Raw genomic sequence first — 56,105 nt, 5'->3', positions numbered from 1 at the left:
CCAATCCACCGGCGAGGGCGGCGGCTCGCGCGGACGCGGCGTCCGTCGCGCCGCCGAGGAGGCGCGCCGGAGCCCCGACCGCGACCACCCGCCCGTCGACAGCCGCGGTCACCCCGACGCCGGGTGTGGAGTCGAAGTGCTCCGCCACCGCGAGAGCGAGTCCGCGCTCGCGTGCCGCGGCCACCACCGCCCGGGCCAGCGGGTGCTCACTCGGGTGCTCGGCCCCGGCCGCCAGCGCCAGCAGCTCCGCCTCGTCCAGACCGGATCCGGTCAGCGGCCGTACGTCGGTGAGGCGCGGCGTGCCCTCGGTCAGCGTCCCGGTCTTGTCGAGCGCCACCGCGTCGACCTCACCCAGCCGCTCCATCACCACCGCGGACTTGACCAGCACCCCGTGCCGGCCGGCGTTCGCGATCGCCGACAGCAGTGGCGGCATGGTCGCCAGGACGACCGCGCAGGGCGACGCCACGATCATGAAGGTCATCGCCCTCAGGAGGGAGCCGGTGAGGTCCGCGCCGAAGGCGAGCGGCAGCAGGAACACGGCGAGGGTCGCCGCCACCATGCCCAGCGAGTACCGCTGTTCGACCTTCTCGATGAACAGCTGGGTGGGCGCCTTGGTCTGCGATGCCTCCTCCACCATCCGCACGATCCGGGCGATCACCGTGTCGGAGGCCCCGCGCTCGACGCGGACGCGCAGGGCGCCGGCGCCGTTGAGGGTGCCCGCGAAGACCTCGTCGTCCTTCTCCTTGGCCACGGGCAGCGGTTCGCCGGTGATGGTCGCCTGGTCGACCTCGCTCGCCCCGTCGAGCACCCGCCCGTCGGCGCCGATGCGCTCGCCGGGCCGCACGAGGACGACATCGCCGACGGACAGCTCCTCCACGGTCACGACGGCTTCGTCGCCGTCCGCGTCGACGCGGGTGGCGGTGGCCGGCGCCAGGTCGAGCAGCCCCCGCACCGAGTCGGCCGTGCGCGCGGTGGCCAGCGCCTCCAGCGCCCCCGACGTGGCAAAGATGACGATCAGCAGCGCCCCGTCCATCACCTGCCCGATCGCCGCCGCCCCGAGCGCGGCGACGACCATCAGCAGGTCGACGTCGAGGGTCTTCTCCCGCAGCGCCCGCAGACCCGCCCAGCCCGGCTCCCAGCCGCCGGCCGCATAGGTGAGCGCGTACAGCGGCCCCCACGCCCACGCCGGTGCACCGGTCAGCTGCAACGGGAGCGCGAGCAGGAACAGGACCGTGGCCGCGGCCGCCCAGCGCGCCTCGGGAAGCGCGAAGACGCGGGTGCGCCGCCGGGGCGCGCCGTCACCCCGTGCGCCGGCGGTGCGGACGGGTGCCGGAACGAGCGTGGATGTCATCGGAGAGGCGGTCCTTCACAAAGGCACAAGCACAAAGGCACGAGGGAACAACGAGATCGCGGGCAGCCCGGGGCAGGCGCCGCTTCCCCCACCGTACAGGACTGCATGAAGACTGATTCATGCGTTCATGAATGGTTCTCCGTAGGATGAAGGCCATGGGCCACCGAGCTGACGCCGCCAAGACCAAAGCCACCGCGCGTGAGCGTCTGGAGACCGTGGGCGCCTCCGATGTGGCCGCCACCCTCCAGGCGCTGGCCACGCCCTCCCGGCTGCGGATCCTCGCCCGCCTCCAGGAGGGCCCGTGCGCGGCGACGGAACTCGCCGACGCCGTCGGCATGGAGCAGTCCGCCTGCTCCCACCAGCTCCGGCTGCTGCGCAACCTCGGCCTGGTCACCGGCGAGCGCCGGGGCCGCTCGGTCATCTACGCCCTCTACGACAACCACGTCGCCGAACTCCTGGAACAGGCCCTCTACCACGTCGAGCACCTGCGCCTCGGCCTGCGCGACACCCCCGCCGAGACCTCGGCCGACACCCCGGCCGCCGTGACGGCCGGGGCACGCTGAGCACCCCGAGCGGCAGCGGCATGCCCGCCGCCGCGGCGGGTACGACCCTCCCGTACAGGGGTGTCGCGGTAGCGGCCGAAGAGCGAGGGGTGTCGGAAGTGATTCGAAAGCTGCAGGCGGTCGCGCTGGACTGCGCCGATCCGGTACAGCTCGCGGAGTTCTACGCGGACCTGCTCGGCGGGCGGGTGGTCGCGGATCCGGAGGAACCCGACTGGGTCGAGGTGCACGGGTTCGAGGGGACGCCGCTGGCCTGCCAGCGGGTGGACGGCTACCAGGCGCCCGAATGGCCCGGCCAGGAGCGCCCGCAACAGCTCCACCTGGACTTCGACGTGGACGACCTCGACTGCGAGGAGAAGCGGGCACTCGCCCTCGGCGCGACCGTGCTGGAGCGGACGGACCAGCTCCGCCCGGAGGCCAACTGGCGGATCTACGCGGACCCGGCCGGCCATCCGTTCTGCCTCTGCCTCCACTGAGCCCGCCGGGCCGTCGCGGTGGAAGTCGCTTGGTCCCGGTGCGCGGTCTTTAATGGTTTGCCGCCGGTCGGCCCGGTCGGATAGGAAGCCCGCATGTTGAAGGGCAGCAAGGTCGCGCTCAGGGCCCGGCACGAGGACGACATCCCGATACTGCAGGCCGAGCTGCACGACGACGTGGTCAACTCCTCGCGGTCCCAAGGCCGGCCGTGGCGGCCGATCACGCCCGGCTCGAAGGACTCGCCCCTCGTGGTGGACGACAAGGATCAGCGGCACGTCCCGTTCTCCGTGGTGGAGTTGGACGGCGGCACGCTGGTCGGCACCGCGTCGCTGTGGAGCATCGACAACCACAACCGGTCCGCGCACATCGGGCTGGGGCTGTTGCCGTCCTGCCGCGGCAAGGGCTACGGCACCGACGTGGTCGCGGTGCTGTGCCACTACGGTTTCGTCGTGCGCGGCCTGCAGCGGCTGCAGATCGAGACGCTGTCGGACAACGCCGCGATGCTGCGCTCCGCCGAGCGCAACGGCTTCGTCCGCGAGGGCGTGCTGCGCTCCTCGGCCTGGGTGATGGGCGAGTTCCTGGACGAGGTGCTGCTCGGGCTGCTCGTCCGGGACTGGAAGCCGGGCTCGAAGGGCTGAGCTGTCCCACCGCTCGAAAACCGGTGGAGCGGCGCCGCTGTGCGCCATTACCGTGCTGCCGAACCAAGTCGTCTGGCCAAGGACGTGCCGTTGTACACCCTGTGAGACCCCCCGAGAGCTGATCGGTCGCGCGTCGCGCCTCGTGCGCCGCGCCGCTTTTTGCTGCGGACTTCTCACTGAAACCGGTGTACTTCTGTGCTCAACACCTGGGTGGTCGCGCCCACCTGCCTGCCGCTCGTCCTCCGCCGTTGCCGCGCGTGCGCGTCCGAGCGCTTCCGGGCGGACGGCAGATTTCGCGTCAACGCCAACCACAAGCTCCTCGACGCCTGGCTCCTCGTGCTCTGTACCGGCTGCGGGGAAACCGCGAAGCTGACGGTTCTGGAGCGGATGAACGTGCGCTCCGTACGACCTGAGCTGCTGGACCGGCTGCATGGCAACGACCCTGGGCTGGCAGCCGAGTTGCTCCAGGATCCGGTCGTGCGGCGCCGTAATCGCATCGCCCTCGACTGGGCGGGCACCTGGCGCCTGGACACCGGCGGATCGGATCACCTGGACCGCGAGGTGATCGACGTCTCGGTCCGCTTCGCGGCGCGGATTCCTGTCCGGCCGGTGCGACTGATCGCCGAGGGCTGCGGTCTTTCGCGGGCCGAGGCCGAGGGACTGATCGCGGAGGGGAAGCTCGTTTCGGCGGTCCGGCTGAGCGGCAGGCTCTCCGGCGACTTCACCTTCACGCTCAAGCGCTGAGCCCGCCTCGGGACCACGGGCCTGTCCGGCGGGACCCGCCGGACAGGACTCCGGATTCCGTAGGGTGCCCGCATGAGCGACGAAGGCCCGGCCTGTCCCGAGTGCAGCCTGCCCATGAGGTTCGGCGGCTTCGTCCTCGCCACGCGTGAGCACGAAGCCCGGCGGACCTGCCGGGTCCTGTGGAGGTGTACCGGTAGGCATGTCTGGTGGCGCTGGGCCGACCGGCCGGATGAGCCTCTGGGGATCTGCCCGGTGCCGGAGCTGTTCCACTGACATCCACCGCCGGCGCCGCCACAGGCTACGGCGCCCCCGCAGATCCGCGTTCGGCGTGCCCACACCTGCCGAAGACCACGCCGAGGGCGCCGGTCACCAGCGCGAGGCGCACCGATTCGCGGGCGCTCGCCCGAGGGGCCTTGGGCGAGTGCGGTACGGCTCCGTCGTCCGACGCGGTTCCCCGCCGGGGTCCGGCCATGGTGCTCCTCCTCCGTGCGGGCCGCTGAACTGCAGGCCAGGGCAGCGGGGCGGGCGACACCCACCCCATGGCGCAGCCTCCGGCAGGGGCGCCGTCTCGTCTCGAACGGCGCGCGGCGTCCGATGTGCGAGGTCCCTGTTGTTACGGAAGTATCGGTAGGGGCGCCACGCACCCGGCGTCGTACCGGAGCACTCTCATGACGAAGCGCAACACGGGCAGGTCCTCGACTCCCACGCGACCGGCGACCCGGCCGGCCCCGGACCGAGGAGGGTCCGCCGGCGACTGGGGACTTCTGCTGGTGCGGCTGGCCTTCGGACTGTTCATGGCCGGACACGGCTCTCAGAAGCTCTTCGGCCTGTTCGGGGGCCCGGGTCTGACGGCCACCGGCAAGGGGTTCGCCGGTCTGGGCTTCCGCCCGGGGAAGGTGTTCGCGGTGATCGGCGGTCTCTCCGAGTTCCTCGGCGGGCTCGGCCTGGCCGCGGGACTTCTCACACCCCTCGCGGCCGCCGCCCTGATCGGCACGATGATCAACGCCATGGCGACCGTCACGGGGGCCCACGGCCTGTGGGACGTGAACGGTGGCGTGGAGTACAACGTCTGCATCGCCGTCGTCGCCCTGGCCGTGGCGGCGATCGGGCCGGGCCGCCTGGCCCTCGACCGGTTCTTCCCCTGGGGCAGGGGCGGCTGGCTCGAAGCCGGCTTCGCGTTGGGGCTCGGAGGCGTCGCTGCCGCCATCACGCTGGGCCTGTGAGAATTGCGCGAACACCGGCGGCCGAGGTCTGTGCCGGCCCCGAATCACACTCCCGCATTCAGTCCGGAAAAGTGCCCTGGCGCATCAACATGTGGGCAAGTGCCTGTATAGACGGCCATATTCGGAGCATCGCGGACGGCGGTGTAACACCGTAGTGCGGGCGGAACGCAGAAGCAGGAAGAAGCCGGGAGCCGACCCGGCTGCATTTCGGCGCCCCGGCACGGGTGCGCCGATACTGCCACCGCGTCAGAACGTCAGATCGGATTCTTCCTGTGAACAACATCGGCCCGACTCCCGGATACCAGGCATACCACCAGCCCACGGGCCCGGACCGCCCTGTGCGCAGCCGGGACATCACACGGCGTACGGCCGTCGCCATCTGCACGATCGCCGACACCGCGGCGGGACTGCTGGGCCTGTGGGTCCTGTTGTTCCTGCTCGACGCGAACCGCGCGAATATCTTCGTCGAATTCGTGCGGGGCACGGCGGACTGGCTGTCCTGGTGGTCACAGGACATTTTCACGATGCACACAGAGGGTCTACGCGTTGCCCTCAATTGCGGTCTCCCGGCCGTCATGTATCTGCTGATCGGCCACGGGATCGCTGCCCGGCTCAACCGAGCCTGACAGTTGACCGACCGCTTTATCGATCACCATGAAACTGGGCCGACGATGACACACAGCTCACCCGGAAACGATCGCCTGCCGATCTATGAGTACCTGATACGCGAACGCGGTGACGTCGTCGCCGAGGCTCAACTCGCCGCGGAACACACGCACCACCAGGCAGCGGAATTGCTGACCGGACGGGATACGGGTCGACGGGCCCGCCGCCCGGACGACGCCGTCCCCGGAGCCGCTGCGGCCGGCCGGCCGGAGTGGCGCGGGTCGCCGCCGTAGCCGAACCAGGGAAAGCGGACCGACGGGACGAAGACCGCGCTTCCACCCGGCTGGGCTCACGCTGTCACACCCTGGACATATCCGGAATGCCAGTCATGAGAGCTCTCGGTACGTTCATCGAAGGTCGGTCGTCCGGGCCGACGTCCGTGAGACAGAGAGAAGTGACATGGCCCCGCGTACTTTTGCTGTGATCGGCGCCGGAGTAGGCGCGACCGTCCTTGCCGCCGCCGGCATCACCTTCGCCACGACCGCCGGATCCGCCCCGGCATCCCCGTCTGCCCACCGGGCGGCCCACCCGGCAGCCCATCCGGTGGCGCATCCGGCCCACCGGGCGGCCTCTCCTGCCCACCCGGCGGCCCAGCCCGTCCAACAGGCCGCTCCTGCCGCGGCTTCCTCGAACGACACGAAAGCAAGCGGAGAGATGAACGAAGGCCGCGGCGGGAACGAAGGCCGCGGTGGACGCGACAGCGGTGGGCGCGACGGCGGCGGACGTGGCCGCGGTCATTGGGACGGCGGGAGGATCTTCTTCAACGAACGTACCTACTCCGCCTCCGCCGAAGGATGCATCACCGCGGCCAGCGGACTGGGCGCCAGCAGCTTCAGCGTTTTCAACGACAGCCACAGGACCATCGAGGTCTTCCGGGGCTTTAACTGTGACAACGGGGCTCCGGTCGCCGTCGTGGGTCCCCACGGGGAGACCAGTGGCGTGGTGACGAGCACCTTCCACGAGGGCCTGTTCGATCGCGAGGGCCTGTTCAACTTCGGTGACGACAGCGCCGTGGGCAGCTTCCGGGTGGTCTGCGACGACGAGTGGTGACAGCGCCGCCCGCCGCCCTACGCACAGGACCGGGCCGCCGGCGGAACCTTGACGGATTCGTGACGCGGGTGACCGCATCCATCCGGCCACCGCCGGTGTCCTCCCCGGTGTCCGTACCGTTGTGAGGAATGGAGTGCCATGGAAGGCACCGTGGTGGCGGTCGTCGTGGTAGCGCTGTTGGCGCTGCTCGTGCTCAAGAGCGGTATGCGGGTGGTCAACCAGGTGGAGCGCGGGGTCGTGTTCCGGTGGGGCAAGGCCCTGCCGGGCTACCGGCAGCCGGGCATCACCTTCCTGATCCCCTTCGCCGACCGTATGCGCAAGGTCAACGTGCAGGTCGTGACCATGCCCGTGCCCACCCAGGAGGGCATCACCAAGGACAACGTGTCCGTGAAGGTCGACGCGGTCGTCTACTTCCGGGTCACCGACCCGGCGCGCGCGGCCATCGAGGTGCAGGACTACGTCTTCGCCGTCGGCCAGGTCGCCCAGTCCTCCCTGCGGTCCATCATCGGAAAGAGCGATCTGGACGACCTGTTGAGTGACCGGGAGCGGCTGCACGAAGGGCTCGCTCTGATGATCGACAGCCCGGCCGCCGGGTGGGGCATTCACATCGACCGCGTCGAGATCAAGGACGTACAGCTGCCCGAGTCACTGAAGCGGTCCATGTCCCGGCAGGCCGAGGCCGAGCGGGAGCGGCGGGCCCGGGTCATCACCGCCGACGGTGAGTTCCAGGCCGCACAGCAGCTCGCCAACGCCTCCAGGATCATGTCCGACAGCCCGGAGGCCATGCAGCTGCGGCTCCTCCAGACGGTCGTCGAGGTCGCCGCCGAGAAGAACTCGACCCTTGTGATGCCCTTCCCCGTCGAGCTGTTGCGCTACTTCGACCGGACCGTGCAGAAGATCGACGCCGACCTCAGCGTGCCTCGGCAGCAGCAGGCTCCCGCCCCGGCCGCGGAGAGCGCCGAGCAGCCGTAGCGAGCACCAGTGTCACAGCCACCGAGCCCGCCGCCATCACGGTCATCCCGGCGGCGGGCGAGGTGAGTTGGGCCACCGCGCCGGCCAGCGCGGCGCTCACGCCCTGCATGGTCAGCATGCCGGACGAGTGCAGCCCCAGGGCCTGCCCGGCGAGCTCCCCCGGGGTCAGCTCCATCAGCCGCTCCTGCTGCACCAGGCTCGCACCGAAGCCCACCGAGGCGACCGTCACGCACACCGCCGCCACCGGCAGCGGCGAGTGCGCGCAGAACGCCAGGTACGGCGTCGCCAGCAGAAGCAGCAGGGGCGTGGCCAGGCGGCGGCGTACCGCGGGCGGCAGCAGCCGGCCCACCGTCACATCTCCGGCGAACATGCCGAACGCCCCGCAGGCGAACAGGGTGCCCGCGGCGTGCGGCGCGTACGACACGTACAGGGACTCGCAGCCGACGACCAGGCCGTTGGGCAGCCACAGACCCAGATAGGTGAGGCGGCGCGGGCGGGACGACCACAGCAGGGCGTTGTCCTCCTGGAGTGGGTGTGGGAGGCGACGGTACGGCCGTCCTGGGAGCGGCGCCGGCGGGTGCTGGAGGCGGACGTGGTCGCGCGCACCGCGCGGGTGAGCCGGGGCGGCTGGGTGAGCGTGCTGGACGAGCTGCGGCCCGGACGCACCCGTTGGCTCGGCGAGAACCTGCTCCAGATCAGCCTGCACGAGTACCCGCCCCGCGAGATCTCCGGGGCCGAGCTGATCTTCGTACCGGTGACCGTGCAGCGGGCGGGCTGGGTCGCCTGGGACGACGGCGTGCGCTACGCGGCGGTCTACCCGTGCGCCGGCGCCCTGGCCGACGCGGGCATCAGGACCGTCCCGTCCGCGTTGGGCGCGCTTCTGGGTCCGGCCCGGGCCGAGGTCCTGGTCCTCCTCGCCGCCCCCATGAGCACCACCCAGCTCACGGCGGTGACCGGGCAGGGGCTGGGCTCGGTGGGGCGCCATCTGAAGGTGCTCAGGGATGCGGGGCTGGTGGAGCGGCGGAGGGCGGGGCGGTCGGTGTTGTACCGGCGCACAGATGCCGGGAACGTCCTGGTGGAAGCGGTAGGACAGCGCGCCCCAAAGGGGCGCGGGGAACTGCGCGAGCAACCACGACGGACCGGCAGCCAAAAGACGGCCCATGACGGCCCAATCCTCCGAGCGCCTAGCATCCAGTCATGACCAACGTGCTGAATGTCGAAATCGACGCCCTCACCGGCGGCCCCGCCAACCTCGCCCAGTACGCCGGCAAGGCGGTCCTCGTCGTCAACGTGGCCTCCAAGTGCGGCCTCACCCCCCAGTACACCGGCCTGGAGAAGCTCCAGGAGCGGTACGCCGACCGTGGCTTCACCGTGCTCGGCGTGCCCTGCAACCAGTTCCTCGGCCAGGAGCCCGGCACCGCCGAGGAGATCGCGGAGTTCTGCTCGGCGACGTACGGCGTGACCTTCCCGCTCACCGAGAAGGTCGAGGTGAACGGCGAGGGCCGGCACCCGCTGTACGAGCGCCTGGTGGACGTCGCCGACGCCGAGGGGCACACCGGCGACATCCGCTGGAACTTCGAGAAGTTCCTGATCGGCCGGGACGGCACGGTCGTCGCCCGGTTCTCGCCGCAGACCGAGCCCGAGTCCGACGCGATCGTGACCGCCATCGAGGCCCAGCTCGGCTGAGCGGCGCTTGACCTTGCCCCTGGGGCAGAGCCGAGTGTCCCTGTCACCGGGCGGCGGATCCGCCCGGTGACGGAGGATGGCACGGTGGACGACGACCAGCTCACCATCGGCGCGTTCGCCGCGCGGGCCCGGCTGTCGGCCAAGGCGCTGCGCCTGTACGACCGGCTCGGCCTGCTGCGGCCCGCGCACGTCGACGAGACGACCGGCTACCGCTACTACCGCGCCGACCAGTCCGAACGCGCCCGGCTTGTGGCTCTGTTGCGGCAGCTGGACATGCCGCTGGCCCGGATCGCCGAGGTGCTCGGCGCCGAGGGCCCCGAGGCCGCCGACCGGCTGGCCGCCTACTGGGCGGACGTGGAGAGCCGGGTGGCCGGGCAGCGGACACTTGCCGAGTACCTCCGTGGACGGCTGTCTGGGAGGAGCTCCGAGATGTACGAGAGGTTCGCGATCGAGACCGTGGACGTGCCGGCGCAGGTGGTGATCACCGAGTCGCGGCACACGCTGGCGGACGAGCTGCCGACGTGGATCGGGTCGTCGCTGGGCCGGCTGGAGGCGGCGGCGCGGGAGTGCGGGGGCATGACGGGCGCGCCGTTCGTGGTCTACCACTCCGAGGTGTCGATGGAGAGCGACGGCCCGGTCGAGTCCTGTGTGCCGGTGGCCGACGAGGCGGCGGCCCGGGCGTGGGCCGCCGGGCGGGGGAGGGCCTGGAAGACGGCGGTACGGGTGGAACCGGCGGCCCGGCTGGCCTACACCCGGATCACCAAGGCGCAGGTGGCGCATCCGCAGATCCTGGCCGCCTTCGAGGCGGTGGAGCAGTGGATGGCGGCCGAGGGGCTGGAGATGGCCGGTCCCTGCCGCGAGATCTACTGGGCGGACTGGGACGCGTCAGGCCCCGAGGACCCGGTGTGCGACGTGGCGTTCCCGGTGTCGCGAGTCACGAGGGCGGTGTGACGGTACCCCGGAACAGAAGGTGCCCTCTCGGCAAGGACGGCGACCGGTCGAGAGGGCTCTTCTGGTGTGTGAAGTTGTTTTCTTCGAGGGGTTCACTGACGAAGGTCAGGGAGGGCCCCCTAGGCCTTGACCGAGGTCACGAAGGCGTTCCACGCGTCGGCCGGGAAGGCCAGGATCGGGCCCGCGGGGACCTTGGAGTCACGGACGGCGAGTTCGGCGTCGATGGGCGACTTGACCTCGACGCAAGCGCCGTTGCCCGCGGAATAGGAGGACTTCATCCACGTCTCCGAAGCGCCCTGAATCAGTGCCATGTCCACTCCTGTTGCGAGTTGCGGTAGTGCGGTTCACGCCAACCTGGTCGTCTGATTGGCGTGATCGACGCTACCGGGCAACTGCCCTTGCCGGAGTAGTCGTTCACTCAACCGGATGGCATATTCCCGGGGAGCCTTCCATTGGAGTGGACCGGCGGTGTACTATCTGGCGCCCTCCGTGACAGGAGTTCACTCCGCGTACTGTTTGGCCACCTTCGCAATGAACTGCCGGGATTGCTCCACATTGAGGGACTGCGCCCGCAGATGTTCGTACATCACGGCGTACTTCTGCACGTCCTGGGCCTTCTCCAGATACAGGTCACTGGTGACACCCTCCAGGTAGACCACGCTGGAGTCGGCCGCGTCGGCGAACTCCAGGATCGCGTACTGGCCGTTGAGCCCCGGATGCGCGCCGACCTCGAACGGCAGCACCTGCACCGTGACGTGCGGCAGCTGGGACATCTCGATCAGATGGTCCAGCTGCTCCCGCATCACCAGCCTGCTGCCCACGACGCGCTTGAGCGCCGCCTCGTCGAGCACCACCCACAGCCGGAGCGGGTTGTTCTCGGCGGTGATACGTTCCTGTCGGCGCATGCGCACCTGCACACGCTTCTCGATCTCGGCGGTCGACGTCTCCGGCAGCGCGCCCTGCACCAGCGCCTCCGCGTAGGCGCGGGTCTGCAACAGACCGGTCACCAGCTGGGGTTCGTACACCCGCAGCGACTCGGCATCGGTCTCCAGCCCGATGTACACGCTGTACGGGATGTCCCCGAAGGTGTGCCACCACCCCTGCTGCCGGGAGTCCCGGGCCATCTCCATCAGCGAGTCGACGATCCGCTGGTCCTCGACCTCGTACACCCCGCACAGGTCACGCACATCGCGCTGGCTGATGCTTCTCCGGCCGTTCTCCAGCCGGCTGATCTTCGACTGCGACACGAGCAGACGCTCGGCCACTTCCTCGGCCGTCATACCTTTGAGCTCCCGGAGCCTGCGCAGCTCCTGGCCCAGCCGGCGCCGCCTGACGGTGGGATTGACATTGGACGCCACGGGACGTGCACCTCCGGCTGCCTGCCTGTTTGCCTAACACTTTCCGTATCTGCTGCTGAGCAGACTGCCACCAAGGTGCTTTCTACCGCTGGCAAATGGTGGATATGCGGCGCGTACGCGTCAGTTCGCCACGGCTCGCCACCCGATGGTGTGCCCGGACGCAGTCGAGCGGGACGGCGAGGTCCCGGGGAAGGACCTCACCGCCCCGCTCTGACCAGCGGCTCCCGAACGGGTCTGGGCGAACCGGGGTTACGGCCCGAACCGGGGGTACGGCTCGGAACCGCGGTTACGGCTCAGTGGGCCACGGCGCGTGCCATGGATCCGCGGTGCGGCTGCATCGGAACCCCGCGCGCGGGTTCCGCCGCGGACCTGGCGCCTGCCGCACCCTGCCGCCCGGTGGCGGCCGGGCCACGGCGCGGCTGTGCGGCAGCCCCGTTCTGCACGTCCATCACGGCGTGTGCGACAAGACCGCCCATGGGGTCGTGCCGGATCAGATCCCGCAGCCGGGACCGGGACGACCGTCCCTCGTTCCCCGGATACAGGTGCTTGCCGAGTCCGACGGCGTGCGCCAGGGCGGCGAGCGCCGCGGTCCGCGGGTCCGGCGGTACGCCGGTGCGGATCGCGGAATCCAGCCGGGCTCGGATCTCCCGGCTGATCTCGTTGTCCGTCGCCTGATAGCGAGTCGTCGGCAGCACCCCGCACATCTGACCGGCCACGGCATGCACCATGCCGCACCGCTCCAGGTGCGAGAGGTACGTCTGACGGAGCCCCAGCCGGGGTCCGCCGATCCAGTGGACGGCACGCACGGGAGCGCCACGCCTTCGCAGCAACTCCAACGCGCAGTCCAGAGTCGGATCTCCTGTCGGCCGTGGCACCACCACGGCGATACGATCCCCGTCTGGGGCTATCCGTCCGGCCAGCGCCAGCTCCACTAGCTGTGCTCCGGCCAGACCGAGGTCGAGCGACTGCGGCTGCGCAGTGGTACCCGTGGTCGGGTCCAATGCCAGCAACAGAAGCTCCTCCGGAAGTGTTCTGCGGCTCCTGCCCATCCATGCCTCCCCGCGTGGATGAATGACAGGGTGACCCCTCTCACATTGGTCTGTCGAGGGTGCGTGACCGGTTCGTGAGGGAACCGGTAGGTATGTCGTTCTCGTCTACCGCAGGGGCCAAGCCCCCACACAGGACACTGGTACATGGTTCGGACAGGGCGCGCGCGTGGGCGTGCGGCGCATGAGGAGGCATCGGTGGCGGGCGAGTCCCCCGACAGGTCCAAGCAGCGCGAGTCGTCGGCAGAACCGACGTCGGGGAGCGCGGGTCCGGTTCCCGAGGCACGCGATCCGCGCCTCGCCGTCTCCCGGGAAAAGGATTCCTCGCCCCGCGGCGTGGACACCGCGACGCAGATCCTGTCGGTCCGTGACCCGAAGCCCCGCCCCACGGAAGCCTCGCCCGAGGACACCGCCCTCCGCGAGGCGGTCTCAGCCTGGGTCCGCACCGCCGCGCCCACAACTCCCGGCCCGACGGCAACGGATGAGCCGAAGCCGGAGGAGGCTGCGCCCGAGCCCGAGGAGGCCGAGACGAAGGCGAAGGCCGCGGAGGCGGAGGCCGCGGACGCGGACGCGGAGACCGCGGACGCCGAGGCGGAGACCGCGGACGCCGAGGCGGAGACCGCGGACGCCGAGGCGGAGACCGCGGACGCCGAGGCGGAGGCCAACGCGGGCACGGAGACGGACGCTGACGCGGCCTCGGATGCGGACGCGGAGGGGGAGGCGCGCGCCGACACCGACGCCGACCAGAAGGCCGCCGAGGAAGCGAAGACCGAGGCGAGCCCGAAGGCCGAAGCGGAGGCGGACGCGGACCGCGACGCGCAGGCTGACGCTGACCGCGACGCGCAGGCGAAGGCTGACGCGGACGCCGACGCCGGCCGTGACGCCGACGCGGACCGAGACGCGGACGCCGACGCGGATCGAGACGCGGACGCCGACGCCGGCCGTGACGCCGACGCGAACGCTGACGCCGAGGCCGACGCGGACGGCGGCGCCGGGGCTGAGGGCAACGCGGAGGCTGAGGCTGACGTGCCCGGCGATGCGAAGGCAAAGGCCGAGGGCGCAGAGGCGGAGGCCAACGGGGGCACGGAGACGGACGCTGATGCGGCCTCGGATGCGGACGCGGCGGGGGAGGCGCACGCCGACGCCGACGCCGACCAGAAGGCCGCCGAGGAAGCGAAGACCGAGGCGAGCCCGAAGTCCGAAGCCGAGGCGGCGGAGGCCGAGGACGGGCCTGAGGACGCCGACGGTGGGGACGCCCCGCAGGGGTCACCCGCAGCCGACGACGAGACCCGCACGGGTGGTGCGGGCGGGAACGACACGGACGCCGAAGGCGAAGCCGAGGCGGACGACGAGCCGGCCCCCACGCCGGAGGCGGACGCCGTAGATCAGCCCACCACCGTCTTCAAGAAGCCGCCGGTCGATCAGCCGACGACCATGCTCAAGCTGGGCGGCAAGCCGAAGTCCCCCGAGTCCGACTCCGAGCGCACCAGCAAGTTCGTCGCGCTCAAGAACGACATGGCGCCGGCTGCCAAGCCGGACGTCACCACCCCCGTCCCCCACGTCGGCCCCGAGCGCACCACCCAGCAGCCCCTCCCCCCGAAGCCCCCGCTGGACCTCCTGGCGGAGCTGACGAACACGCCCCCGCCCCCGGAGACCGCGGTCCGCACGCTCGTGCGCCGGGTCAAGATCTGGACCCCCCTGGTCCTGCTCCTGGCGATCGTCTTCGCGGTCGTACAGACCCTTCGCCCGCTGCCCGACCCCACCCTCGACCTCACCGCGAAGGACACCTACACCTTCGACGGCGGCAAGGTCGGCATCCCGTGGCCGACCACCGGTCAGGCCGCGCTCGACGTCCAGGGCATCGGCACGTTCGGCTCCTCCGGCGCCCAGAAGCCCGTACCGATCGCGAGTGTCGCGAAGGTGATGACGGCGTACCTCATCCTGCGCGACCACCCGCTCAAGAGCGGCCAGGACGGGCCGAAGATCAAGATCGACAAGCCCGCCGAGCAGCAGTCGGACGCCGGCCAGGAGTCCACCGTCCGCGTCACCGCGGGTGATCGGATCTCCGAGCGCGAGGCCCTGGAGGCCATCCTCCTGCCCTCCGCCAACAACGTGGCCCGGCTGCTCGCCCGCTGGGACTCCGGTTCGGAGCAGGCGTTCACGGAGAAGATGAACGCCGCCGCCAAGAGCCTCGGCATGAGCAACACCAGGTACACCGACCCCTCGGGCCTGACCGCCTCCACGGTCAGCACGGCGGTGGACCAGGTGAAGCTGGCCCGCGCGGCGATGCAGCAGCCCGTCTTCCGCGAGGTCGCGGCGATGATGTCGTACGACGACTACAAGGGCGTCAACCACTCCAACTACAACCGACTGGTCGGCCACAACAACGTCGTCGGCATCAAGACCGGCACCTCGACCGCCGCGCTCGGCAACCTGGTCTTCGCGGCGAAGCAGCAGGTCGGCGGCGAGACGCGGACCGTCATCGGGGCCGTGCTGCGCCAGCCCGCCGGCGGTTTCGACAACACCATCATCAGCGGGGTCCTGGACGCGGGCGACAAGCTGATCCGGGCCGCGCAGGGCGCCCTGAAGTCCGTGACGATCCTGAAGAAGGGCGATGTGGTCGGGTACGTCGACGACGGTCTCGGCGGCCGTACCCCGGTCGTGGCGACGCAGGACGTCACGGCGGCCGGCTGGTCGGGGCTGAAGGTGAAGCTGTCCTTCACCTCCGGCAGGCTGCCGCACACCGCGAAGGCCGGCACCCAGGTCGGCTCGCTCACCGTGGGTGACGGTTCGGCCGGCGCCGTCAAGGTGCCGGTGGCCCTGCAGAAGGATCTGACGGAGCCCGGCTTCGGCGCCAAGCTGACCCGTCTGGGCTGAGTCCGCACCCCGGCCGTCACCAGCACGCACCCCGCCGACGGAGGCCCGCGGCGGCGCGAGTGAGCCGAAGGGGCGCGCCGGTGCCGGGAGTGTGACCGCGCGGAGGCCCGAAGGGGTGAGCACGGTCGCACTCCCGGCACCGGCTGAAGCGCCCCGGAGGCGAGCCGCGCCACAAAAGGCGCGCGTGCTAGCGTCACGAATCGGGGCAGGTCGCCGGTCACGGGGCATGGCCGCGAACTGGACGGGAAGCAGCCGGGAACACCGTGGAACACGGCCGAGAACAGAAGACGGGACACGGGGAGTGCCTTCAGGTGGCCACAGCCGAGCCGACACGCGCCGACGACGCCGATCCGGGGCCGGGATCCGGCCCGCGAATACGCCTGTCCGAGCCTGACCGGGACGGTCGCGGGGATCACACCGGCCACCCGGACGGCCGTACCGGCAGTGAGCACCTCGACGCGCCCGTCGGCAGACTCGCGCGCCTTCTCGCCGCCGCCGAACCCCTGCGGCAGCGGCTGCTGAGGCACCCCGTGCTGTCCGTGACGACCCTCGCGGGGGTCCTGCACATCGTCTGGTTCTTCACGTTCGCGAACAGTGGTGGCGATCTCGCGGCGCAGGACGCCTGGGCCGAGTTCGTCGGCCGGCACCCGGACTCGGCGTACAACCTGGCCTGGTACGGCGGCATGCACCCGGTGTCGTACAGCGTGGTGTCGCCGTATCTGATGGCGGTGCTCGGTGTCCGTACGACGATGATGATTGCCGGGACCGTGTCGGCGGGGCTGCTGACGCTGGTCCTGATCCGCAGCCGCGCGGTGAAGAACCCGCTGTGGGCCTCGCTCGCCGGGGTCTTCGCGTTGCTGTGCAACGCGATCTCCGGTCGGGTGACCTTCGGGCTCGGCACGATGTTCGCGCTCGGCGCCGTCGCGGCCGTCTTCTGCTGGCCGTACCGGTGGCGGCACAAACGCTGGGCGAAGGCGGCGGCGGCCGCCCCGCTGGCCGGGCTCTCCACCATGGCCTCGCCCGTCTCGGGCCTGTTCGTCGGGCTGGTCGCGGTCGCGCTGTTCCTGCAGAAGCGGCGGCCGGGCGCCTGGGCGCTGGGGCTCGCCCCGGCGGTGGTGGTCGCCGCCTCGTACTTCCTCTTCCCGTTCTCGGGCACCCAGCCGATGACGATCGGCTCGGTGATCCTGCCCCTGCTGTACGGCCTGCTGTGCCTGTTCCTCGCGCCCAGGCAGTGGGTGACGGTCCGGCTGACGGCGGCCGTCTACAGCGTCGGCGTGGTGCTGGTGTGGCTGATCAGCTCGCAGATCGGGTCGAACATCTCCCGGCTGCCGATGCTGTTCGCGGGTGCGGCGCTGGTGGCCGCGCTGCCGTTCACGGTGCCGAAGTCCCGCAAGTGGTACACGACCGTGCTGGCGCTCCTCGGCTTCGCCGGCTGGATCGGCTTCAAGTCGGTGGACGACATCATCCACACGACCCCGGCCGCGTCCTGGGCCCGTGAGCTCGCCCCGCTCGTGCACCAGCTGCAGAAGGCCGGCGCCGAGAAGGGCCGCGTCGAGGTGGTCCCGGCCCGCTCGCACCGGGAGGCCTCCGCGCTCGCGCCGTACGTCAACCTGGCGCGCGGCTGGAACCGGCAGGCCGACATGGAGCGCAACCCGCTCTTCTACGACGACACCCTCAACTCCGCGAACTACCACGAGTGGCTGCAGCGCTGGGCCGTCCACTTCGTCGTCCTGCCGAAGGACAACCCGGACGGCGACGGCGGCGAGCGGGAGCGGGAGCTGCTGCGGCGCGGGATGCCGTATCTGACGCAGCTGTGGGGCGACGCCAACTGGCAGCTGTTCCGGGTGACCGATCCGACGCCGCTCGCCGAGCCCGACGCGGTGGTGGACCGGGCCGAGCAGGGTGAGATGACGCTTCAGGTGCGCAAGGCCGGGCGGATCCTGATCAGGATCCCCTACTCGCCCTGGCTGAGCATCGTCGACGAGCACGGGAAGAGCCTGAAGCCGCCGCAGCCGGTCTCCTCCGGCCCGCCGAAGCGGTACCGGAACGTAAACGGGTGTCTGACGGAGACGTCTCAGGACGCGAACGGGGACAAGTGGACGATGCTGATCGCACCGCGGGCCGGCACGTACCGGCTGGCCGCGCCGTACCAGCTGCCGCGCGGCACCCCCTGCCCGGACGAACTCAAGTAGAGCCGCGCAGCTCGGCGACGTAGGCGTCCGTGCCGGGAATCGTCGGGATGAACGGCGCCACCAGCTCCACCCGCCCGAGCCCCGGGCCGGCGGCGACCTCCGTGTCCAGGCCGGTGAAGTGCTGCTCCCAGCACTCCCGTGGGTCGGCCTCCAGGAACCACAGCAGGGTCACCCGCGTGTCCACGCCCTCGACCTGCTTGACGTAGGTCATGCGGTCGCCCGGCAGGGGGGTGGGCCGGAAGACCGTGACCATGGCCGCCGGGGAGCCTGCGAGGCGGTGGGGCAGGTGCCGGGCGCGCAGCCACTCCACCAGTTCGGCCCGCTGCTGCGGCGACTCGGCGTCGATCACCTCCAGGACCAGCCCGGCGTACGGGTGGTCGAGGGCGTGGAAGTCGCGCGGGCCCGCCGCGCCGTCGCGGTAGACGGTCGTCTCGTGGTCCTGGAAAGCCGTGAAGACGTGGGTGCGGGCGTGGTGGACGCGGGCGTCGCGGTTGAGGCGCTTGTTGATGGCCACGGTCCACTTCATGTGGTCGTCGTAGCGGCCGTCGGTGATCCAGTAGGTGGAGAGGTAGCAGCCGGCCGTGACGGGCTGGGCGACGGCCGACTTCTCGGGGTACCGCAGGAGCTGCAGATCCCGGGTCGCGACCCAGCGGCGTCCCGCGTACATCCAGGGCATGGCCATCGCGCCGGCGTAGTAGTGGTCGTCCTCGTACCAGCGGTTGTAGGCGTACTCGTGGCCCGGGTGCGGCTCGACCATGGTGATCAGGGCGTGGCCGGGCCGGACGCCGTACGGTCCTGCGGCGGCCAGTTCGGCGTACGTCTCGCTGCGGGTGTCCTCGCCCATGCGGTTCCCCTTTCCTGCGCCGGCCCCTACTCTGACGCTCCGTCAGACAAAGCGCCATACCGCGGGAGGCACCGATGTCCCTGCTCGCAGGCAAGACAGTGGTCGTATCGGGAGTGGGCGCCGGGCTCGGTCACCAGGTCGCCGCGGCCGTCGTACGGGACGGCGGGAACGCGGTGCTCGGGGCGCGGACCGAGGCGAACCTCGCCAAGAGCGCGGCGGAGATCGATCCGGGTGGCGGGCGCACGGCGTACCGGGCGACCGACATCACCGACGAGGGGCAGTGCGCGGCGCTGGCGGCGCTGGCGCGGGAGCGGTTCGGCGGCATCGACGCGGTGGTCCATGTCGCGGCCTGGGACTCCCTTTTCGGCGGGCTGGAGGACGCGGACTTCGCGACCTGGCAGTCGGTCGTCGACGTGAACCTGCTGGGCACGCTCCGGATGACGCGGGCCTGTCTGCCGGCACTGAAGGGGGGCGGGGGCGGCTGCGTGGTCTTCATCGGGACGCAGTCGGCGGTCGCCGCTCCCTCGCAGGTGAAGCAGGCGGCCTACGCCGCGTCCAAGGGGGCGCTGACCAGTGCGATGTACTCCCTGGCGCGGGAGCTCGGGCCGTATCGGATCCGGGTCAACACCGTCCTGCCGGGCTGGATGTGGGGGCCGCCGGTGCAGGCCTACGTCCGGTTCACCGCACAGACGGAAGGGGTGCCGGAGGCGGAGGTGCTGGGGCGGCTGACGGAGCGGATGGCACTGCCGGAGCTCGCGACGGACGGGGACGTGGCGGATGCCGCCGTGTTCCTGTCCTCGGACCGGGCGCGGGCCATCACCGGGCAGTCGCTGCTGGTCAACGCCGGAGAGCTGATGCGTTGAGGGAACTCGCCCCGCAGGTGGATGCGTTCATGTAGATGAACCTGAATCATCAAGTCGAACATTTTTACGTTGACTTGACCTTACTCTTGCTTGTCGCGTTCATGTGACCGCACCCACGATCGAGCACATGAACAGTCTCGACTGGGCCGTACTCATCGGCTACTTCGGTGTGATGGTCGCGATCGGCGTCTGGTCGCACAAGCGCGTGGACAACGTTTCCGACTTCTTCACGGCCGGCGGCAAGATGCCCTGGTGGCTGTCCGGCATCTCGCACCACATGTCGGGCTACAGCGCGGTCATGTTCACCGGGTACGCCGGCATCGCCTACACCTACGGCGTCACCTCCTTCGTCACCTGGTCCTTCCCCATCGCGCTCGGCATCGCCATCGGGTCGAAGCTGTTCGCGCCCCGTATCAACCGACTGCGCTCCCGGCTCCATGTGGCCTCCCCGCTGGAGTACCTGAAGAACCGTTACAACCTGTCCACCCAGCAGGCGCTCGCCTGGTCCGGCATGCTGCTGAAGATCGTGGACGTGGGCGCCAAGTGGGCGGCGATCGCCACCCTGTTGTCGGTCTTCACCGGGGTCACCCTGAACCAGGGCATCCTCATCACCGGTGCGATCACGGCCGTGTACTGCACGATCGGCGGCCTTTGGGCGGACGCCCTGACCGAACTCGGCCAGTTCGTCATCCAGTTGCTCGCCGGCGTCTCGATGTTCATCGCCGTCGTACTGAAGCTGAACGACAAGCACATCGGCTTCCTCGACGCCTGGAACCAGCCCGCGCTGCACGGCCACGGCAAGCCCCTGGTCGGGCCGTACGGCACGGTGTTCCTCCTCGCCTTCCTGTTCATCAAGCTCTTCGAGTACAACGGCGGCATGCTCAACCAGGCGCAGCGGTACATGGCGACGGGCAGCGCCTACGCGGCCGAGCGGTCGGCCCGGCTGTCGTCCGCGCTGTGGCTGGTCTGGCCGGTGGTGCTGTTCTTCCCGATGTGGATGTCCCCGCTGCTGGTCCACGCGCAGAAGCCGGACGGCTCCGACTCCTACGGCCTGATGACCGAACAGCTGCTGCCGCACGGCCTGCTGGGCCTGGTCGTCGTCGGCTTCTTCTCCCACACGATGGCCATGTGCTCCTCCGACGCGAACGCGATCGCGGCGGTGTTCACCCGTGACGTGTCGCCGGTGCTGTCCGCTCGGGCGCGGGCGTGGGGACAGCGGTCGGGGCTGATCGCCGCCCGCGTCACGACGGTCGTCTTCCTGGCCCTGTCCATGGCGGTGGCGACGCAGGTCAACTCGCCCACGCTCAAGGACATCATCACGGTGGTCATCAAGTGGGTGGCCGGCCTGATGGGCCCCATCGCGATCCCGATGATGCTGGGCCTGCTCCGTCCGTTCCGCCGCTCCGGCCCGACGGCGGCGCTGACCAGCTGGGCGGCGGGTCTGCTGGCGTTCTGGCTGGTGAACTACCCCATCAACTGGAACGTCTCCGGCGGGTTGCCGCTCCAGTACCAGGTCTCGGTGCCGCTGGCGGTGTCCCTCGTCCTCTACATCGTCATCGGCTATGTGAAGCCGGAGGACACTCCCGAGCGCCTGGCGATCATCGAGAAGGTGAATTCGGACGGGGATGCAGTGGCGGCCGTGCCGGTCCCTGCGGGGGCGGGGGACGACGTGGTGGGAGCGCCGTAGGGGTTGCTGCCGGGATTCGGGTGCGGCTCCGTCGTGGTCACTCGCGCAGTTCCCCGCGCCCCTGGCGAGTTGCAGCGAACCTCGGCTTCGTGGCTCACGCCCGCGGATACCGGGCCAGCCACCCCGGCGACGAGCCGGCGGGCCCGTGCAGGGCCGGGCCCTGGGTCATCTCCATCGCGAAGTCGTCGGCGAGTTCCAGCACCGTCGGCCGGCCCTCCAGCTCCGCCACCCAGGCAGGGGGGAGGGCCGTTTCGCCGTGGAGGGCGCCGAGGAGGCCGCCGGTGAGGGCGCCGGCCGCCGCCGACGGGCCACTCTGGTTCACCGCCAGGCACAGCCCGTGCCGCATGTCCTCCCCCACCAGCGCGCAGTACACCGCCGCCGCCAGCAGCCCGTCCGCCGTACCGTCGCCCGCCAGTTCCTCCACCCGCGTCGGGCTCGGGATCCCCTGCCGTACCGCCCCGAGGGCGTGCTGCAGGGCGTCCGAGACGGGCTGGTGGCCGGGCCGGGCGGCGAGCAGGGCGAGGGTCCGCTGCACGGCACCGTCCAGGCTCTCGCCCCGGGCCAGCGCATGCACGATCACGGCGTACGCGCCCGCCGACAGGTAGGCGAGGGGGTGCCCGTGGCTCTGCGCGGCGCACTCCACCGCGAGCTGCGCGACGAGCTGCGGCTCCCAGCCGACCAGCAGTCCGAAGGGCGCGGACCGGGCCACCGCCTCCGGTCCCAGCTCGCCGGGGTTCTTCGGTGCCTCCAGCGTGCCCATGACCTCGTCGCCGAACCCGACGAGCAGCGCCCGGCTCGGATCCCGGCGGGCGTACAGCCACTCCTCACGGGCCAGCCAGCCGTCGTCCTTGCGGCGCTCGTCGGGCCCCCAGTCCCGCTGGGTGGCGGCCCAGCGCCGATACGCCCGGTGCAGATCGGTCGGCGGATGCCAGGCGCCGGTGTCCCGGCGGACCTGGGCCCTTATCAGCCCGTCCACGCTGAACAGGGTGAGCTGGGTGTGATGGGTGACCGTGCCGCGCCGCCCGTGTCCGAAGGCCAGGTCGAGCAGGCCCTCGGGGCCGTACGCGGCCCGGATCTCCTCCAGGGACAGCGGGTCGGCGGGCCCGCCGAGCGCGTCGCCCACGGCGACCCCGAGCAGGGTGCCGCGCACCCTGCTGCGGAAGTCCTGCTGCTCGGATCGGCCCCAGACGGCGCCGGATGTCGCACTCACTCAGACCTCCTCACGGCACCGTCCGCCCGTACGACGCTCAGCACTGTAATCGACGGAGAACGATCCGTTCACAGGGGCAAATCACCCCCCAGGGGTCATTCCCGCGTCATTCCCGCCCGGCCATGAGCGCTTCGACTCCGTCGAGGATCCGGTCGAGCCCGAAGTCGAGCGGGTCGGTGCCGGTCGGTTCGAAGGCGCCGTCGGCGATGGCCCGGGTGAGGGCCGGGAACCGGTCCGCGTGGCGTTCGAGCACCTGGCCGGTGAGGCGGTTCCATTCCCGGTCCCCGTCCGCGTCGAAGTCGGCCGTCTGCTGGGCGAGGCTGCGCACCAGACCGACGACCAGGACGAAGACCTGGTGCCGCTGGACCGCCGACAGGCCGGTCGGCTCCAGCACCGCGTGCGCCGCGTCCAGCCAGCCGAGCTGGTGCGGGCCCATGACCTGGCGGCGCATCGCGGTGGCGGCGAGCGCCCAGGGATGGGCCCGGTAGAGGTCCAGGCACCGGCGGGCCCACAGCCGTGTCCCGGCCCGCCAGTCGCCCTCGGCGGCGGAGAGGTCGGGGACCTCGGCGAGCATCGACTCGATCATCAGCTCGACCAGCTCCGCCTTGCCGGGCACATAGCGGTAGAGCGCCATCGCCGAGACGCCGAACTCGGCGGCGACCTTGCTCATCGAGACCGCGTCCAGCCCCTGGGCATCGGCCAGTTCGACGGCCGCCGCGGCGATGCGCTGCGGGGACAGCGTCGGCTTGGGGCCGCGCGTGGGCTGCCCCTGTTCTCCCCACAGCAGCGCGAGGACCGCCCGCGGATCGCGGTCCTGTTCCTGCCGGCTCTTCCGCCCGCCCATGGTGTTCCTCCCGATCGCCGCGCCGCGAAGCCCGTTGACTCCGCCAGACAACTGTATATATCGTAAACACATCGAACAGCTGATGGTATAAACAGTTTAGGGGAACACCATGCTGCTCACCTACCGGGCCCTCAAGCGCCGCGCCCTCGCCAGGAAGCTCACGATCACCACCCCGAACGGCATCGACGAGTCGTCGTACGTCCGCATCGGCGGCATCGACCAGTGGATCTCCGTCCGCGGCGAGGACCGGGCCAACCCCGTGATCCTGGAGATCCACGGCGGCCCCGGCGCCTCCAACCTGATCTTCACCCCGCGCACCCGCGCCTGGGAGCGGCACTTCACGATCGTCCGCTGGGACATGCGGGGCGCCGGCAAGACCTTCGCGGCGGGCGGCCCGGAAGGCCAGGGCGAGCTGACCCTCGACCGCCTCTACGAGGACGCCCTCGAGGTCACCGACCACATCCGCACCCGCCTGAACGTGGACAAGGTGATCCTCCTCGCCAACAGCTTCGGCACGGTCATCGGCCTGCGCCTGGCCCGTGACCACCCCGAGCGGTACTCGGCGTACGTCGGCACCGACCAGAACATCGTCGGCGGGGACCGGGACACCTCCGCCTACGAGGCGCTGCTGGCCCGCCTGGAGACGGCGGGCCGGAAGAAGCAACTGGCGAGGATGACCGCCATCGGCCCCGACCGGTCGGCCTGGTCGGCCCACGAATGGGCGGAGTACGCGAAGACGGTGGTGACGACCGACCCCCTCACCTACGACACCATGAAGACGGTCGTCATCCGCTCCCTCTGGTTCTCCCCCCTGCACACCCTCCGCGACCTGCGCACCTACCTGAAGGCCCAGACCTTCTCCGAAACGCTCGGCCCCCAGGCGATGACGATCGACGAGTACGCCGAGGGCACCGCCTTCCGCCTCCCCTTCTTCGTCTTCCAGGGCGAGAGCGACGTCCTCACCCCGCCCGAACCGGCCCGCCGCTTCCACGAGTCGGTCACGGCCCCGGTGAAGGACTTCGCCCTGATCGCCGAGGCAAGCCACTTCGCGTCCTTCCGCCACCCCGACCACTTCCTGGACCTGCTGCTGACCAAGGTGCGGCCGGTGGTGGCGGGGGACGCGGCGGTGTACTGAGGACGGGGCGTCGGGGCCGGGTCAGTTGACCGAGGACGGGTGGTGGCGCGGGGGTGGGGGCTCCGGCGCGGAGAGGCGGGCGGCGTGGGACTCGTCCGCCTCGGCCAGGGCCTCCGCGCCGAGTCGCCGGTGCACCTCCGCCCGGCGGTGCAGCGCCCAGACGTAGACCGGGTTGAGCGCCAGGGCGCGGTCGAGGTCGGCGAGGGCCTCCTGGAGGCGGCCGAGGTTGGCGTAAGAGGCACCCCGGCTCGCGTACGCCGAGGCGTAGTCGGGGTCCAGGGCGAGCGCGCGGTCGTAGTCGGCGAGCGCCTCCTCGTCCCGGCCGGCCACCCGGAGCGCGTCGCCGCGTTCGCAGCGGCCCCAGGCCCAGTCCGGCTGGAGGGCGAGGGCCCGGTCCAGGTCGGCGAGCTGCCGGGCGCGGTCCCGGCGGGCGCGCCAGAGACGGGCCCGGCGGGCGAGCGCCCACGCGTAGTCGGCGTTGAGATCGAGCGCCCGGTTCAGATCGGCGTGCGCCTCGTCCAGCTCGCCGAGGGCCAGGCGGGCGGCGCCCCGGGAGGCCCAGGCGAAGGCCTGGCCGGGGTCGAGCCGGATCCCCTGGTCGAGGTCGGCCACCGCCTCCTCGTACCGGCCCAGGATCCGCAGGTGCTCCCCGCGCAGGAACATGTTGTACGGGTTGTCCGGCTCCAGCTCCAGCACCCTGCGCAGGTCCTCCAGGGCCCCCCGGTAGTCGCCGAGCGAGCTGCGCGCCAGGACCTTGCCCCGCAGGGCCCGCACCAGCGAGGGGTCGACGGCGAGGGCCCGGTCGTACGCGTCCAGCGCGGCCTGCTGGTCGCCGCCGCGCGCCAGGGCGTCGCCCCGGACCGCGTACGCCGTCGCCCGCCAGGGCTCCTCGCCCCGCGCCCGGTCCAGCAGCACACCCGCCACCCCGGTCTCCGCGTCCGCCGCGAACGCCTCCGCCAGCGCGTCTCCCCAGCCCGCCAGGCTCCGCGCGCCCGTGGCACCCGTGTCCTCGCCCGCCTCGACGAGCAGCCGCACCCAGCGCCACAGGACGTCGTCCCCGTGGTCGCAGGCGGTGACGACGTCCGCCAGCACGGCGGGCAGTGCGGCGCGGGGATCCGCGCAGAGCGAGTGGTAGGACTCGGCCAGGCGCAGCTCCCGCCAGTCCTCCTCCCTCCAGAACTCCCCCGGTTCCAGGGCGGCTTCGGTCTCCGTGCGCCATCCCGCGAACGTCCGCGCGAGCCGCCGGTGCCGCTCGGCCCAGCTCCGCGGCGACTGCCGACGCTGCAGCCGCAGCATCGGCGCCCGCACGAGATCGTGGTACCGCATCCGGTCCCCGCGCCCGCTCACGAACGGCATGCTCTGCAGCCACGCGTACAGCCCGTCGAACTCCTCCTCCGGGCACTCGACCACGGCCCGGAACACATCCGCGTCCAGCGTCCGGGGCAGCGCGCAGGCCAGCGCGGTGGCCCGGTGCACGGGGTCCTGCTCCCACTTCAGGAACCGCTCCACGGCCGTTCCGCTGGGGTCGCCCACGTCCTGCGGGTCGGCGGGGCGGGTCTCGGCCAGGGTGGAGACGAGCACCGGCAGGCCCCCGGTCAGCCGCAGCACCTCGGCGACGACTGGTTCGTCCCGGACGCCCTTGTCCGCGAGGAGTCCGCGCGCCTCCGTCTCCGTGAACGGGCCGAGCGGCACGTCCGCCACGAAGTCCGCGAACCCGGCCCAGCGGGCGGGGGCGAGCGGGAGCTGGCCCGCGGTCACCAGGACGACATTGGCCGGCAGGGTGCCGTGCCGGTCCGTCGTCATGATCTCGTGCAGCCAGCCGTCCAGGAACGCGCCCGTGCGCTCGTAGGTGTCGAAGAGCAGGACGATCCACGGTGCGGCGGAGGCGGAGGCGGCCAGCTCGCCCAGCAGCGCCGGGGTCAGGACCCGCTCCGGAGACAGCACCAGGCGCACGTCCTCCTGGTTGCGCAGCCGAGCGCTGAGTCCGGCCCGCAACCGGTCGGCGCTCTGGGCGAGTTGGGCCGCGTCCAGCGCGCCGGCGAACGGTCCGACGCCCGGCACCATGCCGAGCCCGACGAGCCCGGCCCGCGCCACCGCCAGCGCACCCGCCGACGGGTGCGGCGCCGACTCCGGGTCGAGGGCGAGCGCGGCAGCCTCCGCCTCGTGCCGCCGTTCCCGGTAGGCGGCCAGCAGCCGCTCCAGCTCCTTGCACCGATGACCCTGCCGGCCGAGCTGGTCGCAGATCGCCGCCATCGCCTCCGGCACGCTCCCGACGCTCTCGTCCACGTATGCCGTCAGCGCCCCGCGCTCGCGCGCGATCTGCTCCAACTCCCGCACCAGGAAGGTCTTCCCGACGCCCGCGTTGCCATGGATGTGAAAGAGGAAGCGGTGGCGTTCGTCCTCGGGGGGTACGTCCAAGTTGGCGCGGAAAGCCGCCCGTTCATCGCTCCGTCCGACGAACCCCGCCCGTCTGCGCCGCCCGATCAGCTCCTGCATCGACGGCCGTGCCTGCGCCATCCGTCCGCCCCTCCCGCAGCCCGCACTCCCATTCTGGCGCAATGACCACGCGATAAGCGGGCGTTGGGCGGGGGAGAATCCAGCCATGACCACCAACCCCCCACGTCACACCGGCCTCGGCCTCGCCGCCGGCGTGCTCACCGGCATCCTCGCCCTCTACATAGCCCTGGTCGCCCTCGGGAACATCACCGACTTCGGGACGAACCAGCAGTTCGTCCGGCATGTGCTGGCGATGGACACGACCTTCCACGACAAGAACCTGATGTGGCGGGCGATCACCGGCACCGGCCTTCAGGACACCGCGTACGTCCTCATCATCGCGTGGGAGACGGTGGCGGCCCTGGTGCTGATCCGGGGCACGTACCTCTGGGCGCGACGCAAGGACGACGACCTCGCGCGGCGCTGGTCCACCTACGGGCTGCTGATGCTGCTGCTGCTCTTCGGCGCCGGGTTCATCGCGATCGGGGGTGAGTGGTTCTCGATGTGGCAGTCCAAGACCTGGAACGGGCTGGAGGCCGCTACCCGTGTCTTCCTGCTCGCCGGGGTCGCCCTGATCGTGAACCAGCTACCGGCCCGCCGGGTGGACGCTAGTTGACGACCGCCACCCTGGTGCCCTGATCGCCGAAGGACCACAGGGCGGCGCCGTCCTCCTTGTGCATCCGGATGCCGCCCAGCTTCTTGCCGTCCGCCGGGGGCGGCGAGGAGCCGTCCAGGGCGTTGGAGAAGGCTATGTTCACGCCCTGCACCTTGGTGAAGTACATGATGTGCTCGATCTGCACGCCGTCCGAGCCCCTGAGGGACTGGGTACGCAGGGTGATCGAGTAACGGCCGGGCTGCGGGCTCACCGTGCCCGGCCACACCGTGAACGTCCGGGACGCCTTGCCCGTCGCGTCGACCAGCCACACCCGCTTCTCGCCGAGCGAGTACACGATCCGGCGGCCCTCGCCCGACGCGTCCGGCAGCGCGGGCGGGGCCGTGGAGTGCGGCGCGGCGGAGCCGTGGGCGCTCGCCGTCGCCGACGGGCGCGGCCCGGCCACGGCGGCCGTGGGTCGCGGCCCGTGGTCCGCCTGTACGGCGAGGGCGACGACGGCCGCGGTCGCGCCTGCCGTCAGGCCGGTGACCCAGGCCCAGGAGGGCAGTCGGGCAGCCACGGGTACGCATCTCCTCCGCTACGGGGCCCCGCCTCAGGTCGGGGGTCGGATCATCGTACTCAGTCCAGGACCGGCAGCAGCTCGGGCAGGTGGCCGTCGGAGGCCTCCGCCGCCCGCTGCCGTTCCTCCGGCACCTCGCCGTAGAGCGTGGTGCGCGGCTTCGCCGGCCGGCCGGCCGCCTCGGCCACGGCGACCAGGTCGCGGACCGACTTGTACGAGCCGTACGACGAGCCCGCCATGCGGGAGATCGTCTCCTCCATGAGGGTGCCGCCCAGGTCGTTGGCTCCGGAGCGGAGCATCTCCGCCGCGCCCTCCGTGCCCAGTTTCACCCAGCTTGTCTGGATGTTCGGGATCCAGGGGTGGAGGAGGAGCCGGGCCATCGCCGTGACCGCGCGGTTGTCCCGCGTGGAAGGGCCGGGGCGCGCGATGCCCGCCAGGTACACCGGCGCGTTCGTGTGGATGAAGGGGAGGGTGACGAACTCCGTGAAACCGCCCGTCTCCCGCTGGACGGCGGCCAGCGTGCGCAGGTGGCCCAGCCAGTGGCGGGGCTGGTCGACATGGCCGTACATCATGGTCGAGGAGGAGCGGATGCCCAGCTCGTGGGCCGTCCTCACCACCTCGATCCAGGTGGCCGTCGGCAGCTTGCCCTTGGTCAGCACCCAGCGGACCTCGTCGTCCAGGATCTCGGCCGCTGTGCCGGGGATGGTGTCCAGCCCGGCCTCCTTGGCGGCGGACAGCCACTCCCGGATCGACATGCCCGTCCTGGTCGCGCCGTTCACCACCTCCATCGGGGAGAAGGCGTGGACGTGCATACCGGGGACGCGCTCCTTGACCGCCTTCGCGATGTCGAAGTACGCCGTCCCCGGCAGGTCGGGATGGATGCCGCCCTGCATGCACACCTCGACCGCGCCCACGTCCCAGGCCTGCTGGGCGCGGTCGGCGACCTGCTCCAGCGACAGGGTGTACGCGTCGGCGTCCGTGCGGCGCTGGGCGAAGGCGCAGAAGCGGCAGCCGGTGTAGCAGACGTTGGTGAAGTTGATGTTGCGGGTGACGATGTACGTCACGTCGTCCCCGACGGCCGACCTGCGCACGTCGTCGGCCACCTTGCACAGGGCGTCCAGCGCCGGGCCGTCCGCGTGCAGCAGGGCCAGGGCCTCGGCGTCGGTGAGCTTCGTCGGGTCGTCGGCCGCCGTCGCCAGCGCCTGGCGCACGTCGGTGTCGATGCGCTCCGGCGCCATGCCGGGGGCCGCCGCCTCGCGCAGCGCCTCCCAGTCGCCGTACACCTCGTCGAAGTCGTCGCGCCGGTCGGCCGTGCGGCCCGCGGTGTCGATCGTGCGGTGCAGGTCCGTACGGCCGGACGGTACGAAGGCCTCCTCCGGCTCCTGCCACGGGTGGCCCTCGACGGTCGCGTCCGGGAGGGCCAGGCCCGTCTCCGGGTCGGCCAGCGCGCTCACGTGCGGGCGCAGCCGCGGGTCCAGCCAGGGCTCGCCGCGGCGCACGAACTCGGGGTAGACGCAGAGGCGTTCGCGCAGCTCGAAGCCCGCGGCCCGGGAGCGTGCGGTGAGTTCCTCGATCTGCGGCCAGGGGCGTTCGGGGTTGACGTGGTCGATGGTCAGGGGCGACACCCCGCCCCAGTCGTCGATGCCGGCGCCGATCAGCCGCTCGTACTCGGAGTCGACGAGGTTCGGCGGGGCCTGGAGGCAGCCGGAGGGGCCCATGATGTGGCGGGCGACGGCCACCGTGGCGACCAGGTCGTCGAGTTCGGCGTCCGGCATGCCGCGCATCGCCGTGTCCGGCTTGGCGCGGAAGTTCTGGATGATCAGTTCCTGGATGCCGTGGTAGGCCCGGGAGACCTTGCGGAGGGCGAAGAGGGACTCGGCCCGCTCCTCGTACGTCTCCCCGATGCCGATCAGCAGGCCCGAGGTGAAGGGGACCGAGGAGCGCCCGGCGTCCTCCAACACCCGCAGCCGTACGGCCGGTTCCTTGTCCGGGGAGCCGTGGTGCGGGCCGCCGGGCTCGGACCACAGCCGGGTCGCGGTCGTCTCCAGCATCATGCCCATGGAGGGGGCGACCGGCTTGAGCCGCTGGAAGTCCGTCCAGCTCAGCACGCCCGGGTTGAGGTGGGGCAGCAGACCCGTCTCCTCCAGGATCCGGATGGAGATGGCGCGGACGTAGGCGATGGTGTCGTCGTAGCCGTGCGCGTCGAGCCACTCGCGCGCCTCGGGCCAGCGGTCCTCGGGCTTGTCGCCGAGGGTGATCAGGGCTTCCTTGCAGCCGAGGGCCGCGCCCTTGCGGGCGATGTCCAGCACCTCGTCCGGGGACATGAACATTCCGTGGCCGGACCGGCGCAGCTTGCCGGGGACGGTGACGAAGGTGCAGTAGTGGCACTTGTCCCGGCACAGCCGGGTGAGGGGGATGAAGACGCTCTTCGAGTACGTGATGACACCGGGACGGCCCGCCTGTTCGAGACCCGCGTCGCGCACCCGGGCGGCGGACGCGGCGAGGTCGGTCAGGGCCTCACCGCGGGCCTGGAGCAGCACCGCCGCCTCGGCGACGTCGAGGGCGACGCCGTCCCGGGCACGTTTGAGGGCGCGACGCATGGAGTTCTCGGTCGGTCCGGTTCCGGGGGTCGCGGAAGTCGTCATCCCTTGAGCATACGTTCGGGCTCCGCCGGTTCAGCGGGTTGGGCTTGGGGGGTACGGTGCGTTTGTCGGTGCGGGATCGTCGTGGTCACTCGCGCAGTTCCCCGCGCCCCTGAGTGGGCTACTGCCTCCCTGTCCTTACAGGTACTCGGCGTATTCGTCCAACACCCGAAGCACTTCGCCCTCCCCCGCCGGCGGCAACTGCAGTACGACCTCCTCGATGCCCAGGTCCGCGTAGTGGGCCAGCTTGCCGGAGGTGGGCTGGACCGCGTACGGGACGATCTGGAGGGCGGCCGGGTCGCGGCCCGCGTCGGCCCACAGCGTGCGCAGCACCGGCAGGGACTCGGTGAGGCCCCGGCCGCCGATCGGCAGCCAGCCGTCGGCGTACTCGGCGATGTGCGCGAACAGTTTCGGCCCGGCCGTGCCGCCGACGAGTGTGCGCGGGCCGGTGACCGGGCCGCGCGGCTTGCGCACCGGCTTGGGGTGGGCGTGGCTGGCCCGGACGCGGGCGAACTCGCCCTCGTAGGGCGTCGGTTCCTCGGTCCACAGCGCCTGCATCAGCCGCACCCGGTCGCGGACCAGTTCCCGGCGCGTGCGCCATTCGACCCCGTGGTCGGCGGCCTCCTCGACGTTCCAGCCGTAGCCGAGACCGAGGGTGAACCGGCCGCCGGACAGGTGGTCCAGGGTGGCGATCTGCTTGGCCAGCGCGATGGGGTCGTGCTGCGCGAGGAGGGTGATGCCGGTGCCGAGGCCGAGGCGCTCGGTGACGGCCGCGGCCTGGCCGAGGGCGACGAAGGGGTCGAGGGTGCGGCCGTATTCGCGCGGCAGGTCGCCGCCGGCCGGGTACGGAGTGGTCCGCTCGACCGGGATGTGGGTGTGTTCGGGGAGGTAGAGGCCGGCGTAACCGCGGTGTTCCAGTTCGCGGGCGAGCCGTACCGGCGCGATGGTCTCGTCGGTGAGGAAGATGGTGACGGCGATACGCATGGCCCATCTGTACCGGGCCGGGCCTCCACTGTCCATACCGACTGGTCGGCACTGTTCGCGCCGGCGGCCGTGAAGCAGCCCGCATGACACCCGACGGATGCCACTCGCCCTCCCGTCCACGGGCGTTAACGCGCGGACGGGAGAGTGGCCGCCATGGCTGAAGACACGCACGGTCAGGCTCATGGCATCGGCAGACGCGCGCTGTTCGTGACGGGCGCGGCCGCTGCCCTTACGTTGGGGAGCGTGAGCTTCGCAGCGGCGGACGGTCAGCAGCAGGAGACCCGGACGGTACACGGCACCCTGCCGCCCGGCTCCCCCGACTTCGTGTACGTACCGGTCGAAGTACCCGCCGGCGTACGGGAGATCAGGGTCTCCTACACCTACGACAGGCCCTCGGTCCCGGCCGGCACCCAGGGCAACGCCCTCGACATCGGCCTCTTCGACGAGCGCGGCACCGAGCTGGGCGGCCGGGGCTTCCGGGGCTGGTCGGGCGGCGCCCGCACGGAGTTCTTCGTCCGCGCCGACGACGCGACGCCGGGCTACATCCCCGGCCCGGTGCGGCAGGGCACCTGGTACGTGGCGCTGGGCCCCTACACGGTGGCGCCGCAGGGACTGTCGTACGAGCTGACGATCACGCTGACCTACGGCGAGCCGGGCGAGACCCCGCGGCCGGTGTACCCGCCCTCCCGGGCCAAGGGGCGGGGCCGGGCCTGGTACCGGGGCGACTGCCATCTGCACTCCTGGTACTCCGACGGCCGCCGCACCCCGGCCGAGATCGCGGCCCTCGCACGGGCGGCCGGCCTGGACTTCATCAACTCCTCGGACCACAACACCCACTCCGCGCACCCCCATTGGGCGGACCAGGCCGGCGACGACCTGCTGATCATGCTCGGCGAGGAGATCACCACCCGCAACGGCCATGTGGTGGCCCTCGGCGCCGAGCCCGGTACGTTCGTGGACTGGCGCTACCGGGCCCGGGACAACCGCTGGGCCCGCTTCGCGCGGGACATCCGCCGCGCCGGCGGCCTGGTCGTCCCCGCCCACCCGCACGCCACCTGCGTCGGCTGCGGCTGGAAGTTCGGCTTCGGCGAGGCGGACGCCGTGGAGGTGTGGAACGGCCCCTACACCCCGGACGACGAGGTGACGCTGGCCGAGTGGGACAACCTGCTGGTCGCCTCCGTGCGGCAGGGGCGGCCCTGGCTCCCGGCCATGGGCAACAGCGACGCCCACCGCGACCCGGACACGGTCGGCAGTCCCCAGACGGTCGTCCTCGCCGACGACCTGACCCGGGAGGCCGTCCAGGAAGGCATCCGCGCGGGACGCTCGTACGTGGCCGAGTCGAAGAACGTGACCCTCGCGTTCACGGTGGCGGGCGGGCGCGGAGAGCAGGCGGGCATCGGCGAGCGGCTGCCCGTGGCCGCCGACACCCCCGTGACCGTCCGGCTGGAGGTCTCCGGCGCCCCGCGCTGCTCGATCCGTTTCGTCACCGACCAGGGTGTGCTGTTCACCAGCGATCCGCTGCCGGTGTCCGGCTCGGGCACGGCCGAGTGGCGTACGACGCCCGCCTACGCCGCGTACGTGCGCGCCGAGCTGCGGCACGAGACGGCGGCGGGACCGGTGCCGGGCGCCCTGGCCGCCTTCACCAACCCGATCTTCCTCGGGGCGGTCGGCGGGGCGTGACCCGCGCGGCCGGTCAGCTCCGTGCGGCCCTCGTCAGCTGCCGCAGTTCGATGACCGTCGCGACGGCACGCAGCCAGCGGGCGGCCGTGTCATCGGCGGCGACACCGGCCGCCAGCTCGGTGCCGGCGGCCAGCCAGTCGCGGATGACAGCCGTCGCCTCCGGGCGCGGCAGCGGCTCGGCGAGGTCGGCGGCGTAGGCGAGGCCGCCGGCCCGGACGGTGTCGGCGAGGAAGGCCACCGAGCGCGGCTGGGTGCCGAGGCGGTCGAGCAGCACGGCCGCGCCCGCGACGCCGTCGCCGAACAGGGCGGTGCGCCGGGGGCCGGGCGGTGCTGTGAGGCCGTAGCGGAGCAGGAGGGCTATGTCGAGCCGGGCCAGCTCGTCGTCGGTGCGGTCCGGGGGCTGCGGGGCGGGGTTCGATACGGGGTTCATGTTCCGGTGTCAGTGGTGTCGGCCGGCTCAGCGGACGGTGACGGTGTAGGTGACGCGCTTCGGCGCGGACTGCCGGTACGGTGCGGTCGACGCCGGGGCCGGGTTGCCGCCGCCGTCCTCGTCGCAGGTGGTGGCGAACGTGCAGTGGGTCAGCACGATCCGGGTGCTGCCCTTGCCGGTGGCCTCGAAGGTGAAGGTGAGGCCGCTGCCGGCGCCGGCCAGGTGCTTGGAGTCCGGGGTGCTGTGCTGCCCGCGCTCGCGGACCACGTCGGCGTCGGGCCTGGGGTCGGACAGGTACCAGTGCTCGCGGGTGGAGGCGTTCTGATGGACGGTGAGCGTGAAGCGCTCCCCGACCTTCGCGGTGATGCGCGGTTCGTCGGTGGGGTGCGCGACGGGGGCGGGTTCGCGGGTGCCCGACCCGCAGCCCGCGACGAGCGTGAGCAGCGCGGCCGCCGCGAGGGCACCGCCCGCCGCCCTGCCCCGACGCCAAAGGCTCCGCCTACTTGGCTGTCGGGAGGTACACGCTGTACGCGTCGTTGAGTCCACTGTCCGCTGCCTTGCTCATGTGTCCGTTGATGAAGTCGTTCTCGCTGACCCAGGTCGTCGTGCCCCAGGGGTTGTAGATCTGCAGTCTGTCGCCGTCCTGGGCGATGATGGTCATCGCGTGGGCGCCGTCCTTGCCCTTGACGTCGACGGGGACCGGGCGGCCGTCCGCGACCGCCTTCTCCACATCGCTCAGCACCGCCTTGCGGTCGGCGGCACCGTCCAGGTCGTGGCGCTGGTAGTCGTCGCCGGTGGCGGCGCCGATGGTGGTGTCGGCGATGTGCTCCTGCCCATCGGGGCCCATGCCCTCCCAGTGGTCACCGCCGTGGCCCTCCGTGTGCAGCCGGTGCTGCTCGGCCACCAGGCGCCGCTCGAAGGCCCCTGGGTCGTCCTCCTGTCCGCTGGGCCCGCCGGTGAGGCCGAGGGCGTAGAGGGGGTCGACCATGGCGCGGGCGGTGACGGTGGACGAGGCCACGCAGGTGCCCTCCGAGCCGTCGCCGCCCTGGATCCACCGCTGCCCGTCGAAGGTGACGTAGTCCTTGTTGTTGTTGGAGCCGTCGGAGGCCAGGCCCTCGTCGTCCATGCTGTCCACCTCGGTGACGACCGGCGTGAGATGCCTGCGCAGCCACTCGGGGTCGTGGCCCTGGATCTGGCCCTGGAACCGCTCGATCTCCGCCACGCTGTGCCCGGCGGCCAGGGCCTTCATCAGATAGGCCCGCTCCTGCGGACTGCCCGACCCGGCCAGCATCCGGTCCATGGCGGCCCGGTCGGCGGCGCTCAGCTGGTCCATGCGCCGGCCGGCGCGCTCCAGGTCGTGCGCGGTGAGGATCTCGTTCAGCACAGGGTCGCCGTCGACGGCGCTGGTCTCGGCCAGCATCAGCTTGTCGACGGCGGTCAGGTCGCTCGTGCCCAGCTTGCCGAGGCGCGCCTCGGAGACCCACTTGTTCAGGTCCCTGGCGACGGCGTGGGCGGCGGCGTCGGCGGCGATCGCGGCCTTGTGCATGTCGTCGGCGCCCAGGGAGGCGAGGGAACGGGCGTTCAGCCGGACGGCCTTGTCGGCGTCGGACTCGAAGAGGTCGTCGAACCAGCCGTCCTTGCCGCCGAGCATCTGGAGTGCCTCGTGCAGCGTCTCCCGCCCGCCGCTGTCCTGGCTCTGGGCGTCCTTGAGGGCGTCGGCGAACGTGAGCAGCGCTTGTCCGCCGCCGTAGAGGGCCCGGCCCACCGTCCCGGCGGCCCGCCCGGCGGCGGCCACCGCGTCCGAGGCGAGGACACTCGTGTTCCCGGCCCAGACGTCCGGCAGGCCCTTCTTGGCCACCCTGTCGATGCGCTTGTGGAGGTCCCCGAGGTCCTGCTTCTGGTACAGCTTGCCCAGGAACTCCAGCGTCGCCGTGTCACCGACCGGGGCGGAGACGGCGAGCGCGTCGTTGATGGCGTCGATCAGGTCGTTCTTGCTGTCGGCGGAGGCAATCGTCTTGCACAGCTCGCCCAGCCGCTTGCTGCGGTCGCCCGTGGACTCCGTCATCGCCCGCCCTCTCAGTAGCCGGCCAGCGCCGACGGGCGGCCGGCGTGGGCGGGCATGGTGCTGGTGAGGTTGCTCTCGCCGACGGCCACGTTGTGGGCGTTCGTACCGACGAGGCTGTCGCTGCCGTGGTACGCCCCCTTCGACAGCCGTACCTTGTCGGCGAGTTCGTGCAGCGCCGATTCCAGGGCCTTGGCCTCCGCCTCCCAGGCGGCGGCGTACGCGTTGAACGCCGCGGCGGCGTCCGGGCCGCCGAGCACGTCGTCCACGTAGCACATTCCCGGCTGGATCGCCTCGCGGATCTTGCCCGCGTCGTCGCCCGCGGCGTCCAGTTCCTTCGCCTGTCCGGACATCCCGGACCTGACCGTGTAGCCGTCCGAAGACGCGCCCATCAGGCTCCCCCGTTGCAATGATCACGACCGCGGGGGAGGCTAACACGCGACAGTCGGCGGAAAGTCCGGGGGCCACACGCCCCGCACCAAGCCGACACACCATCCCCGCCGCGACGCCGTACCGTCAGACCAGGAGAGCGACCCGTATGTCAGCCCCCGCAGACCGCAAGCACCGCGTGGTGACCGCCTTCCAACGGCACATCGCCAACCCGCTCAACCGGCGGCTGCCGTTCCAGACCCTCCTGGAGACGACGGGCCGCAGCTCCGGACTGCCGCGGCAGACCCCGGTGGGCGGCCGCAAGGTCGGCGACTCCTTCTGGCTGGTCTCCGAGTTCGGCTACAAGTCCCAGTACGTCCGCAACATCCAGGCCGACCCGAGGGTCCGCGTCCGCCTCGCCGGCCGCTGGCACCACGGCACCGCCCACCTCCTCCCCGACGACGACCCGGTGGCCCGCCTGCGCGCCCTGCCCAGCTTCAACAGCGCGGCGGTAAGGGCGTTCGGCACGGACTTGCTGACGGTCCGGGTGGACCTGGAGGGGTGACGGCCCGGGGGGAGTCGGTGAGGGAACGGCGGATGTTGTGTCGCCGGATGGCCCCGCTCACCCCGGCCACACGATCGCCTGCACCTCGCTGTACGCGTGCAGCGCGTAGGAGCCGACGTCGCGGCCCACCCCGCTCTGCTTGAACCCCCCGAACGGCGCCTCCATGTTGCGGCCGACGGTGTTCACCCCCACGCCCCCGGCCCGCAGCCGCCGGGCCACCCGGAACGCCCTGGCCACGTCACCGGACCAGACGTAGTCGATGAGCCCGTACGCGGAGTCGTTGGCGAGGGCGGCCCCCTCCTCCTCGTCGTCGAAGGGGATGACCACGACGACCGGCCCGAAGATCTCCTCCCGGGCCACCCGCATGTCGTTGGCGCAGTCGGCGAGGAGGGTGGGCGAGACATAGAAACCCCGTTCCAGCGACGGCCGTTCGCCGCCCGCGACCACCGACGCGCCCTCCTTCCGCCCGAGTTCGACGTACGACTCGACCCGCGCCCGGTGCTCCGCCGAGATCACCGGCCCGACGACCGTGTCCGCCTCCCGCGGATCCCCGACCTTCAAGCTCCTCGCATAACCGGCGAGTTGCTCGACGAGACGGCCGTAGACCCCGCGCTGGGCCAGCACCCGGGTCGGTGCCGTGCAGATCTGTCCGCTGTAGAAGGAGAAGGTCGTACCGATGCCGGCGACGGCGGAGCCCACGTCCGCGTCGTCGAACACGACCGCCGCGCCCTTCCCGCCCAGCTCCATGAGCTGGCGTTTCATGCCCCGCCCGCACACCTCGGCGATCCGCCGGCCGACGGCCGTGGACCCGGTGAAGCTCACCATGTCGACGTCGGGGGACGCGACGGCGGCCTCGCCCACGTCGGTGGAACGCCCGGAGACGACGTTCACCACCCCCGGCGGCGCCCCGGCCGCCTCCAGTGCCTCGGCCATCCGGTACACGGACAGCGGATCCTGCGGGGCCGGCTTCACCACCACCGTGTTGCCCATGGCCAGCGCCGGCGCGACCTTGCCGGCCGGGTTGGCCCACGGGTTGTTGTAGGAGGTGATGCAGGTGACGACGCCGACGGGCTGCCGTACCGCCAGCGCGCCCAGCACGGCGGCCCGGCCCATCGGCCCGGCCTCGTTGATCTGCGGCGCGATCGCCCACTCGGCGGGCTCCACGCGCGCGTACCGGCGGAACCGGGCGGCGGCCACCCCGACCTGCATCGCCCGCGCGGTCCCCGTGGTCGCGCCGGTCTCCGCGCGGGCCAGCTCGGTGTACGGCCCCATCCGCTCGCGGATCAGCTCGGCCGCCCGGCCCAGCACCGCCGCCCGCTCCTCCGGCCGGGTCCGCGACCACGCCCCGAACGCCTCCCGGGCCGCCGCGCAGGCCGCCCGCACCTGCTCCGGCGAGGCCTCCGGCGCCCAGCCGACGGTCTCCTCGGTGGCCGGGTCGGTCACCGGGTAGTGCCCGCCGTCCGGCTCCACCCACTCCCCGCCGACGAACAGCCGCTCCCCCGTCACCTGGTGCTCACCGTCCGCGTGTCGGTGCCGGACCGCAGCACCTTCCCCGGTACGGCCCCGCTCACCACGTCGTCCCGGATCGCCTCGACCCCGTTGACCCACACGGCCCGCACCCCGATCGCCCTGGAGTCCAGCCGCGGACTGTCACCCGGCAGGTCGTGCACCAGCCGGGCCTGGCCGGCGTCGATGCGCTCCGGGTCGAACAGGACGAGGTCCGCATGCCAGCCCTCCCGCACCTGTCCCCGCTCCCGCAGCCCGAACAGCCGCGCCGGGTCGTCGGTCAGCATCTTCACGGCCTGCTCAAGTCCGACCAGCTTCCGGCCGCGCAGACAGTCCCCGAGGAACCGGGTGGTGTACGGCGCCCCGCACATCCGGTCCAGATGCGCGCCCGCGTCGGAGCCGCCGAGCAGCACGTCCTCGTGCTGCCAGGTCTCGGCGCGCAGCGCCCAGGAGGCCGGGTCGTTGTCGGTGGGCATCGGCCACAGCACCGTACGCAGCTCGTCGCCCGCGCAGATCTCCACCAGGCAGGCGAACGGGTCCTGCCCCCGCTCCTCCGCGATGTCCCCTACGACCCGGCCCGTGAGCCCCCGGTTGGCCTCGCTGTAGGTGTCCCCGATGACGTACCGGCCGAAGTTCGCCAGCCGCCGGAAGACGCCCGCCTCCTTCGACCGGGCCCGCCGCAGCATCTCCGCCCGGACGGCGGGGTCCCGGAGCCTGGCGATCCGCTCCGGCACGGGCAGCCCGAGGACCGGACCCCAGCCCGGGATGAGGTTGAGGGCGCAGAAGGTGCCGAGCGACATGTTCATCGGGGTGAGGATCGGCATGGTGAGCGCCACCACCCGGCCGCCCGCCTTCCGGGCCCGCTCGCTCGCGCTGAGCTGCCGCGGCACCCGCTCCGGTACGGCCGCGTCGACGGTGAGCACGTTCCAGTTGAGCGGCCGGCCGGCGACCGCGCTCATCTCCACCAGCAGATCGATCTCGTCGTCGCTGAACTGATCCAGACAGCCGGCGACGATCGCCTCGATCTGCGTCCCCTCGTGCTCGCCGACGGCCCTCGACAGCGCCAGCAGTTCCGCCGGTCGCGCATGCCGGGACGCGACGGGCTGCCCGTCCCCGTCCGAGTGCGTACCGGACTGCGTGGTGGACAGCCCCCAGGCACCCGCGTCCATGGCCTCGTGCAGCAGCCGCAGCATCGCGCCCAGTTGCTGCTCGCTCGGCTGCCCCCCGACGGCCTGCGGCCCCATGACGTACCGCCGCAGCGCACAGTGCCCGACCATGAATCCGGCGTTGACGGCGATCCGCCCGTCGAGCGCGTCCAGGTACTCCCCGAAGGAATGCCAGCTCCAGGGAGCCCCCTCCTCCAGCGCCACCAGGGACATCCCCTCCACCCTGGACATCATCCGGCGCGTGTAGTCGGCGTCCTCGGGACGAGCGGGGTTGAGGGGTGCGAGGGTGAAGCCGCAGTTCCCGGCGGCGACGGTCGTCACCCCGTGGTTGAGGGAGGGCGTGGCGTACGGGTCCCAGAACAGCTGGGCGTCGTAGTGGGTGTGGGGGTCGACGAAGCCGGGGGTGAGGACGAGGCCGGAGGCCTCCTCGGTGGTCCGGGCGTCCTCGGTGACGGTGCCGACGACGGCGATCCGGCCGTTGCGGATGCCGACGTCGGCGAGGTACGAGGGCGCACCCGTGCCATCCACGACGGTGGCGCCCTTGATGAGATGGTCCAGCATGTCCCCGAACCCCCTCAGACGGCCTGACGGAACCTGGACGTCCGGTGCACGGGATCCGTGTCGATCTTCGGGATCACGTGCTCCCCGATCAGCCGGATCGTCTGCAGCGTCTCCTCCTTCGGCACGCCCACCGGCAACCCGAAGCTCAGCTGGTCGGCGCCCGCCTGCTCCCACCGCTTGCACTGCCGCAGCACCTCGTCGGGGTCACCGCAGATCAGCAGCTCCTCCTCCACCAGCAGCTCCACGAACTCCGGCGTGTACTCGGGCAGCGTCTCCGGCCACACGGGGAAGCCCTCGGGGCGCGGGAAGGTGTCGTGGTACCGGAAGACGAGGGAGGGCAGATAGTGCAGCCCGCCGCGCACAGCGATGTCGATCGCCTCGGCATGCGTCGGCGCGCAGATCGCCGTGGTCGTGACCATCACGTTGTCGTTGACGAAGTCCCCCACCGGCTCCGCGTTCACGACCGCCGTCTTGTACTGCTCCAGCACCCACTCCATGTCGGAGACCTTCTGGATGCTGAACCCGAGCACGCCGAGCCCCTTCTTCGCGGCCATGGCGTACGACGGCGGGGAGCCGGCCGCGTACCACATCGCCGGGTGCGACTTCCCGTACGGCTTCGGCAGGACCTTGCGCGGCGGCAGCTGCCAGTGCTTGCCCTGGAAGCCGGCGTACTCGTCCTGGAGCCACATCTTCGGGAACTCGGCGATGGTCTCCTCCCAGATCTCCTTGGTGTAGTTCATGTCGGTCACACCCGGTATGAACCCGAGGATCTCGTGGCTGCCGGCCCCCCGTCCGCTGCCGAACTCGAAGCGTCCCTCGCTGAGGTGGTCCAGCATGGCCACCTTCTCGGCGACCTTCACCGGATGGTTGACCTGGGCGAGGGGATTGAAGATCCCCGACCCCAGATGGATCCGCTCCGTCGCGTGCGCCAGATACCCCAGGAACACGTCGTTGGCGGACAGGTGCGAGTACTCCTCCAGGAAATGGTGCTCGGAGGCCCAGGCGTACTTGAAGCCGGACTTGTCCGCCTGGATGACGTACTCGGTCTCCTCCATCAGCGCCTTGTGCTCGGCCAGCGGGTCGGTCTCGGCGCGCTTGCCCACGTATCCCTGTACAAAGAGCCCGAATTCCACGGCGGTTCACCGTCCTCAGTCTGTTCTGACGAACCGTCAGATCTCCTGTCGGCCGACTGTCGCACCGGCCGCCGCGACCGTCAATAGCTGACGGTTCGTCAGATCACACTGACCCCCGCCAGCCACCCGCCGTCGATCACGAACGGCTGCCCGGTGATGTACGACGAGTCCGCCGAGGTGAGGAACAGCGCCAGCCGCGCCACCTCCTCCGGCTGCCCGACCCGCCCGAGCGGCACGAGCTTGCGGTAGAGCTCGTCCAGGGCCCGGCTCATCTCCTCCGGGTCGGCGTCCGGGTCCAGGCGCGCCGGGTTGGACATCGGGGTGTCGATGGCGCCCGGACAGATCGCGTTGGCCCGGATGCCACGGCCCGCCAGCTCCAGCGCGGCCACCCGGGTCAGCCCCAGCACGGCGTGCTTGGTGGCGGCGTACGTCCCCACGGCCGCCATGCCGGTCAGGGCCGTGTAGGAGGCGGTGTTGACGATGGTCCCGCCGTCGGCCATCTCGGGCGCCACCGCCTTCATGCCCAGGAAGCAGCCGACCTGGTTGACCTGCACGACCTGCATGAACTCGTCAAGCGGGGTGTCCACGAGCGCGTTGAAGCGCAGGATCCCCGCGTTGTTCACCAGCCCGTCGATGTGCCCGTACGCCGCCTTGGTGGCCGCCACGGCCGCCCGCCAGCCCTCCTCGGTGCCGACGTCGAGATGGACGTACAGCGCGCCTATCTCCTTGGCCAGGGCCTCCCCCTGGTCGTCCAGCACATCGGCGACGACCACCCGCGCCCCCTCCGCCCGGAAGAGCCGTGCCTCCTGCTCGCCCTGTCCGCGTGCCGCCCCGGTGATGACGACGACCCGCCCGTCCAGCTTGCCCATGGACTCCTCCTCAGTTCAGCCGGGGTGCGACCTCCGCCCCGAACAGCTCGATCTGCTCGATGAGTTCGGCCCGGCTCCGGCTGCGGAACCGCACCTGGACCTGGTTCACGCCCATCGCCCGGTACGCCCGCAGCGACTCGGCGATCTCCTCCGGCGGCCCGGTGAGCGTCCGCCGTCCGACCTCCCAGCCGGCCCGTCCGACGTACAGCGGCTCGGCGATCGCGCCGACGGTGAACGGCCCCTCGATGCCGGCTTCGGCCCGCAGGCGCCCGAGCCTCGCGATCTGCGCGGGCAGCCGGTCCCGCGGATCCCCCTGCGGCAGCCAGCCGTCACCCTTGAGCGCGGCCCGGCGTACGGCGGCGGGCGAGGATCCGCCGACCCAGAGGGGGACGTGCGGCTGGGCCGGCCGGGGCCGCTGGCCGAGCCCGGCGAAGTCGTAGATCTTCCCGTGGTGCTCGGGGAACTCCTCCGGCCCCAGGGCGGCGCGCAGCGCGTCGATCGTCTCGTCCAGCACGGCCCCCCGCCGCTCGAAGTCGGCCCCGAGCGCCTCGAACTCCTCCCGGACGTGCCCGGCCCCGACCCCGAGGACCAGCCGGCCGCCGGAGAGGTGGTCGAGGGTGGCGTACTGCTTGGCGCTGAGGAGAGGGTGCCGTAGCGCCACGACCGCCACATGGCTGAGCAGGCGCACCCGCTCGGTCGCGGCGGCGAGATGGGCGAGGGTGGCGACCGGGTCGTACCAGACCGTGCCCATGGCGGGGGCGAGCCGGCGCGGCACGCCCACGTGATCACAGGCGGCGAGGTACTCGAACCCGGCCCGGTCCACGGCCCGCGCGACGGCCACCAGGTCCTGCGGCCCGGCCCCGGCCTCCCAGCCTTCCGCGAACAGGGTGCTCTGCGCCTGCACGGGCAGCTGGATGCCGTACGCCAGGGCGCTCACCGCCACAGCCCTTCGGGGGTGAGCCCCAGCAGCTCGATGGCGTTGCCGCGCACGATCCGCTCGACCACGTCCGCCGGCAGATGCCCCATCTGGGCCTCGCCGACCTCGCGGGACTTGGGCCAGGTGGAGTCGGAGTGCGGGTAGTCGGTCTCGTAGAGGACGTTGCCGACCCCGATGGCGTCCAGGTTCCTGAGCCCGAAGGCGTCGTCGAAGAAGCAGCCGTAGACGTGCTCGGAGAACAGCTCGGACGGCGGCCGGGTGACCTTGCCGGCGACCCCGCCCCACCCGCGGTTCTCCTCCCACACCACATCGGCGCGCTCAAGGATGTACGGAATCCATCCGATCTGCCCTTCCGCATACATGACCCTGAGGTTCGGGAACCGCTCGAACTTGCCGCTCATCAGCCAGTCCACCATCGAGAAGCAGCAGTTGGCGAAGGTGATGGTGGAGCCGACGGCGGGCGGGGCGTCGGCGGAGGTGGAGGGCATACGGCTGCTGGAGCCGATGTGCATGGCGACGACCGTGCCGGTCTCGTCGCAGGCGGCGAGGAAGGGGTCCCAGTCGTCGGTGTGCACGGAGGGCAGCCCGAGATGCGGGGGTATCTCGGAGAAGGCGACGGCCCGGACGCCGCGCGCGGCGTTGCGCCGCACTTCCGCCGCCGCCAGCTCGGCGTCCCACAGGGGTATGAGGGTGAGCGGTATCAGGCGCCCGTGCGCCTGAGCCCCGCACCACTCCTCCACCATCCAGTCGTTGTAGGCGCGCACGCACAGCAGGGCGAGTTCCTTGTCGGCGGCCTCGGTGAAGGTCTGCCCGCAGAAGCGGGGGAAGGTGGGGAAGCAGACGGCGGACTGCACATGGTTGACGTCCATGTCGGCGAGCCGGGCGGCCACGTCGTACGACCCGGGCCGCATCTGCTCGTACGTGATGACTTCGAGTTTGACCTCGTCCCTGCTGTACCCCACGGCGGTGTCGAGCCGGGTGAGGGGCCGCCGCAGATCCTCATAGACCCACCAGTCGCCGAGAGGCCCTTCGGTACTGCCGGGTTCGCCCATGACGGGCTTGAAACGCCCGCCCAGGAAGGTCATCTCCTTCAGCGGGGCGCGCACGATCCGGGGCCCGACGTCCCGGTATTTCCCCGGCAGCCGGTCCTGCCAGACGCGGGCGGGCTCGACGGTGTGGTCGTCGACGGAGATGATCAGCGGGAACTGTGTGGTCTCCATGGCCCTCACGGTAGCGCCGATCTGACGGTCCGTCAGCTATTGCGCTTCGGTCGGGCGCTTGCAAAGAGGGTGTGAGGGGTTTGTGTGCTGCGATGCGCCGCCCTGTGATCGGCGTCTCCCACGGCTGACGCAACCGCCCGGAACAAGGCAAACTGACGGGGTTGTTCGTGATGCCGAGGGGGACGAACGCATGGACGGTGGGCCGCGAGTGCCTGAGCAGCGGCGTCCCGGCTCCGTGACCGTCACGGAGCCGGAGGCGCTGCGGTTCGGCGTGCTCGGTCCGGTGCGGGCCTGGCGCGGTGCGGAGCAGATCGGCACGGGCTCGCCCCAGCAGCGCGCCCTGCTGGCCGCCCTGCTGCTGCGCGAGGGCCGTACGGCGACGGCGGCGGAACTGATCGACGCGCTGTGGGGCCCCGAGCCCCCGTCGCAAGCCCTGGCGGCGGTGCGTACGTACGCCTCCCGCCTGCGCAAGATCCTGCCGCCCGGGGTGCTGGTCAGCGAGTCCGGCGGTTACGCGGTGCGGGTGCCGGCCGAGGGAGCCCTGGATCTGACCGTGGCCCAGGACCTGGCGGCGGAGGCGGAGAAGTCACGGGCCGCCGGCGACCTGTGCCGCGCTCGCGAGCTGCTGAACCAGGCCCTCGGCATGTGGGACGGCGAGGTCCTGGCCGGCGTCCCCGGCCCGTACGCCGAGACCCAGCGGGTCCGCCTGGAGGAATGGCGCCTGGGTCTGGTGGAGTCCCGCCTGGACATGGACCTGGAGCAGGGCTGCCACGCGGAGGCGGTCTCGGAGCTGACGGCGCTGACGGCCGCGTATCCCCTGCGTGAGCGGTTGCGCGAACTCCTGATGCTGGCCCTGTACCGCAGCGGCCGCCAGGCGGAGGCCCTGGCGGTCTACGCCGACACCCGCCGCCTGCTCGCCGAGGAACTGGGCGTGGACCCGCGCCCCGGCCTGCGCGAGCTCCAGCAGCGCATCCTGCAGGCGGACCCGGCCCTGGCGGAACCGTCGTCCCCCGCGGCGGAGCCGTCCGTGGTGGCCGTCCGCCCGGCCCAACTCCCCGCCTCGGTTCCGGACTTCACGGGCCGCGCGTCCTTCGTGGCCGAGCTGAGCGAGGTGCTGTCCTCGGCGTCGGAGTCGGTGGACGCCGGGGGCCGGGTGATGGCGGTGTCGGCGCTGGCGGGCATCGGCGGCGTGGGCAAGACGACCCTGGCGGTGCACGTGGCCCACCGGGCCCGCGCGGCCTTCCCCGACGGCCAGCTCTATGTGGACCTCCAGGGCGCGGGCCCCCGCCCGGCGGAACCGGAGACGGTCCTGGGCTCCTTCCTGCGCGCCCTGGGCACGGCGGACTCGGCGATCCCGGACAGCCTGGAGGAGCGCTCGGCCCTGTACCGCTCGGTCCTGGACGGCCGCCGGGTGCTGGTCCTGCTGGACAACGCCAAGGACGCGGCCCAGGTACGCCCGCTCCTGCCGGGTACGGAGGGCTGCGCGGCCCTGGTGACATCGCGAGTGAGGATGGTCGACCTGGCCGGGGCCCACCTGGTGGACCTGGACGTGATGTCCCCGGACGAGGCGCTGGCCCTGTTCACGAAGATCGTGGGCGAGGAACGGGTGGCGGCCGAGCGGGAGGCCGCGCTGGACGTGGTGGCGGCGTGCGGCTTCCTGCCGCTGGCGATCAGGATCGCGGCGTCCCGGCTGGCGGCGCGCCGCACCTGGACGGTCTCGGTCCTGGCGGCGAAACTCGCGGACGAACGCCGCCGCCTGGACGAACTGCAGGCCGGGGACCTGGCGGTGAAGGCGACCTTCGAGCTGGGGTACGGCCAGCTGGAGCCTGCCCAGGCCCGGGCGTTTCGGCTGCTGGGCCTGGCGGACGGCCCGGACATCTCGCTGGCGGCCGCGGCCGCGGTCCTGGACCTCCCTCTGGAGGAGACCGAGGACCTTCTCGAATCCCTGGTGGACACATCGCTGCTGGAGTCGGCGGCGCCCGGTCGCTACCGCTTCCACGACCTGGTCCGCCTCTACGCGCGTGCGTGCGCGGAGCGGGACGAGCAGCCGCCCAGCGAGCGGGAGACTGCGATGTCGCGGTTGCTGGACTTCTATCTGGCCACGGCGGCCCAGGTCTATGCGATGGAACGGCCGGGGGACCGGCTGGTGGATCATCTGGAGAAGACCGGTGTCCCAGGACTGGTCTTCACCGATCGCCGCGCCGCCCAGGACTGGCTCTACTCCGAGGCCGTACCGATTCTGGCCTGCGTACGGCAGTCGTCGGGCGGCGCGACGCTGCGGCGCGCCGTCGACCTGCTGTGGGCGGCGGTCGACCTCGCGGAGTCAGGAGCGAACTTCAAGGAGTACGAGGCGGCCGGCGCAGCCCTGCGCAGCGCCTCCCACGCTGCATCCGACACACGGGCCGAAGGCCGGGCCATCCTGGTACTGGCCAACGCACGGCACTGGTCGGGGCAGTTCACCCAGGCGTATGAGGAGGCGCAACTGGCCCTTGCCCTGTCGGAGGCCGCCAACGACCCGCTGCCATGCTGCTGGGCCGCGAACATCCTCGGGATCTTCGCCTATTACCAGAGCCGTTACGCCGAGGGTGAGGCATACCTGGAGCGTGCCATCTCGGACTTCCGTGACTGCGGCGACCTTTCCGGCGCGGCAGCGGCACTGTGCAACCTCTCGCGCCTGCACCTGCAGACCGACCGGGCCGACAGCGCGGTGCATCTCGCACGGCAGGGCACAGAGACGTACGAGCAGCTCGGGCACTCGCTGAAGGCGGCCAACGGCCACTACGCCCTCGGGCTGGCCCTCGGTAAGAGCGGGCAACTGGCCGACGCCAGTGCCCATCTGGGCCAGGCCCTGACCGTCTTCCGGGCCAGCAGGCAGCGCCTGTGGGAAGGGATGACCCTCTTCCGGCTCGCCGAGGTGGACCTACTCGCCCAACGACCGGCCCAGGCCGCAGCCAACGCCGAGATGGCCCTGACCCCGCTCAAGGAGATCGGCGGCGAGTGGCGGCGCGGCAACGTGCTGACCGTACTCGGGAAGGCGCTGAACGGGATCGGGCACACGGGCCGGGCCCAGGTCTGCTGGCGCGAGGCCCTGGAGATCTACGAACGGCTGAACTCCCCGGAGGCGGCGGAGGTCCAAGCGCTTCTGGCACCAGCCGCCGCTGCCTGATCTGGGCGCTGTCGCGGCGTTCATCGATCGTTTATCGCCCCGCGGCAGTCTCATCGATACCGGGCCGTCGTGTCGGGGGGCAGACGGACCAGCCGGTGAGACCGCCGTACTCGCGATCTAGAGTGGGCGGCTCCAGCGGCCCATCCGGCCACACTCGGGGGAGTGTCCGGATGGGCCCGCCACAGCTGCAACGCAATCAAGGGGAGCACCCGATGAGCGACATCATCAAGGACGAGCCGGTCGTCACGCCGGACAACACGCACATCACCGACGCCAAGGCCGGCACCGACGTCAAGCCGCTCAACACCCACATCACCGACGCCGAGGCCGGCACCGACGTCAAGCCGCTCAACACCCACATCACCGACGCCGAGGCCGGCACCGACGTCAAGCCGCTCAACACCCACATCACGGACGCCGAGGCGGTGGCCGCCGACGGCACGGTGACTCCGGACAACACCCACATCACGTCCGAGCCCGCCTGATCCAAGACCGACGGGGGACCGGCCGCGACGGCGCCGAGGGGGAGCCGTCGCGGCCGACGTGTGTCCGGGGCAGACACCTTGACCCGCTGCCGCGAACCGTCGCTCACTCCGCCCCCGCCAGCTCGCACCACACCGTCTTGCCCTCCACCCCCTGCTCCACGCTCCAGCGCAGCGCCACCGCATCCAGCAGGGCGAGGCCGCGTCCCGCCTCGTCATCGGGCGCGCTGGGCAGGGACACGGGGAGAGCCTCCTTGGCCGAATCCGTGACCTCGACGCGGACCCGGTTGCCGTCCGTCCGGGCCACCCGCACACGGACCGCGCTGCCCTCCCCCACATGCCGGATCACGTTCGTGACGAGTTCGGTGACACAGAGTTGGACGTCGGCGCAAGGCACGTCCAGGTAGCGGCGGACGGTACGGCGGAGGCCCTGGAGCGCCTGCGGTACGGCGGGCAGCTCCACGTCCAGCGGCGGCCGGCTCGGTGCCGTACCGGTGTCCCGCAGCACCGCCACCAGCCTGCGCGCCGTGGCGGCGTTGCAGTTGCCGAGTGCGACCAGGCCGGCCGGGGGACGGTACGTGCCCGCGAAGCTCGGCAGGTCCACCCGGAGGGACGGCAGGGTGATGTCGTGGGCGGAGAGGGCGTCGCGCAGGTCGTCCACGCAGAGGGTGGTGTCGAAGACGGAGTCGGCGCGGTGGGTGGAGGGGGGATTCGAGGACGACACGGTTGCGTACGCCTTCCTGTGCTCTCTGTGACGAATCAGTCACACGGTGGCGCCAACGTCGGTAGCTTTTGAAGAGGTTTCGGCTACGCAGCGCAACTGGCAAACGGCGGTGATGAGTTGTGCCCCCACGCAAGGACCCCGACGCATCCGCGAACGTCCCCTCCTTCTACGGGGCCGAGTTGCGCTATCGACGGGAACTGGCGGGACTCACCCTGGAGCAGTTGGCCGAGGGGAGCTTTCGGGGCGTTCCCTTTCTCAGCCAGATCGAGCGCGGCGAACGGCGCATGCCGATGGATCTGGCCCGGCACGTCGACAGGGTGCTGAAGACGGACGGCTTTTTCGAGCGCCGTTGTGAAGACGCCCGCCGGGCACGGCAGTCGGGGCATGCGGAGTACTTCGCGGATGTGGCGGAGATGGAGCGCCATGCGGAGACGATCGAGGACTGGGCGCCGATGCTTGTGCCGGGGCTGCTGCAGACGCAGGCCTACGCAGAGGCCGTCGTACATACGTCGCTGCCCTGGCTGCCGCCCGAGACGGTCGACAAGCAGGTTCAGGCTCGGCTGAAGCGGGCGGAGATCTGGAAGCGCGAGGAGCGGCCGTCGTTCTGGGCTGTCCTGCATGAGTCCCTCATCCGCAAGCCGCTCCTGCCGTCGGGGGAGATGGCGGTGCAGCTGGAGCACATCGCTCATGTGATCCGCTTCACTCAGGGCGTTCTGCAGATCCTCCCGGAAACGGCGCACGCCCACCCGTTCATGATGGGCATGATGCGGGTCATGACCTTCCCGGACGCGCCACCGGTCGCCTACACCGAGGGCCTCCACAATGGCCAACTCATCGACTATCCGGCGCTCGTGAAGGACTACCGCAGGTCGTACGATCTGCTCAGGGCCGCGGCGCTACCGCCAGAGGCGTCCCTGGCCATGGTCGAACAAACGGCAGAGGACTTCCGAGATGGCAAGCACCGGGATTGACCTGAGCACCGCCGTGTGGCGCAAGAGCAGCTACAGCAATGGCAGTGGTGGCGAGTGCGTCGAAGTCTCCGACACCCGCCCCGGCGTGATCCCCGTCCGCGACTCGAAGAAGGCCCAGGACGGGCCCGTACTCCTCGTCCCGCCCCTCGCCTGGTCCGCCTTTCTCGACTCGCTGAAGGGCTGACCCCGCCCCGGTTATCCACAGACTGAGCGGCAAGTCGCGGATTCTGCGATCTTGCCGGGGTGGAGCGGACGGAGTTGAGGGCGCTGGCGAACCGGGGCGTCCTGCTCACCTCACGTGCCGTGGAGGCCGGCTGGCCCCGGCGCAGTCTCACGCGTGCGCTGCGGGCAGAGGGCTGGACCCGGCTGCGGCAGGGCGCCTGGGCCGAGCCAGGGCGGGACCCGGACCTCCTCACTCACCTCCGGGCCGTGCTGCTCCGCGAACCCCGGTTGATCGTGAGCCACGGTTCAGCGGCTGCCCTCTGGCGGGTCGAGATGCTCGGGGACGGCCACAGGAGGCCGCTGGAGTTCATCGACCCGCAGCTCACCGTCCGCGGTGTGAGCGAGGGCGTGCGCGTCCACCGGATGCCGCTCAGCACGAGGGACGTGGTGGAACGGCAGGGGTTACGGCTCACCAACCCCACCCGCACGCTCGCCGACCTGCTCAGGCGCGGCCCGAGGGACGAGGCGATCGTCGCCGTGGACTCGGCGCTGACGTACCGCAGAGTCGGGCGGGTCCGTCGCGCACCGCTCACGAAGCCGGACGAGATCGCCGCAGCACTTGAGACGACGCTGAAGGGGTCGGCCCGGGCCCGGAACTGGCTGCGTCTGACCGACCCGCTCGCCGGTTCCCCCGCCGAGACGGTTGCCCGACTGCGCATGTACGACGCCGACCTGCATCCTGAGAGCCAGGCCGAGCTACGCACCCCGGACGGCAGTCGCCGCGTCGTCGACTTCCTGTTCAGGGCGGCAGGGCTGGCGGTGGAGATCGAGGGATACGCCTACCACGGAACCCGTGACGCCCATCGAAGGGACGTTGCCCGCTTCAACCAGATCTTGAGGTGTCCGGAGATCCGCAGCCTCCTCCGCTTCAGCGCCGAGGACGTTTTCCACCGCCCTGAGTACATGGTCGAGGAGATCAGGGCCACCCTGGCTGCCCTGGCCGGCGTTTCCCAGTAACCGTGGGGCCGCCCGCTTCTTCGGCCAGTGTCGTGCTTCCGCGAGGTGAGTCAAGGGCGCTGCGTTCCGCTGCGCTCCACTCCGCGTCGGCTTCGCCGATGGCCCTCCGGGCCACCCTTGACACACCTCGCTCCAGCACGGGGAAGAAGCGAGCGAGCGGCCCGGAAAGACGGGCGACCTGGCGGGGTTTGCGCTGTGGGTCGGCTGCTTTCTGGGCCGGGGTTGACGGGCGCGCCCGCGCCTCGCCTGCACGCCGGGTGGGATCGGCGACTTGCGGTGAGTGGGTGGGGCGCGCCAGGGGGGGTGGGGGCCCGCCGGGTCGGGTTGGCGGCTTGCGGGAGAAGAGGGGCGGCGCGCCAGCCCGGTGGCGGCACGCCGGGTCGGGTTGGCGGCTTACGGGAGAAGAGGGGCGGCGCGCCAGCCCGGTGGCGGCCCGCCGGGTCGGGTTGGCGGCTAACAGCAAGTTGAGGGGATCGCAGCCCGCGAGGGTCGGCCCAGCGGCACGGGAACCGGGCATCTGAGGGCCCCGAAGGTGGGGACGGCGGGGAATGGCATCTTTGGGCACTGTCGTCCTCAGTGGACGGCGGGTCAGCTCCTCCAGGCGGGCTCACCGGCTGGCCCAAGTCTGCCGATTGCTCGGCTCCCCGTGGCCCCTGGGGCTGGTGTGGCATAAGGGGCGCCCCTGAGGCCGCCTGCCGCCCAAGTTGGCCTCCAGAGCGCCCAGTTGCCCCGCCTAGCGCCGACCTGCCGCCCGCACGCCGGACCGACCACCTCGCGCGCCGCCCACCCACAACCGAGAGGCGCCAACCCCGCCTGGCGCCCCGACCACCCCTCGCGCCCCCGACCACCCAGCGCGAGCCGCCAACCCCACCCGGCGTCCATGCGAGGCGCGACCGCGCCCCCTCCGCCAAGGCCGCGAACGCAGCCGACCCAAGGGCCCAACAAGGTTCAGCCGGCCACTCCCCCGGCCGCTCGCTCGCTTCTCCCCCGTGCTGGAGCGAGGTGGGTCAAGGGTGGCCCGGAGGGCCATCGCCGAAGGCGACGCGCAGCGCCCCTGACGCACCTCGCGGAAGCACGACACTGACCAAGAAGCGGGCGGCCCCACGGTCACTTCACGGCGCCGGAAGTGCAACTCACCCCCGCCCCCGCAAAATCCCCTTCACCACCTTCCCGCTCGCGTTCCGTGGGAGTTCCGGCACGAACTCGACCGCCCTCGGCACCTTGTAGTTGGCCATCTCGCGGCGGGACCACGCGATCAGGTCGTCCGAGGTCAGCGTCGAATCCGGCCTGCGCACCACGAACGCCTTGGCGACCTCGCCCAGCCGTGCGTCCGGTACGCCGATCACGGCCGCCTCGCGCACATCCGGGTGGAGGGCGAGCAACTGCTCTATCTCCGCCGGGTACGCGTTGAAGCCGCCCACGATGAACATGTCCTTGATGCGGTCCGTGATGCGCAGGTTGCCCGCCTCGTCCAGGACGCCCACGTCGCCTGTCCTCAGCCAGCCGTCGGGGGAGATGGCCTCGGCCGTCGCCGCCGGGTCGTCGTAGTAGCCGCGCATGACGTTGAAGCCGCGGACCAGGATCTCGCCCGCCTCGCCGGGCCGTACCGGCGTGCCCTTCGCGTCCACCAGCCGTATCCGCGTCCCCGGGATCGCCCGGCCGGAGGTCGACGCGATCACCGACGGCTCGTCGCCGCGCCGGCACATCGTGACGATGCCGCTCGCCTCCGAGAGTCCGTACGCCGTGAGGACCGTGTCCACGCCCAGTTCGGCGCGCAGGCGTTCCACCAGACGGAGTGGCACGACCGCCGCTCCCGTCACCACCAGACGCAGCGCCGAGAGGTCGTGGGCGTCCCTGGACGGGTGGTCCAGCAATGACTGCAGGAGGGTGGGCGGGCCGGGCAGCACCGAGATGCGCTCCGCCGCCATGTTCACCAATGCCGTCTCCACGCTGAACACCGGCTGCGGGATCATCGTCGCCCCGCGCATCAGGCAGGCGATCACCCCGGCCTTGTAGCCGAAGGTGTGGAAGAAGGGGTTGATGATCAAGTAGCGGTCGCCCGACCGCAGTCCTGCCAGGTCCGACCAGATCTCGTACGCCCGGAGGGTCTGGGTGTGCGTGATGACCGCGCCCTTGGGGCGGCCCGTCGTACCCGAGGTGTAGACGATGTCCGACGGCGCCGCACCCGCCAACTCGCCCAGCCGCAACCTGACTTCGGCCGAACCCACCCCCTCCCCTCCCGCCAGGAAGTCCTTCCACGTGCGGAAGTCCGGTGGCGCGTCCTCCGACAGGACCACCACCTCCTCCAGCTCCGGCAGGCCCGGTAGCGGGCCACGGCCGTGCGGCACCCCCTCCCCCGCCGCCCGCCGCAGGCTCGCCACGTACGACGCGCCCAGGAAGGTGCCCGTCACGAAGAGCAGCCGCGCTCCGCTGCGGCGCAGTACGTCCGCCGCCTCCGTTCCCTTGAAGCGGGTGTTGAGCGGGACGAGGACCGCGCCCGCCGTCACCGCGCCGAGGGCCGACACGATCCAGTCCAGGGAGTTGGGGGCCCAGACCGCGACCCGGTCGCCCACCCGCACCCCGCTCGCCAGGCAGGCCGCAGCCGCGCGCTCGACGCGGGCGCCCAGTTCGGCGTACGTGATCCTGGTACGACCCTCGACCACCGCCTCCGTGTCCGCGTACCGCTCGGCCGACCACCGGACCAGACCGGGGATGGTGTCGATGGTGTCCCAGTCGCTCATCACAGGCCCCCTGCACCGCATAGCTGACTGCCCGTCAGATTAGCTGTAATCTGACGCCCTGTCAGGACGTAGGGTTGAGGGGGACGCCATGGCAGTAACCGGGCTCAAGGACGCCACCGCCATCGTCGGGATCGGGCAGACCGCGTTCGCCAAGCGCCTTCCGGAGGACGAGAAGACGCTCGCCTGCCGGGCCGTGCTCGCCGCGCTCGACGACGCGGGGATCGCGCCCGGTGAGGTCGACGGGCTCGCCTCCTACACCATGGAGGAGACCGACGAGGTGGAGCTCGCCAAGGCCGTCGGGTTCGGGGATCTCACCTTCTTCAGCAAAGCCCCGTACGGCGGCGGTGGTTCCTGCGCCACCGTCGCGCATCTAGCCGCCGCCATCGCCTCCGGGCAGGCCACCGTCGGGGTCGCCTGGCGGTCGCGGAAGCGGGGCAGCGGGGCCCGGCCATGGGCCAATACGGCCGTCCAACTGCCCACTCCCGCCCAGTGGACCCGGCCCTTCGGGCTCCTGCGCCCCGTCGACGAGATCGCCATGCTCGCCCGCCGCTACATGCACGAGTACGGCGCCACCCGCGACCACCTCTTCAACGTCGCCCTCGCCTGCCGGAACCGGGCCAACCAGAACCCGGCCGCCATGATGTACGAACGGCCGCTCACCCGCGAGATGTACATGACCTCGCGCTGGATCAGCGAGCCGCTCTGCCTCTTCGACAACTGCCTGGAGACGGACGGGGCCCTCGCCTGTGTCCTCGTGTCCGAAGAGCGCGCCCGGGACTGCCGTGCCAAGCCCGTGTACGTCCACTCCGCCGCCCAGGGACTGCCCGCCCAGCACCACGGCATGGTCAACTACTGGAACGACGACCCCCTCACCGGGCCCGCCTGGACCGCCGCCCGGCATCTGTGGAAGCACGCCGACTTCACGCCGGACGACGTCGACGTGGCGCAGATCTACGACGCCTTCAGCGTCCTCATACCGCTCTCGCTGGAGGGCTACGGCTTCTGCGGAAGAGGAGACGGGGGCGCCTTCACCGAGGGAGGAGCCCTGGAGATCGGGGGGCGGCTGCCCCTCAACACCAGCGGGGGCGGGCTCTCCGAGGCCTACGTCCATGGCTTCAACCTCATCAACGAAGGGGTGAGGCAACTGCGCGGGACCAGCACCGCCCAGGTGCCCGGCGCCGCCACCTGTCTGGTCACGGCCGGCGAAGGCGTACCCACCTCCGCCCTGCTGCTGCGGAACTGAGGCACTGCGGACACTGAGGAGCCGATCATGCTGACCCCCGTCACCGACACCGACGGCGCCCCCTTCTGGCAATACGCCGCCCGGGGTGAACTGCGCGTCCAGGCCTGCGGCGACTGCCATGAACCCCGCTTCCCGCCCCGGCCCTGCTGCCCGCACTGCCAGTCCTTCGCGAGCGAGTGGCGGCTCACCAGCGGACGTGGACGGATCTGGTCGTACGTCGTGCCGCATCCGCCCCTCCTCCCCGATTACGCCGAACAGGCGCCGTACAACGTCGTCGTGGTGGAGCTGGCGGACTGCCCCCGGATCCGGCTGGTCGGCAACGTGGTGCGCCACGCCGGCGCACCCCTCGGCTCGCTCGATCCGCAGCGCATCCGGATCGGCGCCCGGGTGCACGTCGTCTTCGGCGACGGCGGGCTGCCGCAGTGGGTGCTCGCGTGAGCGCCGTACGGGTCGACGCCGACAAGGACAGCGGGGTCGCCGTCGTCACCCTGGACCGGCCGCACCGGCTCAACGCCATCGACCTGGACATGGCTCGCGAACTCGGCACGGTCTGGCGGGCGTTGCGGTTCGACGACTCCGTGCGGGCCGTCGTGCTCACCGGGGGCGGGGAGCGGGCGTTCTGTACCGGGATAGACCGGGACGTCGTCGTGCCGCAGCCCTCGTCGCCGTACATGCAGGACGATCCGCTGCTGACCGTCGGGCCGAAGGCCAGCGGCCTGTGGAAGCCGGTGGTGGCCGCCGTGCGGGGGATGGCCTGCGGGGGTGCCTTCTATCTGCTGGGCGAGTGCGAGTTCGTCGTCGCCGATCCGACGGCCGTCTTCTTCGATCCGCACACCTCGTACGGCATGGTCAGCGCCTACGAGTCGATGCTGATGGCGGCGCGGATGCCGTACGGGGAGGTGGCCCGGATGATGCTCATGGGGACCGCCGAGCGGATCTCCGCGCGACGGGCCCGGGAGATCGGGCTGGTCTCCGAAGTGACGGAGGAGGGTGGTGCGTTGGCGGCCGCCGTGCGGTGTGCCTCCGTCATCGCCGGGTATCCGGCGGAGGGGGTGCAGGGGACCGTGCGGGCGCTGTGGGCGGCGCGGGAGGCCGCCCTGGCCCAGGCGTTCGCGCAGGCCCCGCCGCTCGTCGCCCTGGGCAATCTGCCCGTCGAACGGCAGGCGGAGCTGTTCCGCAACAGGGGCCGCACCGCGCCGCGGACACGGTGAGTGACCGCATGGCGGGGAACGCGCACCCGGGGTAGCGTCAGCCCTGGGACGGCCGCCGTCCGGAGCCCTTCCGTGACACACCGGTACGACGGCCGTCGCACACCTCGTCAGGCCCTCCCCGGTGCGCGCCTCACGAGGTCCGAGCCGTCCCCGTCCCCTTCTCCGCGTCCAGGGCGTACACGCACCGGTCCTTGCTGCACGCGTACACCACTCCGTCCTTGACCA

The 56,105-nt window shown here is 71.5% G+C and carries 51 protein-coding genes and 2 pseudogenes (2 of these 53 only partly in view); 27 read left to right on the top strand and 26 right to left on the bottom strand.

From position 1 onward, the window contains the following. Positions 1–1,351: the 5' portion of a heavy metal translocating P-type ATPase gene (locus ACZ5NH_RS28035; protein WP_468779038.1), read on the bottom strand. The gene continues 626 nt to the left of window position 1, outside the view; the window shows 1,351 of its 1,977 coding nt (coding positions 1–1,351); it begins with the start codon at positions 1,349–1,351; its stop codon lies off the left edge, out of view. 155 nt (positions 1,352–1,506) lie between these two features. Here ACZ5NH_RS28035 and ACZ5NH_RS28030 point away from each other — a divergent pair, with 155 nt between their 5' ends. The 4 genes from ACZ5NH_RS28030 to ACZ5NH_RS28015 all read left to right on the top strand — a co-directional run bounded on the left by ACZ5NH_RS28030 (position 1,507) and on the right by ACZ5NH_RS28015 (position 3,767). Further along, positions 1,507–1,914, top strand: a complete 408-nt coding sequence (locus ACZ5NH_RS28030) for an ArsR/SmtB family transcription factor (protein ID WP_451553392.1) — start codon at positions 1,507–1,509, stop codon at positions 1,912–1,914. Positions 1,915–2,012: 98 nt separating this feature from the next. Next, on the top strand, positions 2,013–2,387 hold the full coding sequence (locus ACZ5NH_RS28025; protein WP_468779035.1) for a VOC family protein: 375 nt from the start codon (positions 2,013–2,015) through the stop codon (positions 2,385–2,387). 93 nt (positions 2,388–2,480) lie between these two features. Next, the gene (locus ACZ5NH_RS28020) at positions 2,481–3,023 is read left to right on the top strand and encodes a GNAT family N-acetyltransferase (RefSeq protein WP_451553390.1); all 543 of its coding nucleotides are present in this window, start codon (positions 2,481–2,483) and stop codon (positions 3,021–3,023) included. Positions 3,024–3,218: 195 nt separating this feature from the next. Then, positions 3,219–3,767 (top strand): DUF1062 domain-containing protein, encoded by a 549-nt coding sequence (locus ACZ5NH_RS28015; protein WP_468779033.1) that lies wholly within the window; start codon positions 3,219–3,221, stop codon positions 3,765–3,767. A 298-nt stretch (positions 3,768–4,065) separates the two neighbouring features. Here ACZ5NH_RS28015 and ACZ5NH_RS28010 read toward each other — a convergent pair whose 3' ends face one another. After that, a complete protein-coding gene (locus ACZ5NH_RS28010) occupies positions 4,066–4,239 on the bottom strand; it encodes a hypothetical protein (protein ID WP_468779031.1) in 174 nt (57 codons plus the stop codon). 196 nt (positions 4,240–4,435) lie between these two features. On the opposite strand from ACZ5NH_RS28010, the gene ACZ5NH_RS28005 reads away from it, so the two are divergent. The 4 genes from ACZ5NH_RS28005 (at position 4,436) to ACZ5NH_RS27990 (ending at position 7,678) form a co-directional block, all read left to right on the top strand. Beyond that, entirely contained in the window at positions 4,436–4,990 is a 555-nt protein-coding gene (locus tag ACZ5NH_RS28005) for a DoxX family protein (protein WP_468779029.1), read from the top strand. 338 nt (positions 4,991–5,328) lie between these two features. After that, positions 5,329–5,616 (top strand): hypothetical protein, encoded by a 288-nt coding sequence (locus tag ACZ5NH_RS28000; protein ID WP_468779027.1) that lies wholly within the window; start codon positions 5,329–5,331, stop codon positions 5,614–5,616. Positions 5,617–6,310: 694 nt separating this feature from the next. Further along, on the top strand, positions 6,311–6,706 hold the full coding sequence (locus ACZ5NH_RS27995) for a hypothetical protein (protein ID WP_468779026.1): 396 nt from the start codon (positions 6,311–6,313) through the stop codon (positions 6,704–6,706). Between the two features lie 138 nt (positions 6,707–6,844). Continuing rightward, positions 6,845–7,678: a slipin family protein gene (locus ACZ5NH_RS27990; RefSeq protein WP_388630271.1), complete on the top strand. Its 834-nt coding sequence runs from the start codon at positions 6,845–6,847 to the stop codon at positions 7,676–7,678. On the opposite strand, the pseudogene ACZ5NH_RS27985 reads toward ACZ5NH_RS27990, so the two are convergent. Continuing rightward, positions 7,617–8,195: pseudogene (locus ACZ5NH_RS27985) on the bottom strand (MFS transporter); the annotation flags it as partial. The gene ACZ5NH_RS27990 and the pseudogene ACZ5NH_RS27985 sit on opposite strands and share 62 nt — an antisense overlap. Between ACZ5NH_RS27985 and ACZ5NH_RS27980 the strand changes: the two are divergent. The 3 genes and pseudogenes from ACZ5NH_RS27980 to ACZ5NH_RS27970 all read left to right on the top strand — a co-directional run. Further along, a pseudogene (locus ACZ5NH_RS27980) lies at positions 8,196–8,879 on the top strand (ArsR/SmtB family transcription factor); the annotation flags it as partial. Further along, positions 8,876–9,364: a glutathione peroxidase gene (locus ACZ5NH_RS27975; RefSeq protein WP_388630274.1), complete on the top strand. Its 489-nt coding sequence runs from the start codon at positions 8,876–8,878 to the stop codon at positions 9,362–9,364. The pseudogene ACZ5NH_RS27980 and the gene ACZ5NH_RS27975, both read left to right, overlap by 4 nt. A gap of 84 nt (positions 9,365–9,448) precedes the next feature. Beyond that, positions 9,449–10,315 carry a MerR family transcriptional regulator gene (locus tag ACZ5NH_RS27970; RefSeq protein ID WP_468779024.1) on the top strand — a complete coding sequence of 289 codons (867 nt, stop codon included), beginning with the start codon at positions 9,449–9,451 and terminating at the stop codon, positions 10,313–10,315. 119 nt (positions 10,316–10,434) lie between these two features. Here the strand turns inward: ACZ5NH_RS27970 and ACZ5NH_RS27965 are convergent, their stop codons facing one another. From ACZ5NH_RS27965 to ACZ5NH_RS27955, 3 genes are all read right to left on the bottom strand, one after another. Further along, positions 10,435–10,626: a DUF397 domain-containing protein gene (locus ACZ5NH_RS27965; protein WP_468779022.1), complete on the bottom strand. Its 192-nt coding sequence runs from the start codon at positions 10,624–10,626 to the stop codon at positions 10,435–10,437. A 189-nt stretch (positions 10,627–10,815) separates the two neighbouring features. Beyond that, the gene (locus ACZ5NH_RS27960) at positions 10,816–11,673 is read right to left on the bottom strand and encodes a helix-turn-helix domain-containing protein (RefSeq protein ID WP_228623226.1); all 858 of its coding nucleotides are present in this window, start codon (positions 11,671–11,673) and stop codon (positions 10,816–10,818) included. 293 nt (positions 11,674–11,966) lie between these two features. Continuing rightward, the gene (locus ACZ5NH_RS27955; protein WP_450982941.1) at positions 11,967–12,722 is read right to left on the bottom strand and encodes a GOLPH3/VPS74 family protein; all 756 of its coding nucleotides are present in this window, start codon (positions 12,720–12,722) and stop codon (positions 11,967–11,969) included. Positions 12,723–12,917: 195 nt separating this feature from the next. On the opposite strand from ACZ5NH_RS27955, the gene ACZ5NH_RS27950 reads away from it, so the two are divergent. Continuing rightward, the gene (locus tag ACZ5NH_RS27950; protein ID WP_468779019.1) at positions 12,918–15,596 is read left to right on the top strand and encodes a D-alanyl-D-alanine carboxypeptidase; all 2,679 of its coding nucleotides are present in this window, start codon (positions 12,918–12,920) and stop codon (positions 15,594–15,596) included. 311 nt (positions 15,597–15,907) lie between these two features. Beyond that, positions 15,908–17,788, top strand: a complete 1,881-nt coding sequence (locus ACZ5NH_RS27945; protein WP_468779018.1) for an MFS transporter — start codon at positions 15,908–15,910, stop codon at positions 17,786–17,788. Here ACZ5NH_RS27945 and ACZ5NH_RS27940 read toward each other — a convergent pair. After that, positions 17,781–18,632, bottom strand: coding sequence for a hypothetical protein (locus ACZ5NH_RS27940; protein WP_468779016.1), 852 nt, complete (start codon positions 18,630–18,632; stop codon positions 17,781–17,783). The genes ACZ5NH_RS27945 and ACZ5NH_RS27940 overlap by 8 nt on opposite strands. A 74-nt stretch (positions 18,633–18,706) precedes the next feature. Between ACZ5NH_RS27940 and ACZ5NH_RS27935 the strand changes: the two genes are divergently transcribed. Together ACZ5NH_RS27935 and ACZ5NH_RS27930 are read left to right on the top strand one after the other, a co-directional pair. Then, positions 18,707–19,495 (top strand): SDR family oxidoreductase, encoded by a 789-nt coding sequence (locus tag ACZ5NH_RS27935; protein WP_468779015.1) that lies wholly within the window; start codon positions 18,707–18,709, stop codon positions 19,493–19,495. A 127-nt stretch (positions 19,496–19,622) separates the two neighbouring features. Further along, positions 19,623–21,182, top strand: a complete 1,560-nt coding sequence (locus ACZ5NH_RS27930; protein WP_468779013.1) for a sodium:solute symporter family protein — start codon at positions 19,623–19,625, stop codon at positions 21,180–21,182. Positions 21,183–21,276: 94 nt separating this feature from the next. Here the strand turns inward: ACZ5NH_RS27930 and ACZ5NH_RS27925 are convergent, their stop codons facing one another. Together ACZ5NH_RS27925 and ACZ5NH_RS27920 are read right to left on the bottom strand one after the other, a co-directional pair. Further along, positions 21,277–22,392, bottom strand: coding sequence for an ADP-ribosylglycohydrolase family protein (locus tag ACZ5NH_RS27925; RefSeq protein ID WP_468779011.1), 1,116 nt, complete (start codon positions 22,390–22,392; stop codon positions 21,277–21,279). Between the two features lie 106 nt (positions 22,393–22,498). After that, positions 22,499–23,236 carry a TetR/AcrR family transcriptional regulator gene (locus tag ACZ5NH_RS27920; protein WP_451555129.1) on the bottom strand — a complete coding sequence of 246 codons (738 nt, stop codon included), beginning with the start codon at positions 23,234–23,236 and terminating at the stop codon, positions 22,499–22,501. Between the two features lie 109 nt (positions 23,237–23,345). Between ACZ5NH_RS27920 and ACZ5NH_RS27915 the strand changes: the two genes are divergently transcribed. Continuing rightward, positions 23,346–24,371 (top strand): alpha/beta fold hydrolase, encoded by a 1,026-nt coding sequence (locus ACZ5NH_RS27915; RefSeq protein ID WP_468779009.1) that lies wholly within the window; start codon positions 23,346–23,348, stop codon positions 24,369–24,371. 21 nt (positions 24,372–24,392) lie between these two features. Here ACZ5NH_RS27915 and ACZ5NH_RS27910 read toward each other — a convergent pair whose 3' ends face one another. Next, positions 24,393–26,888, bottom strand: a complete 2,496-nt coding sequence (locus ACZ5NH_RS27910) for a tetratricopeptide repeat protein (RefSeq protein WP_468779007.1) — start codon at positions 26,886–26,888, stop codon at positions 24,393–24,395. 85 nt (positions 26,889–26,973) lie between these two features. Here ACZ5NH_RS27910 and ACZ5NH_RS27905 point away from each other — a divergent pair, with 85 nt between their 5' ends. Then, positions 26,974–27,483 carry a DUF2165 domain-containing protein gene (locus tag ACZ5NH_RS27905; RefSeq protein ID WP_468779005.1) on the top strand — a complete coding sequence of 170 codons (510 nt, stop codon included), beginning with the start codon at positions 26,974–26,976 and terminating at the stop codon, positions 27,481–27,483. Here ACZ5NH_RS27905 and ACZ5NH_RS27900 read toward each other — a convergent pair. The 3 genes from ACZ5NH_RS27900 to ACZ5NH_RS27890 all read right to left on the bottom strand — a co-directional run bounded on the left by ACZ5NH_RS27900 (position 27,476) and on the right by ACZ5NH_RS27890 (position 31,665). Next, positions 27,476–28,039 carry a hypothetical protein gene (locus ACZ5NH_RS27900; RefSeq protein WP_468779003.1) on the bottom strand — a complete coding sequence of 188 codons (564 nt, stop codon included), beginning with the start codon at positions 28,037–28,039 and terminating at the stop codon, positions 27,476–27,478. The two genes, ACZ5NH_RS27905 and ACZ5NH_RS27900, sit on opposite strands and share 8 nt — an antisense overlap. Before the next feature lie 59 nt (positions 28,040–28,098). After that, positions 28,099–30,684 carry a bifunctional FO biosynthesis protein CofGH gene (locus ACZ5NH_RS27895; protein WP_468779001.1) on the bottom strand — a complete coding sequence of 862 codons (2,586 nt, stop codon included), beginning with the start codon at positions 30,682–30,684 and terminating at the stop codon, positions 28,099–28,101. Between the two features lie 135 nt (positions 30,685–30,819). Next, on the bottom strand, positions 30,820–31,665 hold the full coding sequence (locus ACZ5NH_RS27890; RefSeq protein WP_468778999.1) for an LLM class F420-dependent oxidoreductase: 846 nt from the start codon (positions 31,663–31,665) through the stop codon (positions 30,820–30,822). Between the two features lie 153 nt (positions 31,666–31,818). Here ACZ5NH_RS27890 and ACZ5NH_RS27885 point away from each other — a divergent pair, with 153 nt between their 5' ends. Beyond that, the gene (locus tag ACZ5NH_RS27885; protein ID WP_468778997.1) at positions 31,819–33,345 is read left to right on the top strand and encodes a CehA/McbA family metallohydrolase; all 1,527 of its coding nucleotides are present in this window, start codon (positions 31,819–31,821) and stop codon (positions 33,343–33,345) included. 13 nt (positions 33,346–33,358) lie between these two features. On the opposite strand, the gene ACZ5NH_RS27880 is transcribed toward ACZ5NH_RS27885, so the two are convergent. From ACZ5NH_RS27880 to ACZ5NH_RS27865, 4 genes are read right to left on the bottom strand one after another with little or no spacing between them, the layout of a single operon-like run. After that, complete coding sequence (locus ACZ5NH_RS27880; RefSeq protein WP_451553906.1) at positions 33,359–33,775, bottom strand: hypothetical protein; 417 nt, start codon at positions 33,773–33,775, stop codon at positions 33,359–33,361. 27 nt (positions 33,776–33,802) lie between these two features. Then, entirely contained in the window at positions 33,803–34,321 is a 519-nt protein-coding gene (locus ACZ5NH_RS27875) for a protease inhibitor I42 family protein (protein WP_468778995.1), read from the bottom strand. Further along, positions 34,275–35,840 (bottom strand): peptidoglycan-binding protein, encoded by a 1,566-nt coding sequence (locus ACZ5NH_RS27870; protein ID WP_468778993.1) that lies wholly within the window; start codon positions 35,838–35,840, stop codon positions 34,275–34,277. The genes ACZ5NH_RS27875 and ACZ5NH_RS27870 overlap by 47 nt, the downstream gene beginning before the upstream one ends. An 11-nt stretch (positions 35,841–35,851) precedes the next feature. After that, positions 35,852–36,229, bottom strand: coding sequence for a hypothetical protein (locus tag ACZ5NH_RS27865; protein ID WP_388630335.1), 378 nt, complete (start codon positions 36,227–36,229; stop codon positions 35,852–35,854). Positions 36,230–36,375: 146 nt separating this feature from the next. Here ACZ5NH_RS27865 and ACZ5NH_RS27860 point away from each other — a divergent pair, with 146 nt between their 5' ends. Further along, entirely contained in the window at positions 36,376–36,771 is a 396-nt protein-coding gene (locus ACZ5NH_RS27860) for a nitroreductase/quinone reductase family protein (RefSeq protein ID WP_468778991.1), read from the top strand. Between the two features lie 57 nt (positions 36,772–36,828). Here the strand turns inward: ACZ5NH_RS27860 and ACZ5NH_RS27855 are convergent, their stop codons facing one another. From ACZ5NH_RS27855 to ACZ5NH_RS27830, 6 genes are all read right to left on the bottom strand, one after another. Next, positions 36,829–38,277 (bottom strand): aldehyde dehydrogenase family protein, encoded by a 1,449-nt coding sequence (locus ACZ5NH_RS27855; RefSeq protein WP_468778989.1) that lies wholly within the window; start codon positions 38,275–38,277, stop codon positions 36,829–36,831. After that, positions 38,274–40,004, bottom strand: a complete 1,731-nt coding sequence (locus tag ACZ5NH_RS27850; RefSeq protein ID WP_468778988.1) for an N-acyl-D-amino-acid deacylase family protein — start codon at positions 40,002–40,004, stop codon at positions 38,274–38,276. The genes ACZ5NH_RS27855 and ACZ5NH_RS27850 overlap by 4 nt, the downstream gene beginning before the upstream one ends. A 14-nt stretch (positions 40,005–40,018) precedes the next feature. After that, a complete protein-coding gene (locus ACZ5NH_RS27845; protein ID WP_468778986.1) occupies positions 40,019–41,137 on the bottom strand; it encodes an LLM class flavin-dependent oxidoreductase in 1,119 nt (372 codons plus the stop codon). Between the two features lie 98 nt (positions 41,138–41,235). Further along, a complete protein-coding gene (locus tag ACZ5NH_RS27840; protein WP_468778984.1) occupies positions 41,236–42,006 on the bottom strand; it encodes an SDR family NAD(P)-dependent oxidoreductase in 771 nt (256 codons plus the stop codon). 10 nt (positions 42,007–42,016) lie between these two features. Beyond that, entirely contained in the window at positions 42,017–42,934 is a 918-nt protein-coding gene (locus ACZ5NH_RS27835; RefSeq protein WP_468779058.1) for a TIGR03619 family F420-dependent LLM class oxidoreductase, read from the bottom strand. Between the two features lie 5 nt (positions 42,935–42,939). Continuing rightward, entirely contained in the window at positions 42,940–44,163 is a 1,224-nt protein-coding gene (locus ACZ5NH_RS27830; protein WP_451553914.1) for an amidohydrolase family protein, read from the bottom strand. 190 nt (positions 44,164–44,353) lie between these two features. Here ACZ5NH_RS27830 and afsR point away from each other — a divergent pair, with 190 nt between their 5' ends. Beyond that, complete coding sequence (gene afsR / locus ACZ5NH_RS27825) at positions 44,354–47,329, top strand: SARP-family global regulator AfsR (protein WP_468778982.1); 2,976 nt, start codon at positions 44,354–44,356, stop codon at positions 47,327–47,329. Positions 47,330–47,541: 212 nt separating this feature from the next. Next, the gene (locus ACZ5NH_RS27820) at positions 47,542–47,814 is read left to right on the top strand and encodes a hypothetical protein (protein WP_468778980.1); all 273 of its coding nucleotides are present in this window, start codon (positions 47,542–47,544) and stop codon (positions 47,812–47,814) included. Between the two features lie 103 nt (positions 47,815–47,917). On the opposite strand, the gene ACZ5NH_RS27815 is transcribed toward ACZ5NH_RS27820, so the two are convergent. Then, complete coding sequence (locus ACZ5NH_RS27815) at positions 47,918–48,535, bottom strand: ATP-binding protein (RefSeq protein WP_468778978.1); 618 nt, start codon at positions 48,533–48,535, stop codon at positions 47,918–47,920. Between the two features lie 119 nt (positions 48,536–48,654). On the opposite strand from ACZ5NH_RS27815, the gene ACZ5NH_RS27810 reads away from it, so the two are divergent. From ACZ5NH_RS27810 to ACZ5NH_RS27800, 3 genes are read left to right on the top strand one after another with little or no spacing between them, the layout of a single operon-like run. Continuing rightward, entirely contained in the window at positions 48,655–49,506 is an 852-nt protein-coding gene (locus ACZ5NH_RS27810; protein ID WP_468778976.1) for a helix-turn-helix domain-containing protein, read from the top strand. Continuing rightward, on the top strand, positions 49,487–49,690 hold the full coding sequence (locus tag ACZ5NH_RS27805; protein WP_451553919.1) for a DUF397 domain-containing protein: 204 nt from the start codon (positions 49,487–49,489) through the stop codon (positions 49,688–49,690). Before ACZ5NH_RS27810 ends, ACZ5NH_RS27805 begins: the two co-directional genes overlap by 20 nt. A 59-nt stretch (positions 49,691–49,749) precedes the next feature. Beyond that, positions 49,750–50,685 carry a hypothetical protein gene (locus tag ACZ5NH_RS27800; protein WP_468778974.1) on the top strand — a complete coding sequence of 312 codons (936 nt, stop codon included), beginning with the start codon at positions 49,750–49,752 and terminating at the stop codon, positions 50,683–50,685. A 1,133-nt stretch (positions 50,686–51,818) separates the two neighbouring features. Here ACZ5NH_RS27800 and ACZ5NH_RS27795 read toward each other — a convergent pair. Continuing rightward, the gene (locus ACZ5NH_RS27795) at positions 51,819–53,426 is read right to left on the bottom strand and encodes a FadD3 family acyl-CoA ligase (protein WP_468778973.1); all 1,608 of its coding nucleotides are present in this window, start codon (positions 53,424–53,426) and stop codon (positions 51,819–51,821) included. 88 nt (positions 53,427–53,514) lie between these two features. On the opposite strand from ACZ5NH_RS27795, the gene ACZ5NH_RS27790 reads away from it, so the two are divergent. The 3 genes from ACZ5NH_RS27790 to ACZ5NH_RS27780 are packed head-to-tail and all read left to right on the top strand — an operon-like array spanning position 53,515 to position 55,880. Continuing rightward, positions 53,515–54,669 (top strand): lipid-transfer protein, encoded by a 1,155-nt coding sequence (locus ACZ5NH_RS27790; RefSeq protein ID WP_468778971.1) that lies wholly within the window; start codon positions 53,515–53,517, stop codon positions 54,667–54,669. A gap of 27 nt (positions 54,670–54,696) precedes the next feature. Further along, positions 54,697–55,107, top strand: a complete 411-nt coding sequence (locus ACZ5NH_RS27785; RefSeq protein WP_468778969.1) for a Zn-ribbon domain-containing OB-fold protein — start codon at positions 54,697–54,699, stop codon at positions 55,105–55,107. After that, entirely contained in the window at positions 55,104–55,880 is a 777-nt protein-coding gene (locus tag ACZ5NH_RS27780; protein WP_468778967.1) for an enoyl-CoA hydratase/isomerase family protein, read from the top strand. The genes ACZ5NH_RS27785 and ACZ5NH_RS27780 overlap by 4 nt, the downstream gene beginning before the upstream one ends. A 130-nt stretch (positions 55,881–56,010) precedes the next feature. Here the strand turns inward: ACZ5NH_RS27780 and afsK are convergent, their stop codons facing one another. Continuing rightward, positions 56,011–56,105, bottom strand: the end of a protein-coding gene (gene afsK / locus ACZ5NH_RS27775) for a protein serine/threonine kinase AfsK (RefSeq protein WP_468778965.1). It continues 2,248 nt past the right edge of the window; only the last 95 of its 2,343 coding nucleotides appear in the window; the start codon falls outside the window, past its right edge; its stop codon occupies positions 56,011–56,013.

Source organism: Streptomyces sp. NPDC031426 (genome assembly GCF_055581585.1).
The sequence above is the reverse complement of the archived record's forward strand: the minus strand, read 5'-3'. Positions and strand labels throughout refer to the sequence as shown.

What these genes read in the sequence shown, in the direction of transcription:
- ACZ5NH_RS28030 (WP_451553392.1), top strand. Translation starts at nt 1,507, where the DNA reads ATGGGCCACCGAGCTGACGCCGCCAAGACCAAAGCCACCGCGCGTGAG.
- ACZ5NH_RS28020 (WP_451553390.1), top strand. Translation starts at nt 2,481, where the DNA reads ATGTTGAAGGGCAGCAAGGTCGCGCTCAGGGCCCGGCACGAGGACGAC.
- ACZ5NH_RS28010 (WP_468779031.1), bottom strand. Translation starts at nt 4,239, where the DNA reads ATGGCCGGACCCCGGCGGGGAACCGCGTCGGACGACGGAGCCGTACCG.
- ACZ5NH_RS28005 (WP_468779029.1), top strand. Translation starts at nt 4,436, where the DNA reads ATGACGAAGCGCAACACGGGCAGGTCCTCGACTCCCACGCGACCGGCG.
- ACZ5NH_RS27995 (WP_468779026.1), top strand. Translation starts at nt 6,311, where the DNA reads ATGAACGAAGGCCGCGGCGGGAACGAAGGCCGCGGTGGACGCGACAGC.
- ACZ5NH_RS27990 (WP_388630271.1), top strand. Translation starts at nt 6,845, where the DNA reads ATGGAAGGCACCGTGGTGGCGGTCGTCGTGGTAGCGCTGTTGGCGCTG.
- ACZ5NH_RS27975 (WP_388630274.1), top strand. Translation starts at nt 8,876, where the DNA reads ATGACCAACGTGCTGAATGTCGAAATCGACGCCCTCACCGGCGGCCCC.
- ACZ5NH_RS27965 (WP_468779022.1), bottom strand. Translation starts at nt 10,626, where the DNA reads ATGGCACTGATTCAGGGCGCTTCGGAGACGTGGATGAAGTCCTCCTAT.
- ACZ5NH_RS27955 (WP_450982941.1), bottom strand. Translation starts at nt 12,722, where the DNA reads ATGGGCAGGAGCCGCAGAACACTTCCGGAGGAGCTTCTGTTGCTGGCA.
- ACZ5NH_RS27940 (WP_468779016.1), bottom strand. Translation starts at nt 18,632, where the DNA reads ATGGGCGAGGACACCCGCAGCGAGACGTACGCCGAACTGGCCGCCGCA.
- ACZ5NH_RS27935 (WP_468779015.1), top strand. Translation starts at nt 18,707, where the DNA reads ATGTCCCTGCTCGCAGGCAAGACAGTGGTCGTATCGGGAGTGGGCGCC.
- ACZ5NH_RS27930 (WP_468779013.1), top strand. Translation starts at nt 19,623, where the DNA reads ATGAACAGTCTCGACTGGGCCGTACTCATCGGCTACTTCGGTGTGATG.
- ACZ5NH_RS27920 (WP_451555129.1), bottom strand. Translation starts at nt 23,236, where the DNA reads ATGGGCGGGCGGAAGAGCCGGCAGGAACAGGACCGCGATCCGCGGGCG.
- ACZ5NH_RS27915 (WP_468779009.1), top strand. Translation starts at nt 23,346, where the DNA reads ATGCTGCTCACCTACCGGGCCCTCAAGCGCCGCGCCCTCGCCAGGAAG.
- ACZ5NH_RS27910 (WP_468779007.1), bottom strand. Translation starts at nt 26,888, where the DNA reads ATGGCGCAGGCACGGCCGTCGATGCAGGAGCTGATCGGGCGGCGCAGA.
- ACZ5NH_RS27905 (WP_468779005.1), top strand. Translation starts at nt 26,974, where the DNA reads ATGACCACCAACCCCCCACGTCACACCGGCCTCGGCCTCGCCGCCGGC.
- ACZ5NH_RS27895 (WP_468779001.1), bottom strand. Translation starts at nt 30,684, where the DNA reads ATGACGACTTCCGCGACCCCCGGAACCGGACCGACCGAGAACTCCATG.
- ACZ5NH_RS27890 (WP_468778999.1), bottom strand. Translation starts at nt 31,665, where the DNA reads ATGCGTATCGCCGTCACCATCTTCCTCACCGACGAGACCATCGCGCCG.
- ACZ5NH_RS27885 (WP_468778997.1), top strand. Translation starts at nt 31,819, where the DNA reads ATGGCTGAAGACACGCACGGTCAGGCTCATGGCATCGGCAGACGCGCG.
- ACZ5NH_RS27880 (WP_451553906.1), bottom strand. Translation starts at nt 33,775, where the DNA reads ATGAACCCCGTATCGAACCCCGCCCCGCAGCCCCCGGACCGCACCGAC.
- ACZ5NH_RS27870 (WP_468778993.1), bottom strand. Translation starts at nt 35,840, where the DNA reads ATGACGGAGTCCACGGGCGACCGCAGCAAGCGGCTGGGCGAGCTGTGC.
- ACZ5NH_RS27865 (WP_388630335.1), bottom strand. Translation starts at nt 36,229, where the DNA reads ATGGGCGCGTCTTCGGACGGCTACACGGTCAGGTCCGGGATGTCCGGA.
- ACZ5NH_RS27860 (WP_468778991.1), top strand. Translation starts at nt 36,376, where the DNA reads ATGTCAGCCCCCGCAGACCGCAAGCACCGCGTGGTGACCGCCTTCCAA.
- ACZ5NH_RS27850 (WP_468778988.1), bottom strand. Translation starts at nt 40,004, where the DNA reads ATGCTGGACCATCTCATCAAGGGCGCCACCGTCGTGGATGGCACGGGT.
- ACZ5NH_RS27840 (WP_468778984.1), bottom strand. Translation starts at nt 42,006, where the DNA reads ATGGGCAAGCTGGACGGGCGGGTCGTCGTCATCACCGGGGCGGCACGC.
- ACZ5NH_RS27830 (WP_451553914.1), bottom strand. Translation starts at nt 44,163, where the DNA reads ATGGAGACCACACAGTTCCCGCTGATCATCTCCGTCGACGACCACACC.
- afsR (WP_468778982.1), top strand. Translation starts at nt 44,354, where the DNA reads ATGGACGGTGGGCCGCGAGTGCCTGAGCAGCGGCGTCCCGGCTCCGTG.
- ACZ5NH_RS27820 (WP_468778980.1), top strand. Translation starts at nt 47,542, where the DNA reads ATGAGCGACATCATCAAGGACGAGCCGGTCGTCACGCCGGACAACACG.
- ACZ5NH_RS27805 (WP_451553919.1), top strand. Translation starts at nt 49,487, where the DNA reads ATGGCAAGCACCGGGATTGACCTGAGCACCGCCGTGTGGCGCAAGAGC.
- ACZ5NH_RS27795 (WP_468778973.1), bottom strand. Translation starts at nt 53,426, where the DNA reads ATGAGCGACTGGGACACCATCGACACCATCCCCGGTCTGGTCCGGTGG.
- ACZ5NH_RS27790 (WP_468778971.1), top strand. Translation starts at nt 53,515, where the DNA reads ATGGCAGTAACCGGGCTCAAGGACGCCACCGCCATCGTCGGGATCGGG.
- ACZ5NH_RS27785 (WP_468778969.1), top strand. Translation starts at nt 54,697, where the DNA reads ATGCTGACCCCCGTCACCGACACCGACGGCGCCCCCTTCTGGCAATAC.